Below are 57,671 nucleotides of genomic sequence, written 5' to 3' on the forward strand. Positions count from 1 at the left end.
GGCGTGCCCAGTCATCTCGAGTGTATCGCACCAATCGGACGTATTCTGATCGGCATTTGGAAATTTGCGCTTCGTCCCAGCCAGTAATGGCCACCACGGCATTCGTAAAATGCGGCAATTCTCGCCTCAACCATCGACCGAATGCGAAGTATGCCGTGTCCCACGGGCAGGATTCAGGCGGCCAGGATGCATCCATCGGACGGAAGCATTGACCGATCAAGTCAGTGAGGCGATCGATTGACGGTTGATCTTGCGGAGATTCTTGCAGCACCCGGCCGAGTTCGTGGCAGAGGTCATCGATCAAGCCCGACGCAGAACGTGGGTATGGAGCTTTAAGGTTCCGAAAAAGCTTGACGATGTCATCAGTGTTCATGTGGTCGAGCCAGACAGTGTTTCGCCTGTCGGGGATCGTTATCCGTCACCGAGGACCAACGATTGACTTTCAATTTGTAAAGCCCAGCAAGCGGTCCTTCGGTGCACCACATGGCGCTTGCGATGGGCGTGCGGGGCAAAGGAATCGCGGATGGCACGGGGGCCGCGATTCTCCAGGGTAACTGTCGAAGAAAGACCGAGCAACAATCGACAGAGCAAACCAGCAATCCGGTGACGATCAGCGGGCGCATCGACTGCGATGGTATTCCGCCGTTAGCACGACCGCGAATCGATGAGTGTTGATGAGTGGCGATGAGTGTTCCCGTCCGAGAGAACGCCAATCTTCGCTAATCGCACACGAACGACTTTGTCCGGAGAGCTCGCCCAGCATTGGTTTTCATCGCCAGCGATGAAGCAATCGAGACGGGGCGCGGAGACTCGCATGCATCGTCTGATTCGTCGGTGCTCCGGGGTCAATCGATCAACACGCGTCGCATTCACCATGTATCTCGTCAGTCGTTGGAGCGTTCGATCTGATGCTGTTGCTGCGATGCCTTCTTGTACCACTTTGAAGCTTCACCGTAATCCTCCATGTCGGCGAAGGCGCTCGCGACAACCGCATACGCTTCGGCTAACACGTTCGGATCTTTATTTGTCCCCGCTTCACGCAACAGCGATCCAAAATCGTCCATCTTCTCACGGACGCCTGGCAGCGTGCGAATCCGTCGCCCCTCGGCTGTTGAACAACCAAACACCACGCCGGCCAGTTTGTCCCAGTCCCCCAGCCGTTCCGTGCCTTTGGGCTGTAGCTGAAAAGTAATCTCCTTCGTTTCGTTTGCCTCAAATTCGGCTCTTACATACCGACGCCCAATTGTGATTGGCAGTTCGTACTCTTCGTCAGCGAGAAGACCAAGCGTTCTCCCTCCTGCGGGCAGTTCAATCGTTGCAGACCCAAACCGATCGGTGGTCGCGCGAAACGGCTTCGGAAAGGGGTGGTCGATTGACGACTCTTGATCTCGGTATTTCATTCGTCGCTCACCGCTAACAAGAGTATCGCAATAAATCCCCGTACTACCTTCCCACCAATGGACATTCGGCCAGGATTCGATCGTGAGACCGGCGACTGGGTAGTTCTCCTCGTCGACAGCGGTCACCAAGCAGGTGGCGAGCGGCGTCATTTCGACCTTGATAGGCTGAGGATCAATGGGCGAGAAAACCTGCGGTCGAAGATGCTGTTGAACCTCCTGCTCGCTCATTTCGCCATATTCAGTTGGCGGCTCTCCTGATTTCGCCATGTAGCCATCGCACAACGCAACTAACTCAATCCTCTCGCCCGTTGGCCATGCGTCGATGCAAAAAGTACCATCCGAGCCAACTGGCACCCAAGTGTTCCACTGGACGTGGTTGCCGCTCGCTCCGTTGGGCGGCAAAGTGTACAGGTCCAACCGCCCATTTCTGACTGGACGAGGTACATTGTCACTCAGGACGCCTCTCATTGGTTTGGCCTTTGTCAGCGGTACGTCCAACTCGTATTCATTGCCTGCTGAAATCTCGAACTCCACGATTTCACTGAAGTGAGTAATGCGGTCGCCATCCATTTTTGCGACCAGCACGGTTTGCTTGCCGGGCATGAACGGGGGCAACCGAAGGCTGGAGCCCTTTCGCTCCAGCATGTCGGTTGGCTGCCAAGAGCGGCCTTCCGACCAATACGCAAAAAGACTGTCCGTGTCAGTCGGGTTTCCATCGATCGTCGGGTGCAGGGTGACTGGAACACCTCTGTCGAGAATGACTTCATAAACAGTGTCATCTTCTAGGGGGACGGCGATGTGAATCGCATCCGGAAACGCATAGTCACGATGATTGACAAAGACGGAGACACTGGTCGTGCGAACACGCTCCTTGACGTCAGTAAAGTGAGGATATGCAACGTTTGTATTTCCGTCTTCGTCGGTAATCGTCGAATTTGGTTGTAGTTCGGTGCGATCGTATTCACCTTTCGGCCACCGGCCGTGACCCTGGCCGCTACGCAACGCCCACGGTGTGACTTCCGCGCCGCGAACCGGTTGCCGATCCGAATCGAGAACACGTATCGGGAATGATTTGATCACTTGAACGCCGACTTGCGGTTCGCGATCAGAAGTGAGCCGGCCTGGCTCGTCAGCGCAGCATACGCCGTGGAGGGATACCAGCAGTAGTGTTCCAGCGACGACGGGCTTCAGGATCTTGTGCATGTTGCCGATTTATGTGTTGCGGTGTTTTGGGTCTGGGGGATTGGCGGTCTCGCTGGTTGAGGCTACCTGGATCCGACGAACGCAACGGACCACATGGTCGCCGCCAGTGATTGTCAATTTCAAATCAATATGCCTCAGCGACTCACGTGCATCCGATGGTTCGTCGACTACGCCACTGTCGTCACTCAACCGACTTAGCTACAAGCGATCAACAAGTGTCGCGATTCAAGTCTTCTCGCCCCCGCCGCGCAGCGGTTTGCGGGGGAGAGAGTTAGAGAGAGGGGGAAGAAAGAAACTTCACTGATTGATCGCTCGTTGCTTGGGGAGATGTGGCGTCCAAACAGCGGACAGGCGTAGCCGAGGTTTTAGGAAAGAATACAGAAGGAACCCAGTCGAAAGTGCTGCAACGCAAATCATTCCGATCAGCGATATCCCGAACCATGAATTCCAAAATGCTTCTTGTGCCGTCATGAGAGTGGCTCCGTTTTCGTGAGTTGAAAAGATTTTGACTCTCGCCGAAAGCACCCCGTCGACCATTTGTCACGAGTGTGGAGCGATATTGTGACCGTATAGGAGTTTTGGCCCGATGTCAAATTCTGTCCAGAATCAGAGGTAATCAGATTACGCGAACGCAAATCAAACGATGCTTCGAGATATGGTTCAGCAATTGCAACAGCTTGTTGCGGCGTAATCGCGAAGTCGCCCATGGTTCTGAGGCCAGGTGCAGTGTTGCCGAGCGAATGGGTTGCCGGTGTGCGAACGTATGCGATTGCAGCGGCGGCAATCAGCCCGAATGTTAAGGCGAATATGAACGCTCGTTTCACGATGTGCCATCCGTTAGCGGAACGTTTCGGATAACGCGGTCGGGAGAGGGGATTGCCGGGCGAAGCGAGTCAGACCGCTCTATTCCGGTTCGCGTTCATCCGTTCGTTCACCCTCGCGATATTTCGAAAATGGAACGAAGCACAACGGCACCCGACGGCGAGAACAACCAGCCGAGCGCACCGCAATTGATCACGACAGTAACCCAAAACACGACTTGAAAAGACTGCTTTCTGGATTTGTGATGAAGCAGCGACTGTGCGACTGCTGCACCTGGCCAGCCACCTATCAGCCCTAAGAGATGCAAAGTGCTTTCTTGTGTTCGCCAACGGCCCTGTTTTGCTGCTGACTTGTCGAGCGAGTAGGCAACAAATGCGACAACGCTAGAGACGAAATAGAGCCCGAGAATCGGAACCGGCAGCTTCCCGAAAACTACCGCCCCTGTCAGAACCACCAAGAAGATACCGGCAAACGTGAGCGAGACGTTTCCAAGTTCAAATGAGGTATTCCACGGCAGACGCTCGTCAGCAAATACGACGCGTTCAGCCCGCACTCGTCCCTTGGCTTCCGTCCCGATTTCGTAGGTCACCATGTCATTTTCAATTGGCCTGCGCTGTCGACCTGAAAAGGACGAGATGTGGACGAAGACTCGTCTTCCGTCGTCAATCGGGGCGATGAATCCGAAGCCTCGTTCATCATTCCAGTTCGCTATTCTTCCTTGATACCGCAATGAAAGTTCTCCGAAGGCTAAGCAGCGAGCGATCAACAAGTGTCGCGATGAAAGTCATCTCGCCCCCGCCGCGCAGCGGTTCGCGGGGGGAGAGAGTTAGAGAGAGAGGGGGAAGAAAGAAACGACACTGATTGATCGCTCGTTGCAAACGTTTGCGATCAGACGGCGGCGACGGAAAATCAACCACTTCAAAACGCCCGATTTCGCCGCTCGGGTGAAGCGTTGGGTTCGAACCGTTTTATGCAGGAAGTCTAGAAGCTGTGGTTAGGTGTCGAACTGTCCGAAATCGTATAGTCCGTAGACGACGAAAGCAAGGAACGCACCAACACCAAGCCAAAATCGTACGCGATCAGAACTGCGAGCAGCAAAGATCGCGACCGTCCCGATCAGTGAGTCGAGGGGCGCTGAAAGGGGACCACTGATGGGCGCTTGATAGTCCTCCACCTTGTGAGGGGATTGGCTGGATTATCGTCGTTCGTTTTGCAGGTGTGAAACGGAGACGATGATTCGGTGGCCAATCATTTAAGCGTGACTAAATCCAATCAGATCAAGCGTTTACGACAGAAAGGACTGTCTCAGCGTCAGATCGCCGACTCTGTCGGTGTCGATCGCAAGAAGGGAACGAGCAAGTACGTGTCATGTTGCACTCACGATTCACAGTCAGCTGACTGTTCGCCACCGACCGGTGGTAAATCATCGTGGCGTCAAGCGTGATCCAATGGCTTGAGTTTTGGCGGCAACGCGAAGACTTAAAACTCGTCCTCAACCGCGTAGTGCGGACCCGCACGCTACGTGGTGTGGGGAGGGTCACCGGAAACGGTGACCCTTACCCGATTTCGTCAGTTTTGCAGCGGCGGGAAAGCGTTCATAGTGCCCACCCGTTGTCTGAAGTCTATCAATCACGCAGTAATTTATCAAATTCCTGGTGATGCAGGGCACGGTCGTTTAGCAAATAGGGAGTTCGCTTGATGCGTATGCCAATAGCGAGTCCTATCAACGTGAACGCCAGCAATACGAAAACGGCAAAAATGCAAACGATCATCACAGCGGCGGGAAAAATGGGCGAGTGATCGGTTGCGGTCGGATCAATCGCGCCCGACATGATACGCCAAACCGCGAGGAGCCCTAGAACGCATCCGATCAGAGCGCCGCGTCTTGCGTAGGACGATGGCGGAGTCTGGGATTCCGAATCGTTGATTAGGTTTTCGCTAACAGTGTCGTTTTGCATGGACGCGAACGCGAACTTTTAGTCTGACGAACGATTGAGGTGACGGGGGGCGAGGAGAGGAGCCTGACTTCAGGACCGACTGCGCCGAGCCCTCCCGTTCACCGGTTTGTTATTTGGCGATCCATTGAATCACGGTACCAACGCCGATTGCAAATATGATCACTGCCACCGCAAACACCGTCAAGCATCCAATCGGCATCACGCGGTCAAACCAACGGTTGGTGGGTTTCGTTGACGAGTGAGTATCCGATAGTTCGAACCAATCAAAGTTGATCGTTGAATCTGGTGACACCAAGTATTCGAGATCAACCCCGAATCCCTGTTCCGAATCGTCATTGAGCGTCGCTTGCAGGAGTTCGATTCCAAGCCTTCGGTAGCCGTTGCGATTCCCAGTCATCTTCGCTTCGTCCGGCCCGCCACCGTATTGGGTCAGTTGGACCCATGATCCGTCACGCGGCACAGAATCATCGAGCGCCGAGATGATCGATCGAAGGTCGGTGTCATCATCAGTATTCGCGTCGTTGTCTGGAGTGTTTTCATTCACGCGAGAGCATCTAGATCGAGATTACATGTGCGAATTGTGTGAGGCTGCCGTAGCCAAATAACGTTCGAATTCGCGGGTTGGCGGGAACTGATCATCTACTTCGAGAAGCACGGTCACCGCCACTCCCGTGAGCCGAGCGTCCAGGGGAGGCTTTGCCGGGGTCAGGCCTTGTGTTCGGTGTTCAGGTAAAGTTGCCGTTCGATATTTGCAGCATCTTGACGCCACCGCGAGGACTCCTTGTGCCGTTGTTCCGCTCGACGAACCAGATTCGATACACTGTCCACTCCCGACAGACCAAACCTCGGCCCCAACTCTCGTAGGGTGGCCGGCGACCATCGTCGGCATAGCCAGGCCGCCATGTCGCGGCCCGCTGCGGCGCTTCGGAACACAGCGTAGTCCGCCGGCTCCACTGCGTGGTAGGCAGCGGCTGACGCAATGATCTCATCGGCTCCGACACTTCCCAGTCGCCTGGATGTGCTCTGCTGGCGAACCACGTCGTCTCCGTCAGCCAGCTGGATCATCCGACGCAGAAAGTCTTCGCTTCCGAAAACCCACTCGCGTAGCTCTGTCTTGAAAGGGTTTTCAGGGACTTCCAAGCCGGCTTTGACATAGCGGCGGTAAGCGGTCGCGGCGTCCTTGCCGCCCACCGACGCATTCCAGTACGCATGCAGCTGGTCGTAGGCAATCCAGTCGACCCGCTTTGACTTCCGCGCGTAACCCGCAAAACTGCTGTTGGGCCAGGACTCGGGGGCGGCAGCCAGCGGGCGAGTGCCGTTGCAAGGATTTAAGTGGATGTACCGACTGAGTGTCCAGTAATAGCCCGCATCTTCGACCAGAAAGGCTTTGTAGCGTCCCTGATAGAGATGTCCGGTTCGGTGGTTTCGTTTGGCATACCAGTTGGCGTACCCGGAAAGCCAATGCTGCATGCCGCGAGCCAAATTGGGCTCGGGAGTTTGGATCAGGGCATGGATATGATTTGGCATCCAGCAATAGGCCAGCACGACCCACCCACTTCGCTGGACCTCGTCGTGAAGTCCCTGCGTGAAGCGATCGTAGTGGCCTTGATCGTGAAACAGCTTGCGCCGTCCATCACCACGGGTGACGACGTGGTAGTTGGCGCCAGGGAACTGGATCCGGGGCGGTCTGGGCATGGCAATCCTCCGGCACAAAAAGGAGCAGCTCTTTACGCTATCCCTCTGCAACACCGAACACAAGGCCTGACCCCGGCGAAGCCTTCCGCCAACGCCCGCGACGATTCTCTAAGCCACGGAAAGTTGAATGTGATGCGTAGGGATTCAAGGCGGAATCAAAGTTGGCGAACGGCGACGATCACCGAGGACCGCCAATGTGGTTTCCATTTGTAAAAGCGCCATGCGGTCCTTCGTGTGAATCGCATGGTTCGCCGCATTTGCAGCGCAGTCGCGTTGATCCCCAGGATCAACGCTAACCCAATATATCAATCGCATCGCCCGACCGCAAAACATTTGTGTACGAGCACGAAACGCATGCGCGATCTCCGCCGCGGGCCATTGCGAAGTCGCAAATACTCGTTCGCGATGCAGGTGAACCGACTGGGCGGAATCGGGCGTCCGATTCTCAAACCTGACGGATGCTTTGGATAAGTCCGTAGAGTGCGACTGCCGCGCCAATACCGTATGCGACAAGCGAACCGATCGGGCCAAAAGCGAAGAAACCGATGGCACAGCACACAATGCAGAACGCGGAGTAGGCATATGGACCACTAACGACACGGTTGAGCATTCACAAAGCCTCTGTCGGCGAACGGTGGCCATCAGCGGGTGGCGACGATCGATTTAACCATTGCCAAGCAGCTTGCCACCCGTCCTCCGCTGCAGTACGCCCAGTATGGGCGTGATCTTATCGGGTGCCATCCATTGTCGGATCAGTCTCGTGTGTTTGGTTCCAGTCATTTCAAGAAGGGAGTCATCATACCAGATGAATAGCTCGTAGGAAATCAACACGAGGTGAGGGCACACCTCGACATAAAGGGAAGGTCGAGCGAGGCGTTGACTACGTCCAAGAGAATGCACTTCGCGGACGAACGTTCGCATCGCTGATCGAGCAGAATGACTTCTTGTTGCACTGGGAAGCTACGGTTGCCGACGTTCGAATTCATGGAACGACACGGAAGCAAGTCCGCGACCACTTCGATGCAGCGGAGAAGAACGAACTGCTGCCACTGCCCACCGAGCGTTTCGCTAACTTTAGCGAAGCACGTCGCAAGGTGAACCGCGACGGTCATGTAGCGATCGATCATGCGTTCTACAGTGCACCACCGGAATACGTCGGCAGAAGCGTTTGGGCTCGATGGGATGTCCGTCGCTTCAAGCAGCGTGTCCGCGAGATCACCGGCAGAAGCCGGGGGATTTCAATGGACCGCCGACTGGGCGAGCTGCGACGCTACGTCCGCGGCTGGATGGGCTACTTCGGGATCGCATCGCAATTGAAACTGTTCGACAAACTCGATCAGTGGATCCGCCGCCGCATTCGGATGTGCTACTGGAAACGGCCGAAGCGTCGTCGGACGATGCTGATTCGGCTGGGAGTTCCTCGCCGCCAAGCGATTCGTCACGCACGCAGTCGCAAAGGCTACTGGCGGATGGCGAAAACCATCGCCAGCAACGTTGGACTGACCAACAAGTGGCTCCAAGAACAAGGCTTACTCAGCATGAAGACTCTGTGGGCAGAGCTTGCTCCACTTCGTCGAACCGCGTAGTGCGGACCCGCACGCTACGTGGTGTGGGGAGGGTCACCGGAAACGGTGACCCTTACCCGATTTCCCCGCGGTCTTTCATGGGATTGTATGATCTAGGAGGAAGTCCGTCAGCGGAACGGAAATCAAACCACCACCAGAGTAGCACGATCCCTCGACGCTGGGCAACTCAGCGCAATCGTAGTCGATTTCGAGCATGCGATCAGACATGCAAGTCGATAGTTTCAATGAACCAATCGCAGAGTTGGTCGTACCCGGTGTGTGTTTGATCTCGCCAATGGAAACACAAACGAACCTGTTGAACGAGCTCATTAGCGGGCAACTCGCCACCGGAGCATCGTCAACGAGTAGTCGAAGATGTGAAGGTGAAAGCAAGATGGAGTGCCCTGCTTGAGGGGGGATCAACCATTGAAATGTGATCCGACAAGATTCCAGATGAGCTAGCAGAGTTGCGGTGTTGTCAATCAGCATCGGGTCATTGCGAGCCATCGCGATTCCGTGCGAATACGTCAGTCGGGGAACGGTAGGGTTCAGCGGGGCCGCGTGAACGGCTCTCCACCTCAAAAACGTCAACTCGCGGCCTCCGTTGCAACCCATGGTTCCCCGCATCTTACCATGTAGCAGTATGGAATAGCCATCGCGTCTTGACAGGTAGCAGTGGTTTGCCAGTCTGTCGTCTTGTTTCGGATACCGCAGTCGATTCGGTGGCACGCACGTCCGTGACCGTAACAATGCGGTCGGGAAGTTTTGGTTTCATCGCTTCGAGCCGCATTCCAACGAAAAGACGTTTGTCCTTTCCAGCATCGAGAATGACGGTCTGCGTTATCAGATCGAGTTTGTCAGTCAGTTTCTTGCGTTCAGGCTCGTTCACGGAAAGAACCTTCGCCTGAATTGGGTCCAGGTCGAGATATTTCTGGTATTCCGCAGGCAATTCAGGTCGTTGAAGCGTTGGTTGATTCCGGGCAGATTGCGAAGACAAAACCATCATTGGCATTGGCGAAACACCGCGTGCCGCTAGACAAAAACGATGAACGTCTTGAGCAGGGACAAGAAAGATCGAATTGCGAAACGGTGTCACGATATAGCGAGTGTCAGTCACGTACGGATCGTCGTATTCGATCCTCCAGTCGATCGAAAGATAGCGGCCATTGGATTCAATCGTGCCGAAGTTTTGCTCGTACAGTCCTAAGCAACCGTGCCACTGGAATGCGGCTCCAACGCGTGGAGCAACCCATAGTCGGAGATTCATTCCAAGTCCGTCGCCAGCGCAATACTCGCCAGCCCATGGATGGTCCGGTAACGAAGCGATCTCAGCTTTGGCGTCGGCTATCCGTTCCGCGACTTTTGTGGCGGCCGCTTCGCCAGCATCATCGGCGTGTAGCACTTGCGTGGAGAGAAGCGTCAACAATAAAGCAACGGTTTTCAACATGAAGCACTTAAAGTCGACGAACGTTTGCGATAACCGAGTCGCGGGAATCGATTGTCCATTGCCAAGTCGCCCGGCTACCGCGACTTCGGTTCATCGCCTGGTTCGCCGCTCGCCGCTGGCATCGTGCGGCTGAACCAACTACTGTGGTGCGATGCAGCGTGTCGCAAGCCGAAGATCGAAGGTATGCCGCCATCGATAGTAAAAACAACCACGTACGGAAAGCGATCGACCAGCGCGCCGCGAAATTCGCCGCCAATGCGTCCAAACGATTCTGGCCGGTCGATCACGGTTTGGATGATCGAGCGGACACTCACGCGAAAACGATTGCCAAGCGTGTTGGCAATCGAGTCGTAATATGAGCAGGCATCTGCGAGGTCAACTGCAAAAAGCGGATGGTAGCGTTCAGTCGCCATCAACCCGCCGCCAAACCTCTTCTGCGTCAATCGCCATGTTTGGGTTCGCAAGCAGTTCGTCGCGTCTGCGGTTCATCTCTGCGAGTTCGTCTTCCGGCAATGTCAGTGGCGCCGATGCTGCTAGGTCGTCCCATAGCTGCGTGACGATAGCCAATTTTTCATCGGGCGGTAACGCGCGAAGTGATTCTTGAAGTGTCATGGACACGCTCCGTTTTCGAGGGCAGCCCAGTATACCATCGATGAAGAACATGAGAAACGGATGAAGAAACACGGGAAAATCCAACCCACGCGTTTGAGCCGAGCGTATTCAGTCAGATAACGAATTGCGATCTATCCTTCGGCCAGGCGTGAAAGACCCCAGTGTTGCATGTTGGGGTTGCCGCCTGGCTGACGGATAGATCGTGCGTTGAACTTTGTCGCCGCACTGGTGGCAGCACAGCGGACGTAGGCCGAGACGACCGGCCCGTCAGAATGAGCCTACCAGATACGACTGGGGGTAGCCGAGATCGCCCGTAAATCCTGCCAGCGGCAACTGAACCATGGCGATTGGCTCCCGCTCGATTCCCTCTGCACTTTCTACCTGGGTTTCCACGTACCAATCGTAAAAATCGGTACCGTAGCTGGCCGTCCAGAGACGACGATGCGACTCCCGTTGCCGGTCGGCGTACCACCCCGGGCAGCGATCGTCCTCTCGCCAAAAGATCTCTGCCCATGAAGGCTTCGGCGTATCTTGGACCAGGTAACGGACCACTTGGCAGGCCGAACTCGTCACCGATGGAGGCGGTTGGATGTAGGCCACCCATTTCTTCGATTCCAAGTTCTTCACGAACGCGTCCCAGTTCTCGTCGCTGCGAAGATACTCAAATTTACCGACCAGCTTCAACTTGCCAGCGGAACGCAGTCGGCGGAGTTTGCCGATCGCTTGTTCGCGATACGCTTCACGAAGCGGATCCGCATCCACCAAGTAGAAGCCATCGGAGTTTCTGGAGCCCGTCGCTGCGGTCGCCTCTGTCCACTGATGCGTGCTAAGGCCCGGCCCCGCGCCGGGAACCAGCATGTGAACATGCCAATGCGCCTCGAGTTTCTGATTCCACGTATGCAGAACCGTCATCGCCGCCGGATCATAATCCTGTTCGGCTTTGATTCGCCTCGACAGACTCTTCCAGGCCGAGTCCACCAGCAAGTCCGCCATCTCGTAGCGGTTGGCCAGTGCCAACTCGGACAGTTCGCTGGGCAGCGTGAAGACAACCTGATAGTACGTCACGCCGGGCAGGATCAACTTGGTTGCTTTGTCGTGAAAGTCGACTCGCTTGCCGCCGCTACACTGCGGGCAGTGGCGATCACCGCAGGAGTTGTACAGCGAAGTAATTTCGTCACAGTCAACGCACCTGAACTTCCGCCCTCCCAACACATGCGTGCGGCAAAGCGCCAGCTTTGCCAACACGCTTTGGACCTGACCAGACGTCGTGCTATTGACGGCCCCAGCGGCACCCAGACGCAGGATCTGTGCGACGCTTAGCTTTCCTGCGGCAGTGGACCGCTGTTCTCTGCCGCTGGCTGATACGTCGGCAATTGTTTCACTGGCAACCAATCCAGCGGACTGGGCACACTGTGCAGATGTTCGCGGCGACAGTGCAGATAGATCATCGTGGTGGTGAAACTGGCGTGGCCGAGCAGCTTGCTGATCGTCAACAAGTCCACGCCCGCCTCCAACAGTCCCGTCGCGTAGCTGTGCCGGAGTACGTGCGGGTAAACGCGTTTCTTGATTCCCGCCTTGGCGGCCGATCGCTTCATCATTTTCTGGATCGTGGTGTCGGCGTAAGTCTTCGTCGCCGAGTTGCCGGGGAACAGCAGATCCGATGGCCTGTACTTCTTCCAGTAGACCCTCAGCTCTTGCAAGAGTCTTGGCGAGAGCGGCACGAGCCGTTCCTTCTTGCCCTTTCCGCAGGCGACTCGGATCATCATCCGACTGGAGTCGATGTCGGCGATCCTCAGGTTGGCACATTCGGAGAACCTCAGCCCCGCCGAATAGAGCGTCATCAGAAAGGTTCGATGCTTGAGGTTGGGAGTGCATTGAATCAGCTTGTCGATTTCATGACGGCTCAGCACGGTCGGCAGCGTCTTGATCCGCTTGCCGAAGGGAACCATCTTGACCGGCCAGGAGACACGGATGGTGTGCGTATAGAGAAACCGTAGCGCGCAGACCGCTTGGTTGAAGGTGCTGTAGGCGACCTTCTTTTGTTGGATCAGGTAAAGCTGGAAGGTTCTAACGTCTTCGACGGTTGCTCGGCCCAGCGGCTTGGCGATGAAGGCAGCGAAGCGTCGAGCGTGATAGGTGTAGGCGTCGATCGTTGACTGGGCCAAGTTGCGAATGATCATGTCCTCGGCCATTCGCCGGGTGAGTTCGCAGGGATGTTTTTGATACGGAGTCATGGTGTATGCCTGAAAGCGAAATTGGAACGTTGCACGCCAAGAATCGGAGTGCGGAAGTGTTCCACAGTGCTTGCAGATCCCAAAAGCGCAAGCCCCATTTAGCCGTAACGTTCGCCACAACCGAACCCGTGCCCGAAGGCTTCCGGACGGACCAGAAACACCGCCCGCGACCAACAAGAGACTCAGCAGGCAACCTTCCGGAACGGTCGCCGACCGACAGCGTCCGCAGGACGCCACCGAGACCAGATGGCAGCAGGCACGACACACGTGCGCCAAGAAAACGCGACGATCACCCAGCTGAGTCAAGTTGGCATGGATGCCAACGCACCTTCACGCATGGATGCGTGCCACCACGTCAACCACCAACAACAAACACGCCGCGACTCCCCACTGCACCGGAGCCCACTCGATTAAGTTCAACGTCTGGCATAACCGGGCCGCCGCGGTTGATACTCCACTTGAAAACGCGCGACCGGCGGCTCCGCGTTCATGCCTTTGTTATGCGGCATTCTATCACCACTGGGATATGACGTAGAATAGCCCAGCGAGGAGCGCTGCCGCGAAGGCGATGGCGATAACCGCCAAGGCGGGTCTTCGTCGGACGAGCCATGTAAGCCTGCGAATAGACGACGGCGGTGAGGCCATTACAGGCCCAGCAGTTAAGGCTCGGTGGACATCATCGCGGAGCATTCGCAGGTCTGGGGCATGTGGCGACTGTGCAAGTTGCTGGTCAACTTCGTACCGCAGTTTTTGTAATTCACGTTCAGACCTTGCCGTAATCAGCCTACCCGTCAGAGATTGGACAATCGGTTTCGACTCGGTTTGGGGGTACCGTTCGCACTTGTTGTCGGTTGGAGGTTCGTGGCCAATCACCACACGACAGATCTGTGAAGCCACATTATCAATTCCCAGCGACGTCGTGACTGCAAGTTTGCCGGCCAGTAGTGGCGAGTACGCCACTACATCGTCACTGCTGATTTTGTGCCAAACAGGCAGGATGACCTTTCCTCGTCCGTCTTCGCGGGCGACAAGTGCATCAAGTTCCTTGTTCGGCCATTCCTTCGCAAAGAAGGACGGGCTGAGGACTACCACTCCAAAACGAGATTGTGCCAAGCCTTCGTCGATTTTCCGACGCAGGCTATCGCCCAACGTCAGTTCGAATTCGTCGAGCCATACGGTCGCTCCCAATTCTTGAAGCTTTTGGGCAAGAGGCCGGGCGACTTCGTCTTTGTCTTCGCTTGCATGGCTGATGAAAGTATCAAACTGCATGTTGGTCCAACTGTCGCCGCATAACGGCAGGGTTCAGCGGGGCCGCGCGAACGACTCTCCACTTCAAAAATGTCAACTCGCGGCCTCCGTTGCAACCCATGGTTCTGCCTCATGGATCGTCCAATGCAAGTCGCAGTTCGAACTCCGCAGGTTCGTCTGCGGGATACACCTGCAGGCTCTCGCGTCCCCCGCGCAGGACCCAATCGCCAGGCGTGATCGCACCGTCCTCCTTGACACTGAACGTACCTGCTCCTGACAACGGATCATCCAGAATGCCGCGAGCCACAGTATTACGATCTAGCCAACAATATTCAATCTTGCGAGCTTGTTGGTTGCGACGCAAAAGGAGAGTGATCGTCGAACCACCTTCGACCGAAGAACCGCCCCCGCGAGTAGTCTTGCCATCGACGACGGCATCGAAGGTCAAAAAATGCCCGTCAGGCTCTTCAGGAATTTCGATAGTGTACCGGCTTGCGTACAAGAGCTTCGTAAGCTCTTGATTGGACAAATGCGAATCGGAAAGGCTCTGTTGAATGAGCGGATGAACGAACACCGTGTAGATGGGCGGCCACCCCACCGCGATGAGCAGGACAGCGAATAGAGTCAGCGATCGTCGCGTCCTACGTTTCAAGTCGTCAGTCTCCTTTTGGCAGAACGTCGGTCGTCACCGGGCACGGAGAGACGACTTTCCATTTGTGGAAACCTGCAAGCCGTGCTCCGTGTGCACGACTTGGTTATTTGTTTGCCCTAACCAGTCGTCGGACTAGCGGCCGGCAAGCCGTCAGCCTACCGGGCATGGAGTCAGGCGGCAAGTTTTCGGGCGTTGCGTCAGTCCGCGTTGTCAGCAGTCGTTCGAGTTGATCACGGAGCGCCATCGAGCATTGAGATCACGAGTTGTGCGCCGAGGCCAACAGTTCCGATGCACCAAAAGACGCGTTGGTTTAGTACAAATAACGGTTGAAATCACGGGGCAACGGAGTTGGGGGTTTCTAACTACCGAAATGCGCCGCCCGTTGCTCCCGTGCATTTCATTGGCTATCCGCCGGTATGAATTGCGTTGTCATCGTTGACACGACGTGTGCCGAATGCGAGCTGGGCAGTAACGCGGCCAAGGAGCATTGCCAAACCAAACACACAAACATTGGAAAGCAAATCGGACTTTGGATAGGTAGATTGGAACGAAAGATAGATCGCCATGGCCACAAGAAAGTATGTGCCATCCGACCAATTGCTGCGAATTGTGGTTCGATTGGCGAAGCGGCTTATCGACACCTCCGCCACATACGTGGCTCCGAAGATGACGATCACGGCGAAAGTCCCAAGGATTACGAATCCTACGGTGTAGCCCTTCCACCACAGGATTGCGGCGATGAAAACCGTCGCTAGTAGATGTGAAGCGAGTTGCATTGGCATTTCAGTCGGATAACGTCGGTGGTCACCGAGTCGGAATGGTGGATGTTGTGATGGCCAAGCAAAGGCGCAGGTCCGACTTCGGTGCACCACATGGTTCGTCAGCGTTATTGTATGGGACGGCGCGGTGGGTGTGCATTGAGTATCCGACGCCAGCGAGCGCTATGAGTGACAATCCAGTAACTAGCGAGCAAGGCGATTCGGTAGAATCCGATCGCTGTAATTGCAAAAACGGTCCAGAGGGTACGCGAATATCCCTGTACGGTTGGCGAGTTTGTCAGGACCAGGACCAATATCAACAGCTGTAAAGCGAACAGGAATGCAAAAGGTGACGCCATCGTCAAGAACGCAAAGCGTCTGTCGGGGCGATCCATGTTCCCCATGTCCGCGATTTCTCTTTTTGTGAGCGGTAAGATCAGACTTCCCAATCTGCGTCGCCAGGTCAACAGTACCACTAGCGATATTGCGATGAAGCTGTAAACGCCGAATTCGGTGTCGAACCCGCCCGCAGCGTCAAACGCAATTTGCGCGATTACGACCAGTGTCGGGACGATTAACCACTTCGCGGTTTGGATGTGATGCTCCATTGAGAATCAGTTAGTCTGACGAACGTTTGGATTAACGCGGTTCCGTCACATGACATTGAACCGCAAAGTGAAAGAGCCAACGGAACTCGCGTTCAATCCGTGGTTATTCGACTTTTTGCGATCATATTGGCGGGGGTTCCATTCCATACATTCGGTAGACGTAGTCACTGAAATTGTACGGAATGAACCGTGAGGCGAGACACAGTTGTTGGATTCGTTCGACCACAAACGCGAGGCACGCCGCGTCCACCTCAGCGGTCATCGTAACATAACGGCAAGCGGGAATCGTACGCCCTTCGTGAACAATATCGACCCATGATCTTCGCAATGAGTATTTGCCTGCAACGTGAATCACGTCAGGAAGGCGATTTTTCGAGATCGTTTGTGTCGGATGATTGAATTCAGAGATGGTTTTCTGCAGGGTTTCGACTGTTACGCCGTCGATGGCGTAGATGACTTTCAGCGGCCACATATCGATCATCGGATTATCGATGACGATCTTGTCCCAAGGGTAATCAATGCGGTGTTGTGGCACCGAAGCAATGTTCGTGATCGCGTCGCGAATGCCAGCAGAGTCTAGCATCGATTTGATCGAAACGACAGCAAGTACGCCGTCGATACATGCAAACGACTTTAGCCCAACGTTGAATTGAGGACACATATCTGTTGAGACGATCACGTCGATCTGTTTTGATTCTTCTCCCGCTTGGTTGAAGACGAACCCGCCGAGTTTTGCATTGCACGCTGATGGCAGATGATTTTGCAAGAAGTCGACGTACAACTGCTCACGTGCGCCACCTTTGTCCGTAGTGTTTGGGAAAATGTCGGCAGCGTCGGATTCGCCGCGCAAGACGGCGGCAACCGAGCTGTAGTATTTTACAAGACGCGTGAAGAATGGCTTGGGCATGGCGTCCTGTCGAATAACGAATTGCGATCTATCCTTCGGCCAGGCGTGAAAGACCCCAATGCTGCATGTTGGGGTTACCGCCTGGCTGATGGATAGATCGTGCGTTGAACTTTGTCGACTCATGATCGCCGACCTGGGGGAAACCTATGCGGAATCAATCAAATTGGTTGCTCCCGCAGCACTGCCAGTTTACTCCAGGCACGACGCTGATCGCAAGTTGTCCCACCACGCGAGAACCGTGTTGGGGCCTGACCGCTCGGCTTTGGCTGCGATTTTCGATCTTTGCGCAGCAATCAACCTCCGGTTTTTCTGAACGGAAATCGCGGCCCTCTGATGGTGATGGGTGCAAGCGACGCTGGTTGCTAATCATCTGCATACCATCTTGGTCGATACTTGCTGAACATCACGTCACTCCAACTTGGCTTGAAGCTCGACTGCACCAACTCCATCGGCTCACCGCAATGGACGCACTGCGGTGTCAACTCCTCAGCCGCCTCCTCTGGCCCCGCCTCCTCATCGACGGTGGGCGTTGGGGGCGTCTCCACTGGCAGCAACGCGATGCATTCTTTCATATAGCGATCGCGATGGTGGTTGCTGTAACCACCGTAGCGGCGTGACTTCGTAAAACCCTTAGGAAGGATGTGCATCGACCAACGACGAACGAACTCCACGCCGCTCAACGTGTACGGCGCAGCACGTCCATCACCTCCGCCGGTCTGATTCCCCACTCGCGCCCAAAACTGGACCTTCCCATCCTCGTGCGAAATCAGGCGACGATCACTGATCGGACCACCCGTCATGTAACGTGCTAAGTACTTCGCAACATGCTCGGGACGGCAATGCTCATTCGGTGGGCCTTGAATGAACGAGACCCAAGTCTTGTGCTCGAAGCGACCGAGCCACTCGTCCCAGCCTGCTTGATCCTGCAACGCCTGGAACTGACCTTGCAACTTGAGCTTGCCCTTCTCTCGCAATCGACGTAGCCCTTTCAAGACAGCCTCGCGATACCGCTTGCGAAGTTCTTTGGCATCAACCAAGTAGGGTGCTGAGGAGGGCTTCCCGTTCTGCTTGCGACTATGGATCCAACCGGGACGCGAAGGATCCAGCGACGGGCCGCCGCCTGGCACCAACGCGTGCACATGTGCATGAGCGTCAAGTTTCTGATTCCAAGTATGCAGCACCATCGCCGCAGCAGCCTCGAATCCTTGCTCGTCGGCGATCAGTCCTCGCAGCGCTTCCCAAGCGGAACGAAACAGAAGGTTGTAGACTTCACGACGGTTTCCCAACGCCAGGGCCGAGAGCTCCTCAGGCAACGTAAAGACCACTTGAAAATAGGTCGCGCCAGGAACCAGCAACTCGCAAGTCGAATCCAACCAATCGGCACGTCGCGCACCACTGCACTGGGGGCAGTGACGATCGCCGCAAGAGTTGTAGACGGGCGTTTCGGATTGGCATCCTTCACAGAGATAGACATGACCACCCAACGCACGCGTGCGACACAGCGCCAGTTTTGCCAACGTGCTTTGCACTTGTGGGGCCGCCGCGGAGGCATTCGCCTTGACGTACTGCGACGTGTACCGCTTGAGCAGCGCCGCAACCGTCAAATCCTTGGACGGCTGGATCGCTTCGCTGGGCTTCTTCACCCCAGCGAGGACAGGGCTGGCAATCGCCGCAGCCAGCGGACTTGCAAGGACACTCATAACGATCCGAACCACAAACAGTCGAGGAGTCACCACGCTGGCCATGCACGGCGAGCGAAGTGAAAACTACCAAGAGTATTTGCGTGAGCGCGCAGGCTCATTCGCTTTGAAGAGTTATCCGGGCAACGACTTTAGCTATCCGGCCCCAGTCGTCGAAACAACCGTGCGCAATAGACGGTCGTGACCAACGTCACGCCGCAACGGGCTCAATGCCGAAGCAAATGGAGATCGCCAACAAAACGCTGACGCGAGGAGAGTCCGGTCATCGTGCGTCGCCAACGCCGCGGCGGCATCGAGCCAACTCGGCAACAATCAAGCGCACCGATCATGAGTCGATTAAGTTCAACGCTACGCATCAGCGGGCCGGCGCAATACGCGTTGATTTCAAAACCGACCCGACCGCCGGCTCCGTTGCATGCGATCGTTATCCGCTATTCTTGTTCTCCGGCGGCAGGAGAGCTTGTCGGTTTGTTCATCGGAACAAGGTAATACCACTGACCAAAATAGTTGATTTCTTGCCAGTTGTCCGGTACTTCGCCACGAGGCGGTGGTTCTGGGAGCGGTTTTTGACCGGGAGAAGCAGATGACCATAATACCTGGGGCGGAAACCAGTAAATCGAACGCATACGTGTAGGCCTTCAGACAGGGCTCGTGGCTGGATGCGTCCAGTCGGGATGAACATCGGAATTCTTCTGTAGGTTTCCCTGACCTTCGGATTGCGGACCGACGTTTCCATCAGATTCAAGTTCTTTTACGCGTTGCTCAAGCTTCTCGAGCCGAGTTTGCAATTCGGCAATATCAGGAGTCTCGTTGGTCGGTGTGTTGTTCGCACCTTGCCCAAGGCAGCAAGATGAAAGGAGTAGGAGACAGACAACGGTCAATGTGCATCGCATTTTCACTGGTTCCTTCGAGCTCACGATTCGTTAGGATGTGTGTCGTTCAACAAGTGATTTCAGTCGGGTAACGTCCAGAATTTCCGGCCGTCGCGTGTGCATCAACCATTGCCAAAACGCGTTGTCGAAAGCTCCGGTGCATCCGTTGGATACTTGCAAGTTTGGGACGGCGATTGGCATTAGAGGGTATCAAAAGATCGCGCCAAGTATAGCGAACGTGAGCAGCCCGAGCGAGATGAGCAGCGGTCCAGCCGGCAGAGCACGACCGAAGCCGGTCGATATCCGAATCGCCAATAGCGAAGACAGAACCGACGTCACCCACGTGACAATGGCAACCAGGCTGAGCATTGAACGCAGGGATGGATCATTGCGCACAGTGACGCCGTCAACGCCTATTCCGCTGTAGCCGGAAAGCAGTTGTGCGTAGACGCATCCAATCGTCACGAGCAACATGGTAACCGCAAGCAGCGTTAGAGCAGCTGAGTACCGAGTCATGGGTTTAATTCAGTCGGATAACGAATTGCGATCTATCCTTCGGCCAGGCGTGAAAGACCCCAGTGTTGCATGTTGGGGTTGCCGCCTGGCTGACGGATAGATCGTGCGTTGAACTTTGTCGCCGCACTGGTGGCAGCACAGCGGACGTAGGCCGAGACGACCGGCCCGTCAGAATGAGTCTACCAGATACGACTGGGGGTAGCCGAGATCGCCCGTAAATCCTGCCAGCGGCAACTGAACCATGGCGATTCGCTCCCGCTCGATTTCCTCTGCACTTTCTACCTGGGTTTCCACGTACCAATCGTAAAAATCGGTACCGTAGCTGGCCGTCCAGAGACGACGATGCGACTCCCGTTGCCGGTCGGCGTACCACTCCGGGCAGCGATCGTCCTCTCGCCGAAAGATCTCTGCCCATGAAGGCTTCGGCGTATCTTGGATCAGTTCTATCCGGTCGCTGCCGCAGTGCTCGCACACTTGGTCTGGCGACTGGGCGAACGCTTCCTTGGACGAGTCAGCTGATGGTTCTTCAAGTCGCCATCCCTCCACTGCCTCCAACTGCTCGCGGCAACGATCTTGGTAGGCGCCTCGGCGATTGTTGCTCCATCCACCTAGGTAACGAGTCTTCGTTAGTTGGTCCGGCTGAATGTGAAGGCACCAGCGGCCTACGAATTCGCTGGAGCTCATCGTCACCGGCACCTGCTCTCGCTCGCCGCCGACCCGCTTGCCGTCACGAGCCATGAACGTCACTTCGTCTGCATCCGCTGCGACGATACGGCGGTCACTGATCGGACCACCAGTCAGATAGCGTGTCAGGTAACGGACCACTTGGCAGGCCGAACTCGTCACCGATGGAGGCGGTTGGATGTAGGCCACCCATTTCTTCGATTCCAAGTTCTTCACGAACGCGTCCCAGTTCTCGTTGCTGCGAAGATACTCAAATTTACCGACCAGTTTCAACTTGCCGGCGGAACGCAGTCGGCGGAGTTTGCCGATCGCTTGCTCGCGATACGCTTCACGAAGCGGATCCGCATCCACCAAGTAGAAGCCGTCGGAGTTTCTGGAGCCCGTCGGTGCGGTCGCCTCTGTCCACTGACGCGTGCTAAGGCCCGGACCCGCGCCGGGAACCAGCATGTGAACATGCCAATGCGCCTCGAGTTTCTGATTCCAAGTATGCAGAATCGTCATCGCCGCCGGATCATAATCCTGTTCGGCTTTGATTCGCCTCGACAGACTCTTCCAGGCCGAGTCCACCAGCAAGTCCGCCATCTCGTAGCGGTTCGCAAGTGCCAACTCGGACAGTTCGCTGGGCAGCGTGAAGACGACCTGATAGTACGTCACACCAGACAGGATCAACTTGGTTGCTTTGTCGTGAAAGTCGACTCGCTTGCCGCCGCTACACGAGTTTACGACTGCGACGCGGGGGCAGTGGCGGTCACCGCAGGAGTTGTACAGCGAAGTAATTTCGGCACAGTCAGCGCACCTAAACTTGCGCCCTCCCAACACATGCGTGCGGCAAAGCGAAAGCTTTGCCAACACGCTTTGGACCTGACCAGACGTCGCGTCATTGACGGCCCCAGCGGCACCCAGACGCAGGATCTGTGCGACGCTTAGCTTTCCTGCGGCAGTGGACCGCTGTTCTCTGCCGCTGGCTGATACGTCGGCAATTGTTTCACTGGCAACCAATCCAGCGGACTGGGCACACTGTGCAGATGTTCGCGGCGACAGTGCAGATAGACCATCGTGGTGGTGAAACTGGCGTGGCCGAGCAGCTTGCTGATCGTCAACAGGTCCACGCCTGCTTCTAAGAGCCCCGTCGCGTAGCTGTGCCGGAGTACGTGCGGGTAAACGCGTTTCTTGATTCCCGCCTTGGCGGCCGACCGCTTCATCATTTTCTGGATCGTGGTGTCGGCGTAAGTCTTCGTCGCCGAGTTGCCGGGGAACAGCAGATCCGATGGCCTGTACTTCTTCCAGTAGACCCTCAGCTCTTGCAAGAGTCTTGGCGAGAGCGGCACGAGCCGTTCCTTCTTGCCCTTTCCGCAGGCGACTCGGATCATCATCCGACTGGAGTCGATGTCGGCGATCCTCAGGTTGGCACATTCGGAGAACCTCAGCCCCGCCGAATAGAGCGTCATCAGAAAGGTTCGATGCTTGAGGTTGGGTGTGCATTGAATCAGCTTGTCGATTTCATGACGGCTCAGCACGGTCGGCAGCGTCTTGATCCGCTTGCCGAATGGAACCATCTTGACCGGCCAGGAGACACGGATGGTGTGCGTATAGAGAAACCGTAGCGCGCAGACCGCTTGGTTGAAGGTGCTGTAGGCGACCTTCTTTTGTTGGATCAGGTAAAGCTGGAAGGTTCTAACGTCTTCGACGGTTGCTCGGCCCAGCGGCTTGGCGATGAAGGCAGCGAAGCGTCGAGCGTGATAGGTGTAGGCGTCGATCGTAGACTGGGCCAAGTTGCGGATGATCATGTCCTCGGCCATTCGCCGGGTGAGTTCGCAGCGATGCTTTTGGTGGGGAGTCATGGTGTATGCCTGAAAGCAGGATTGGAACGGTGCACGCCGAGAACCGGAGTGCGGAAGCGTTCCACAGTGCTTGCAGATCCCAAAAGCGCAAGCCCCATTTAACCGTAACGTTCGCGACAACCGAACCCGTGCCCGAAGACTTCTCGATCGACCAGAAACACCGCCCGCGACCAACAGGAGACTCAGCAGGCAACCTTCCGGGACGGTCGCCGACCGACAGCGTCCGCAGGGCGCCACCGAGACAAGATGGCAGCGGGCACGACCCCACGTGCGGCAATAAAACTCGACGATCACCCAGTTGAGCCAAGTTGGCATGGATGCCAACTCACCTTCACGCATGGATGCGTGCCACCACGTCAACCACCGCCAACAAACACGCCGCGACTCACCACTGCACCGGAGCCCACTCGATTAAGTTCAACGCTACGCATCAGCGGGGACGGGCGAAAGACCTACAAGAATACCAAAACGCCTGCCACCCGTCCTCCGTTGCATGCGATGGTTATTCGTCCTGTCGAGTGTCGGGGCCGATGTAATCAATCGGGGTGTCGGGTATTGCCGCGCGAGTTGCAGTCGGAAAGTGCAGCATACCAACTAGCCCAATAAGTACGAGCAGCAGACCCAGCAAAACCGCGTTTGCTGCCCATTCGCGAGCGTTAGCGGAAATTGAGACGGGGCCGAATGGATACGTAACTTGGCCCGAAACTGACGTTAGGGCAACCACGGTAAATGACTGGGACCGTGTACCGTCTTCGTTGTAAGTAACAGGGCCCTCGTCCGTGGTCTTCGGCGTGTAGTCCGCAGTCGCCGCGATATCGGTCGACATTTGCCGCGATGCCCAGGCAACGCACGCCAGCGGAATCGCAAGAGCAGCAAACAGCAGCCAAATCGGAAGGCTGTAGATAAAGGTCATTGGCTAGTGTGGGGTAAAGTGATTCCGAGTCGAATAACGTCGGTCGTCACCGGGCACGGAGAGACGACTTTCCATTTGTGGAAACCTGCAAGCCGTGCTCCGTGTGCACGACTTGGTTATTTGTTTGCCCGAACCAGTCGTCGGACTAGCGGTCGGCAAGCCGTCAGCCTATCGGGCATGAGGTCGGCCGGCAAGTTTTTGGGCGTTGCCTCAGCCCGCGCTGCCAGCAGTCGTGCGAGTCGATCACGGAGCGCCATCGAGCATTGAGATCACGAGTTGTGCGCCGAGGCCATTGGTTCCGATGCACCAAAAGACGCGTCGGTTTAGTACAAATAACGTTACCGATCACCCGGTCGCCGCGAGAGATCTTCCATTGTCAAAACGCCCGACTCGGCGACTCGGGTGCATCGGATGGTTCCCCGCTCCGTTGGCGTCGCGAACCAGCCATCATGATACCAGAGATGAGTGACACAGAGATTGCAAACCCGACAATCGTCATCATGAATCCCTGAGCACGCATGCCCGTGAGAAGTGCTATCGACGCGGGTAGCAATAGGGTACAGGCGGAGTATCGAAGTTGGCGGGAGCGTGCATCGCGGTCGATTGGGTATGTTCGAGAACGGAGTCGATATGATAGGCCACCCAATGGAACGCCAAGAAGTACGAATAGGTATCCAATCGGATTTGGATCGGCAGAAATTGGGATCGCTACAACCAGCGTGATGGCTGCCATCGCACCGAGCAATCCGCCAACCGCAAGAAACAATGCAGGACCTCGACGAGTTTGGTGCGGTTGAACCGACCGTTCAGTAGGTGCACTCGGGCTGACTGGTGGCGAGTATGGATTCGGTATCGACGGTTCGGGTTTCAATGCGATTTGGACAACGCTTCAGTCGGGGAACGTCACGCGTCACCGGGAACGCGCGGAAAGGTTTCTAACGGCGAAATTGCTCAACTCGCGTTCTCCGGTGCACGCGATTGTTATCCTCCGAACGGGTCACTGCCAGCAGCACCGAACGGATCATCGTTCTCGTCGCCGAATGGGTCACCACCGCCGGCAGTACCGAATGGATCGACGTTTGCGGTATCAGCGAACGGGTCATTGCCAGCAGCACCGAACGGATCGTCGTTCTCGTCGCCGAATGGGTCACCACCGCCGGCAGTACCGAATGGATCGACGTTTGCGGTATCAGCGAACGGGTCATTGCCAGCAGCACCGAACGGATCGTCGTTCTCGTCGCCGAATGGGTCACCACCGCCGGCAGTACCGAATGGATCGACGTTTGCGGTATCAGCGAACGGGTCATTGCCAGCAGCACCGAACGGATCGTCGTTCTCGTCGCCGAATGGGTCACCACCGCCGGCAGTACCGAATGGATCGACGTTTGCGGTATCAGCGAACGGGTCATTGCCAGCAGCACCGAACGGATCGTCGTTCTCGTCGCCGAATGGGTCACCACCGCCGGCAGTACCGAATGGATCGACGTTTGCGGTATCAGCGAACGGGTCATTGCCAGCAGCACCAAACGGATCGTCGTTCTCGTCGCCGAATGGGTCACCACCGCCGGCAGTACCGAATGGATCGACGTTTGCGGTATCAGCGAACGGGTCATTGCCAGCAGCACCGAACGGATCGTCGTTGACGCTTCTCGCGAAGGGATCATATTGAGCGAACGCAACAGCGCTAAGCCCGAATGCCGTCGCTGCCATCATCAGTAGAACGAGATTGCGTTTCATAGCGTGACCTTTGGGTTGGGGTAAGCTTCAGTCGGATAACGTTAGACATCACGGGGAACGGACGAAAGACTTTCCACTTCAAAAACCACGCAAGCCGTTCTCCCGTGCATGTCATGGTTCTGGCTTCTCTGCATCGTTCAACGTCACGCCAAGGTCGTAAGCGATGAGTCCGAGTACATCATCGTACACGAGACCAAGGCCCGCAAACGCACGTGACGAGACTCCCGTGTCAGTGGCGAGCAGGGCAAGCAAGATATGCTCAGTCGCGATGGATTCGTGACAAAGGCGATCCGCGCAACTCGCGGCAGAACCTACAACACGATGCGCGTCCGGCCGTATCGGTCTACGTCGTTTGTCAGCAAGGGAGTCACCAATCGCCATATGCTTGCGCAACTCATGGACGATCGCCGCCCGCGTAACACCAAGACGCGCGAGCAGGCGATGGGCGGGGCAACCGCGATTGCGGATCAGTCCGATCAAGATGTGTTCTGACGCGATGTAGTCATGGCGAAGACGCCGAGCCGCTTGATTCGCGTACCGCATCGTACGCACCGCAGAGGCGTTGAATCGGCTATAGACTTTTGCGTTCATGCCGGAGTGTGTTCAGTGCCAGAACGTCACCCGTCACCGGGCCGGGAAAGTTGATTGTCCATTTGTGAACCCTCGCAAGCCCGGCTCCGGTGCACGGGATGGTTCCCCGCAGTCTGTGTTGTACCCGCGAGCAAATCAGGACGGAATCGCCGAAACAGCCCCCAGCAGTCACCAAACACGCGTTCAACGAACAGCAGGCAAAATGCCATTACCGGAATTGTAACAAAAGCAAACGGCAGCCACGGCAGAATGGCCAAGAGCAGCCCGAGGAATCCAAGGTGATGCCCGGGATGTGGCCTAGCATAAGCCAGATTGCACCAAGCGACAGCGTGAATGATCCCCATTGCAACCGACATCTGAATGACGCCCCGATGGCGAACCGATCTGTCGTCGTCGAACAGAGCCGGAAATCCGCAAAAGAAAGGGGCGACGTACATCGCGGGAATCGTCCACCAGGGTGGAGCCGGGTAGCCACGACAAGTTGCAGCTGTGTAGCACCCGACTACGTGGGCCGCGCAAACGAATATGCAGCTCGCTCGATACAGCTCAGGTTGGCGGCGAATTAGTAGGTGCAAGTTAGGACGATTCAGTCGGGGAACGTCGGCCATCAGCGGGTCGCGGCGAGCGACTCAACCACTGCCAAAACACGTGACACGCGACTCCGTTGCATGGCTTTGTTATTCGCCGGCATGGATCAAGGCAGGTTTGGTTGAGTATTGTGTACGGGAGAGGGCAACGTCTTCACTATAGCTTACACGACGGCCATCAGTTGATTTAGAAACCAAAGATTGATCGTAGTGCCCGACATTGACGACATAGCGACCAAAAACCATTTTCGCGACTGCCGGAAACCGAAGTAGCCAGCAAATCGCAGATACGCGACACCTAAAAAGACAGCGAGCCAAAGGGTTGCTGGAGTGATGAACCATTCAGGCTTTGCACGGCCGAGCGAGCCTTGTGCGCAGAGGACGCCGTAGATGTAGTTCGCCGCCAGCACGGCAATGCAAACTAAAGCGAAAACGTAATCGGTCCAATTCGTGTCGCCAGTCGAAGCATTCTTTAGGTCATCGGTCGACGCAGGCGGTTCGAACGGGTTGCTAGGCATGCGCTTCAGTCGAATAACGTCGGCCATCAGCGGGTCGCGGCGAGCGACTCAACCACTGCCAAAACACGTGACACGCGACTCCGTTGCATGGCTTTGTTATTCGCCGGCATGGATCAAGGCAGGTTTGGTTGAGTATTGTGTACGGGAGAGGGCAACGTCTTCACTATAGCTTACACGACGGCCATCAGTTGATTTAGAAACCAAAGATTGATCGTAGTGCCCGACATTGACGACATAGCGACCAAAAACCATTTTCGCGACTGCCGGAAACCGAAGTAGCCAGCAAATCGCAGATACGCGACACCTAAAAAGACAGCGAGCCAAAGGATTGCTGGAGTGATGAACCATTCAGGCTTTGCACGGCCGAGCGAGCCTAGTGCGCAGAGGACGCCGTAGATGTAGTTCGCCGCCAGCACGGCAATGCAAACTAAAGCGAAAACGTAATCGGTCCAATTCGTGTCGCCAGTCGAAGCATTCTTTAGGTCATCGGTCGACGCAGGCGGTTCGAACGGGTTGCTAGGCATGCGTTTCAGTCGAATAACGTTACGCGTCACCCGGTACGCGCGAATGATTCTCAACTTCAAAACCGCCCGACTCGCGTACTCGGGTGCACGCGATTGTTACCCGCCGTTATTTGGGCGTGACGAGATCAGGCGGGCAAGCGACTGTCGGTCGCCGGAACGCATGATACCACGGAAGTACACCCGAACATCAGACCGTGGAGTGAGCAGCATACGGTCCCAGCGTTCGGAACCATCAAGAGTGGCATAGTCTTCGAGCAGAGGCAGTATTGCCGAAGAGTTGATGGGCTCCGTGTTTCCGTCTGAGAACACAATCGAGCCATCGAAAATGGTTGGTGGTGGAGCAGACCGTAACCGGCTAGCGTCGCGCGTTGATGCGAGCCAAGTAACGAAGTCCGCAATGTCATCCGGATCATCCAGCGTTACGGGAGGTTGGTCGCCGTTTGGCTTGAGCGTGATAGAAGAAATCAAGTTTGGCGATAAGCCATGTGTTAGGGTGAACTGCCGATAGACCGCGGGGCCGAAAGTGATGCAAAGAACCACGATCGCAACGCAGGCGAGAACTGAGTAACGGCGGATGCGAGAGCGAGGTTGCGTTGTTGAATCGGAATTCATCGTCGACGAAAGAGAGTGCAGTCAGTCGGGTAACGGTTGCCGTAACCGGGAACGGATAGGTGGCTTTCCATCTGTAAGACCTTGCAAGCCGTTCTCCGGTTCACGGCCTGGTTACCCGCCATTGTCGGTCCGATACCAAATGGATGCAAGTGATCCAATCGACAGTCCAACCCAAGTTGCGATGCAGACCCATGCGGGGACGCCCATCAAAATGGCGCAAATTGACAGAGACAATACAGCAACAGGAACGATCAGAAACATAGCAACGGATACGTCAGTACGCCCAATCAATCGGTTAATGGCGAGCGACGGCAAGCCGAGGAGCGCGACGACAGCAATCACCAGGAAATCCTTGGAGCGTGCAACGATCTCAGGACGGTAGATAACTTGTCCGCCGTGCGTGAGTGCAAGCCCGACGCCAAAGTTTTCGTTGGCATAGGAAACGAATTCTTGCTTGAGTTCCCAGTTGTCGAGACAACGCTGATGGCAAACAGCGTCATCGAGAATGGCGAATCGCGGATCGTCAAAACCGTGCATGGTCATCGCGAAAGCATCCACATCGGGATCGACGATTGGGGCCGAGCAAAGTGGACACGCTATGCCGGAGTAAACGAGTGCCATTACGAGCGGGCCGTGTTGCGCAAGGTTTCAGTCGGGTAACGATTAATTATCCCCGCCTCACACGGGGTCTAAACATTTTACAGACTGGGTCAGGCGAAGATAAAGGGTTTTATGCCCGGCTGACCCGTGCATAATACGCTTAGCCCGAGCGAGGGGGAAGAGAGAACCGAATCTCGATTGAACTTTTCTGATTCAAAGCACTTTTTGCTTGCCTTGCCTCTCCGCGGGGGATAGAACACACGTTCACTGATGGGAGGTGCCTTTCGCTGAGGATGTTCCAATGTCTGTTGAGCTGTTTCGTCAACGATTGAGCCGTGCCCAGCTGCATCCCAATGATTTGGCATGGATGCCGCAATGGTTCGATGAATACGCAAGACTACAGCAAGATGACGGTGAGCCTCTGAAAGTTGAGACGTCCCGGGTGCTCGCGTTCCTCCGTTCTCTCCGCGATCGGGGCGTGCCAGCCTGGCAGCGATTGCAGGCGGCCCGAGCGGTCGAGTGGTACCAAGCGCTCGTCTTACGCAATGACGAGGTGGATTTCGTTCATTTCAAACAGAAGCTTGGTGAGCTCGCTGAAGTTGAAAAGCGCGCCGGGGTGGCAGTCGAGAATGGAGGCGGTATGCCTGGCGAAGGCTTGCCAGGACTGATCGATCCGAATGAACCCGCAGCTGTACGCAAAATGCGAGCGCGAATGCGGGTGCTCCATCACCCAAAGTCCACCGAACAGGCCTACGTCGGATGGCTCGTTCGTTTCATTCGCCACTTGGACGACGAAAATGTGGACAAATATGGCGAGCCCGAAATTGGGCATTTCCTAACCGAGCTAGCAGTCGTCGGTGAAGTTACTGCGGGGACGCAAAACCAAGCTCTGGCAGCATTGCTCTTCTTTTTTGGGAAGGTCGTCGGCCGCGATCTAAAGTTTGTCGAACGCGTCCGGGCAAAATCGAGCCGATACCTGCCGGTCGTGTTAAGCCGACCCGAGATTGCGGAACTGGCGCCCCACATACGTGGCATGAACGCAACGATGTTTCGGCTGATCTACGGCAGCGGACTGCGTCATCGCGAATGCCGTTGCCTGCGCATCAAGGATGTCTGTTTCGACACCGGTCATATTGTTGTTCGCGACGGCAAAGGTCAGCATGACCGGATCACCGTCCTGCCAGGTGCAGCCGTGGATTCGCTGCGAAGTTGCATTGACCTGGCCAGGTCGCTTCATCGCGATGATTTACAGGACGGACATGGCCGAGTCTATTTGCCGTTCGCACTCAAGCGAAAGTATCCCAATGCGGATCGTGAACTCGGCTGGCAATATGTTTTTCCATCGCGACAGTTGTCCAAAGATCCGCGAACCGGCCTGCTGCGCCGTCACCACGTGCACGCTGGCACTTTTGCAGATGCGATGAAGCGTGGCTTGTCGCGGACGTCGATCGTGAAGCCGGCGACACCGCATTCTCTGCGTCACAGTTTCGCGACACACTTGCTTGAAAACGGAGCGGATATTCGGACCGTTCAAGAGTTGCTTGGGCACAAGGATGTCAAGACGACGATGATCTACACTCACGTCATGAATCGCCCCGGAATTTGTGTGATCAGCCCGCTCGATCGACTATCGGGCCCCAGCGATCCCCGTGACAAGGACGATGATCGGCCCAAAGTTCCTGAGGCGCCAACAGGCTAAGCCGTCAATTGAACCGTCCACGGTTGGCCGGCACAGGTTTCGGAAAGTCCCAGCGACTGCCGGGCATGGCGATCCGAAGTTGATCCTGATCTGCAAGCAGTTTCTCTACCCGATCCAGCATGGCGACGACGTGGGGTTCAAATCGGATTGATCAGATCTTTGTCATTTCCCAAAACTAATATTATCACACAATAGTTTCGTAAAATGCGTTGCCTCTGCAAAACCACTCGGTCAGTTCTGGTGGCACATCGGTCGTAGTCGCCGTGGACGCTCAGCGATGCAACCAATGGATGGTAAACCGACTTTTTGTAGTAGCCGTTGTAGCTGGCTCCATGCTGCTTGCCATGAACTTCGATGGGGAAACTGTCAATGTCGATGGTGACATGTTTGACGCGGCGACCTCCCGAGGCGAACACATGACGCTCGACACTTTGAGCCAGTCCGTTTCAGACAGCTTCTAAGTTGCACTGCTGTCGAGCGAGGATGCTGATCAAGCGGGATTGAGTGGGTTGGCTTGCCAGTGGCTCGTCGGCGACCTTGTCGCCGGTGCGGTTCCAGGCGGACGCGCGAAAGGCAGGGTCATGAGCGAGTCGGTCGACGTCGTCTTGAGCGGAGCACACAACGGCCATCGCAAAGGTCCGTTCGCGAATCAGCTCGTCGATGCGATAGCGAATGCGGTCGGGGCGTCTGGGATCACGGATGTCCTTAGCGATTGAATCGAACAGGCCGAGCCGATGTTCAGCTTCGCGAAGCAAGAGAACGCCGGCATTGGCGGTGATTCGATGATCGGTCGCTTGAACCTTGACGGAGCGATTGAATTGCGGCTCAAAAAGATTACCTTGGTGTTCACCCATCGCGTGATTCCTTGCTGTGTTTAAGTTGGTTGTGGTTAACCGTTAAACGTAGCGTTTCACGCGATGGCTTTTCAATTCACAAAGTTCCCGGTGAATAATGCGGGCTAATATCCCTCGACGCGTGTTTTCGGGGGGGCATTCGCGGATGTGGCGTTGCTTCGGCTTTCGAAAATGAGAGTTTGAATGTCAGTGACTCAGTTCGAACGAGAAGTTCTGGGTGTTATTCGTCTGTCCGAACCAGTCGTCGGACTAGCGGCCGGCACGCCGCCAGCATCGCGGGCCTGGAATCGGCCAGCAATTTTTCGGTCATTGCAGACTACGACCCGTCGATGTTTCCCCAACGCGAAAAACCTCCTGACTGGATCCGCGACGCAGAAGTTTTCGGTAAAGCAGGGCGTCCTGATCAATCGCCAATTCGTTCATGACTCCAGTTCCAACTGAGGCAATACAGGTTGCCGGTCCACCGATCCATCGCTGCAGGAAGGGTTAGTCGTTGGGGGGAAAGAAGTTCACGGGGCCGATGCCGCGACCGATCTTCGGGTGGGGTCTTAGCGCCCGAGTCAGGAACGCCTTGGCTGTTTCGGCGGCCTGCCAAGCGTCGACGCCCAGGGCCAGGTTGGCGGTCAGTGCCGCCGACAGAACGCATCCCGTGCCGTGCGTGTCTTGGGTATCGATCCAGGGGCCGCGCAGGTGCCGGGTTTCCGATCCGATGCGGACGACGTCTAGGCTTTCGTCGCCCAGTCGACCGCCTTTGATCCACACGTTGTCCGGACCCATGTCGGCAATCTGTTTGGCAGCCTGCTCCATCGACGCCACGTCATCGATTTTCGATTGTGTGATGACCTGTGCTTCGTGGCGATTGGGTGTCACCCAGGTGGCGGTTGGCAACAGTCGCCGGCGAATCGAATCAATCGTGTCGTCGTCGATCAAACGGTCACCATGTTTGCTGACCATGACGGGGTCGACGACTAGCGGGAATGCAAACCGCTGGGCGCGATCAGCGATCGCTTCGATCAGGCGGGCGCTGCCCAGGGCGCCAGTCTTGGCTGCCGATGGTGGGACATCGCTGAGCACCGCATCAAGCTGAGCCAGCACAAGATCGACGTCCATGATTCGGACGTCCAGCACCGACTGAGTATTCTGCACGGTCAGGAGGCTGACGACGCTGGTTCCGTACACTTGGAAGTGATGGAATGTTTTCAGGTCCGCTTGCAGTCCGGCCCCGCCTGATGGGTCAGAGCCCGCGATCGTAAGTGCGATGGTCATGGGCGGATCTTAGGTCGTGGCCCGTTTGGGAACGAAGTTGCGCAAGTAAGTATGGCTTTGCTGGAGCGCCAGTCGGCAGTCTTCGATGGTGGACTCGAACGCTCGATCTTCGACTTCCACGCAAACTGGTCCGCGATAGCCCGTGTCGGTCAGGATCGAAAAGAATTTGCCCCAGTCGACTTCGCCCATCCCCGGCAGTTTCGGGGAATGGTACAGGTTGGGGTGCGCCAGGATGCCGACTTGGTTCAGTTTCGCTCGGTCGATGCGGACGTCTTTGGCATGAACATGGAATAGCTTGTCGGCAAAATCTTGCATCGGGGCAAGATAATCCATGTGCTGGAACACCAGATGCGACGGGTCGTAGTTCAGGCCGAAGTGGTCGCTGGGGATATCGTTGAACATCCGCTGCCAGATCGCGGGGCTTTGTGCCAGATTTTTGCCACCGGGCCATTCATCGGCGGTGAACAGCATGGGGCAGTTTTCGATGCCCACTTTCACACCCTGGTCCTCGGCGTGCGCGATGATCGGTTTCCAGGTGTCTAGAAAACGGGGCCAGTTGTCATCGATGCTCTTGGTCCAGTCGCGGCCGATGAATGTCGTCATGCGGTCGACGCCTAGCATGGAGGATGCCGTGATCAGGGACCGGATATGTTCGACAGCCTGCTCGGCTTCGGCGGCGTCGGGGGAGAGTGCATTGGGGTAATAGCCTAGCGAGCTGATGCTGACACCGTACTTTGCCGACAATTCGGTGATTTGGTTAACGTCCAGTTCGGCGATGTTGATATGAGTCACACCGGCGTAGCGACGCGTCGATTTACCCAGCGGCCAACACATCACTTCGACACAGTCAAACCCGATGCTGGCGGCCGTCGCAAAGACTTCCTGTAGCGACAGGTCAGGGACGATGGCGGACACAAAGCCGAGTGGCAACATGGGGATTCTCCGGTTGTTCGTACGGTTTTAGCATCCGTTTGTATGCCAGGCCGGGGGCGGCAACAAGACGACCGCTTGGGCCCGCGCGGGTTCTTCACGCCCGAGGCCATGTCGGTTACCGTTTTCGCTGAGGGAGTACCGGATGGCCACGTTGGCCGGCGGCAAATCATTCCAGACGCAGGGGATACGGGGACCGCAATGTTGCATGCTGTGATCATGGCTGGCGGAAGTGGGACTAGGTTTTGGCCTGCGAGTCGAAGGTTGGTGCCCAAACAATTGTTGGCGCTTTCGGGCCAACGCACGATGATTCAGTCCACTGTCGATCGCTTGGGAGACCTGATCCCGCCATCGCGTCAGATGATTGTGACCAACAAAATTCTGGTCGACGCCGTTCGGGAGCAATTGCCACAATTGCCAGCGGAAAATGTCGTCGGTGAACCGTGCAAACGGGACACCGCGCCCTGTGTCGGTCTAGCGGCCGCGTTGGTTCAGCATAAAGATCCCGATGGAACGATGGCCGTGATGCCCTCGGATCACGTCATCGCGTCACCGGGAAAATTCCAGGCAGCACTTGCCGCGGCCGAACAATTGATCGAAGAGGATCCGACCCGGATCGTCACTTTCGGCATCAAACCGACCTATCCGGCTGAATCGTTTGGATACATCCAGGCAGCCGAACCGATCGGGGCAGCCCACGGCGAGACCGCAGATGGGATATCGGCATACAAAGTTAAACAGTTTCGCGAAAAGCCTGACCACGAGACGGCGGAATCGTACTTGAAGGCGGGCACGTACTTTTGGAATAGCGGTATTTTTCTGTGGCGTGCGTCGACCATTTTGGATGCGATGCAAGCCAAGGTGCCAGCGATCAGCGAGCGTATCGCTGCGATCGCAGCATCGATGGGGACCGACAGCTACGAAGAAACATTGGAACGCGAATTCACAGCGATCAAGGGGACGTCGATCGACTATGCCGTGATGGAATCGTATGACAACGTCGTCATGATCGAGGCTCCGTTCCCCTGGGATGACGTCGGCAGTTGGCAGGCACTGTCGCGATTGAACGAACCAGACGCCGACGACAATACCGTCGTCGGATCGCATGTCGGCATTGATACCAAGGGATCGATCATCATGACCCAGCCGGGGCATACCGTGGTCACCATCGACGTCGAAGATTTGATCGTCGTGCAAACGGCGGACGCAACTCTGGTCGCGCCCAAGCATGCCGAAGAACGCGTTCGCGAAGCGGTCAAGGCATTGGAAGAACGCGGATTGACCGATCTGCTGTAGACGCCCTGAAGAGACTTTCTCACTTTTGTTCTTGGAAATCGTCGAAACATGACCAGCACACCGCCACCCTATGATTCCTTTCTGCTCGTTTCCTTTGGCGGTCCCGAGGGCCCCGAGGACGTGATGCCGTTTTTGGAAAACGTGCTGCGCGGCAAAAATGTGCCGCGGCAGCGGATGCTGGAAGTGGCCGAGCACTATGGTCATTTCGGCGGTGTCAGTCCCATCAACCAGCACAATCGCGAATTGATGGCGGCGATCGAGTCCGAGTTCAAGTCGTCGGGAATCGATTTGCCGGTGTACTGGGGGAATCGGAACTGGGACCCGCTGTTCCCCGACACGCTTCGCCAGATGCGCGACGATGGCTGCAAGCGGGCACTGGCGTTTTTTACCAGCATGTTCAGTTCCTATAGCGGGTGCCGCCAGTACCGCGAAAACATCATCGCGGCACAAGAAGAAGTTGGCGAAGGTGCGCCGATGGTCGAAAAGCTTCGGATGGGTTTCAACCACCCTCGATTTATCGAAACGATGGCCCAATCAGTGCGTCAATCGCTCGATTCGATCAACGTCGAGGCTGCTGACGCGACCGTGTTGTTCACCGCCCACAGCATCCCGATCGGCATGGCTGACCACTGTGATTATCTGTTGCAGTTGCAAGAGTCCAGTCGCTTGGTCGCGGAATCCCTGGGCGTGAAGAGCTGGAAGTTGGTGTTCCAAAGCCGCAGCGGTCCCCCACAGCAGCCGTGGTTGGAACCTGACGTTTTGGATTCGATCGCTGAAATGGACGATGCGTCCAAGCTGTCATCGCTGGTGATCGTCCCGATCGGGTTCGTGAGCGATCACATGGAAGTGATGTTTGACTTGGACGAAGAAGCGGCTCAGTTGTGCCAGGAACGCGGGATCAAGATGGCTCGCGCCGCCACCGCCGGAACCTCGCCATCGTTCGTGGGGATGATCCGCGAATTGGTCGAAGAGCGACTGGGGCGTGTGGAAGGAAGGCCAGCACTGGGGGACTTGGGGCCTTGGCACGACGTGTGTCCGGCCGACTGCTGCACCTATACCCCGGCGCGAAGACCCGCGCCTGCGACCTGATACGCCCGCGTCCTGAACGCGAAAGCGTTCAACGCCTAAATTCCGTAGGTAGTGGGATTCGCCAGAATTCCCGATCATCAGCCCAACAAGGGGATTCTGGCGAATCCCACTACGGTTGGGAGGTTAGTTGGCCGCCAGCGCGCTGCGCAGTGCTTCGTGGGCGGCCGGGATCTTGTCGTAGGCATTGGCGTCTTCGTATTCCAAGATCACGTATCCTTGGTAGCCACCGTCTTTCAGGATTTTGGCGATGCGGTTCATGTCGGCCGGGTAGTGTTTTCCGTCGGGCGAACGCATCGAAATTTTCACCTGCACGTTGACCGCGTAGGGAACGCATTTTTCCAGGTCGCCGTAGGGATCGTCGGAGACGAAGTTGCCGGTGTCCAGGTTGATGCCGACCCAGGGGCTGTCGGCGCGACGCATCAGTTCCAGCATCTGGTCGCTGGTCAGGTTGCCGTGATTTTCGACTCCAAGGAACACGCCTCGTTTGGCCGCATGTTCGGCGCATCGGTTCAGTGCGTCGGAGGCTTCGACGATCCGCTCCGGTGCGCTTGCCAGTTGGGATCCGGTGCCGGCAAAGAATCGAATGTGGGGAGCCCCCAGCAGTGCCGCGCGGTCGATCCAGGCCATGGCATCGGCCACTTCTTGATCCAGTCGCGGCCCCAGTCCGACGGTGAAGTTGTTGCCGATCGCGGTGCCCGAGATAGCCAGTCCGCGGAGGTAGGCTTCGCGTTTCAGGTTCAGGAAATAGGCGTCGTCGGCCGACGGGTCAAAGAAATAGCTGGTCAGTTCGGCAGCATCAAAGTTCTGTGCGACGCAGTAATCCATGAACCCGACCATGTCGATCGCCGGTCCATCGTCGGCCGGTGGTCGCTGTTTGCCCTTCATGAACGAAAAGTAGTTTCGCAGCGAATAGGCGGCCAAGCCGATTTGGAAACGGGGCGGCCCGGTTCGCACAATCGGATCACGCGCTAGTAGCGAGGATGTTTGTGCGGCAGCCGTCATTGCGCCAGCGGCTTGGATGAATTGTCGTCGTTTCATTTCGTGATTTTCAAACGGGGGGATCGGCATCGGGTGGCTTTGGTTTGTGACGTGTGACGATACAATCGCAGCATGAGCAAAGCAAATTTTCGAGACGCATTTCGTTCCGGACGATCTCTGGTCGGTTTTCAATTGACCAGTTTCAGCCCACATTGGCCCCGACAATTGGCGGGGGCGATCGATTTCGCCTTCATCGATTGCGAACATCATTGTTTTAGCCGCGAACAAGTCGCCTGGATGTGCGTCGGATACCGGGCGGTCGGGATCGCGCCGATCGTGCGGGTTCTGAAACCCTGCGCGGCGCTAGTGCGAGCGGCGATGGACGATGGTGCCGAAGGCGTTGTCGTGCCGTATGTCGAAACGGTCCAACAGGTCCAGGAAGTCGCCGCGGCCGCAAAGCTGCGTCCGATCCAAGGGCAACGGGCCGCAGCGGCGATGCAGGGCCAACCGCTCGACGAAGCGATGATGGTGGCCAGCCGAAACCACTGTGGGGACGTCAGCTTGATTCTTCAGATCGAAAGCGAGATCGCCGTGAAACGCTGCGACGAACTGGTTTCGGTTGCCGGAGTCGATGGAGTCCTGGTGGGCCCCTACGATTTGACCGCGACCTTGGGATGTTTGGGCCAGCACGATGATTCGAGGTTCCAAGCTGCGGCCCAGCGCGTCGCCGACATTGTCCGTGCGAAGGGATTGGGCGCAGGGATCTATTTCGCCGAAAGCCCCGCCAAGGAACAGATGGCGGCCCAGTGGGGTTACAACCTGATGATTTCGGGATGCGACGTGACGCTGATCCGCGAATCCTTCGCTGTGCGAAAGTTGCCCACCCGATGAACGAAGAATTACGTACGAGAACTCGGGCTGCGCTGGATCAATTGCGAAGCGAGTTGCTGGACCAGCGGACCGCTGATGGGCACTGGGTTGGTCAGTTGTCGTCGTCCGCACTCAGTACCGCAACGGCCGTCAGCGCGATCGCTGCGTTGGTGGTTCATGGTGATGTCGCGGTGCCGGATTCCGATCGCGAAATGATTTCGCGCGGCGTCAATTATTTGCGGGCGTGCCAAAACGATGATGGTGGCTTTGGCGACACCGATCGCAGCCTATCCAACATTGCGACCAGCTACCTGGTCTTGGCGGCTTCGGCATTGGCGGACCAGGCCGTCGGGCAACGTTTGGGCGACGATTCGCTGGCGTCGCTCGATGCGTACATTCAGCGCAGCGGCGGCATCGCAGGGCTTCGTCAGCGGTACGGAACCGACAAGACGTTTGTGGTTCCGATCATGACCAACATGGCGATCGCAGGATTGATTGATTGGGACCAAGTGGCGGCGTTGCCTTTCGAAGCCGCCGTGTTTCCCCAATCGATGTATCGGTTGCTGCGGATGCCGGTGGTCAGCTACGCCATCCCGGCGCTGGTGGCGATCGGTCAAGCCAGGCACTTTCATGGCAAACGCACGTTTGCCCCCTGGCGCTGGGTGCGATCCCGGGCGATCGGTCGAACCATGGATGTGCTGCGCCGGATGCAGCCGCAAAGTGGCGGATACCTCGAAGCCACCCCGCTGACATCGTTCGTGGTGATGAGTCTGGCGGTGACCCAGCGAGGTGATCACGCGGTCTGTCGCGACGGTCTGCGTTTTCTGCGTGAATCGATGTTGGACGATGGCAGTTGGCCGATCGACACCAACTTGGCGACTTGGGTGACATCGCTGACGATCGATGCGTTGGCGTCCGATCCGGATGATGACGGTGCATGGTGCAGTCGTGAATTGGTGCAGTGGCATCTGTCGTGCCAGCACTTGGTCCGGCATCCGTTCACCGGCGCCGAACCCGGTGGTTGGGGTTGGACGGATCTAAGTGGTGCGGTGCCCGACAGCGACGATACGCCGGGCGCCATCTTGGCGCTTGAACGAATGCGAGGCTGGATCGAATCCGGTACCGGTCCCGAGCCCCCATCGGCGGCTGGTCAACAAGATCTGGTTCGTGAAATCGACCGTGCGATCGTTCGTGGCCAGCGCTGGTTGATCAAACTGCAGAACCGAAATGGCGGCTGGCCGACGTTTTGTCGGGGCTGGGGTAAGTTGCCGTTTGACCGCAGCAGCACCGATTTGACAGCCCATGCGATGCGTGCTTTGACGGTCTCGTGCGGGTCCAGCCAGGACATTGCGGGCGCGGCCGACGGCGCGATCCGCCGTGGTCGAGCGTTTTTGCAGCGTAGCCAGCGGCCCGACGGGGCTTGGTTGCCGCTTTGGTTTGGGAATCAGGATCGGCCTGACGAAGACAATCCGGTTTATGGAACGTCCAAGGTTTTGGCGGCCTCCCGCCGGGTTTCCCTATCTGATGGGGGAGTCGACATGGCGTTACAGTACTTGATTGACAGCCAAAACGACGACGGCGGTTGGGGGGGAGGCCCCTCAATCACCCGCTATTGGGCGGGAAGTGGCGATCATTTGGTCAGCAGTGTCGAAGAAACCGCCTTAGCCGTTGACGCAATCGTGTCCGCCGGCGGTGGGAATGATCGGGCGGATCAGGCTATAATCGCCGGAGTTCGCTTTTTGTTAGACAGCATTGAATCCGGTCGCCACCGTGTGCCATGGCCGATTGGATTCTATTTTGCGAAGCTGTGGTATCACGAACGACTGTATCCTCTGATTTTTACCGCAGCGGCATTGGGGAAGGCGTTGCAGTCGAAGTGATCATCCCACCATTATCCCGCCCTCCAGTGACCCACTGAGGTAGACGATTTGTCGACCGATACTAGCTCTGCTGATGCCACCGACTACGTCGCCACGACGCCTGGCGAGTCCACGCGGTCGACGCGACGTAAGACCAGCCACCTGAAGGATGTGCCTGAAACGCTGGAATTGCGTGAAAGCCTGCGTGCGCGCTGCGAAGACGTCGCCAGCCGGCTGGACCGTTCGGTCCCGATGACCAAGGACGAAATGGAACAGGTCGCCAGACGGATGATCCAGGAAGCCGATCTACCCGAAGGGTACCTGGGTTGGCTGATGGTGATGCTAAGCAGCGCGTTTTGGAAGGATGCGCTGGCGTCGGTCCCACCCCAGCGGCGGCTGTTCCTATTGCCGCACTGCCTGAAACATGCCGAGGGCTGTCCGGCCGAATACGACCAATTCGGGATGAACTGCAAAGAATGTGGCGCCTGCAGCATTGCCGATTTCCGAGGCTTGGCCGAAGAAATGGGGTACCGCGTGCTGGTGGCCGAGGGATCGCCGGTCGTGATGAAGATCATCGTCGGCGGCTATGTCGACGCCGTCGTCGGCGTGGCCTGTTTGAATGTGTTGGAAAAGGCGATCGACAAGGTTCTGTTGGCCGGTATCCCCTGCATGGCCGTGCCGCTGCTAAGCAGTGATTGCCGCAACACGAAGGTCGACGAAGCCTGGGTCGACCAGATGATTCGCACGCCTTACCAGCCGGCCGCCCAGGCGACTCGCAGCTACGTGCATCTGATGCGTGCGGCGGGTGACCTGTTTTCCACCGAATCGTTGGATAAGGTCGCGCCCCGAATTCGCAGCCAAGCCGCATTGGGCGAAGACGCGGTGACGATGGAAACCATCCAGTCGATGGATGCGATCGCGGCGACCGAGCACATCGCATACGACTTTTTGTCGCGTGGTGGAAAGCACTCGCGGCCGTTCATCACATTGGCCGCGTACGATGCGATGACGGGCGGTCAATGCACCGGCCCCGATGCTGCCCAGGCGGTTGCCGATATCCCGATGTCGGTTCGACGAGCGGCGATGAGCATTGAAACGTTTCACAAGGCCAGCCTGGTTCACGACGACATCGAAGACGATGACGCGTACCGCTATGGTCAGTTGGCGGTGCACCGCCGCTTTGGTTTGCCGACGGCCATCAATGTCGGCGACTATTTGATCGGTCTGGGGTATCGGTTGCTAAGCCGCGGCGACAGTGGCGACACGGTCGATGCGGAAGCCCGTGCCGACGTGGTCGATGCCTTGGCGGCAGCCCATTTGCGACTGTCCGAAGGTCAAGGCGCCGAACTGCTGTGGCGTGATGCCAAGGATCGTCGATTGACGCCACTGGATGCGCTAAAGGTTTACGCGTTGAAGACTTCGCCGGCCTTCGAAGCGGCGCTGATCAGCGGCATTCGTTTGGCGACCGACGTCCAGCCGTATCGGGAAGCGATTCGGACGTTCAGCCGAAACATGGGAGTCGCGTTCCAAATCTTGAACGACCTGGGCGATTGGGTCGGTGACGACAGCAACAAAATGTCGGCCGGCGGAGACGTTTTTGGCGGTCGTCCGACCTTGCTGTGGGCCTTGGCTCTGGCCGCGTTGGACGAATCCGGACAGGCCGAATTGCTTTCGTTGGCCCAGCCGGATTGTCCGCTATCGGACGACGAAAGATTCTCTGGCGTGCGTCGACTTTACGACAAGGCCAACGTGTTCGAGACGGCGTTTGCGCTGGTCGACAAACACCAGGCTCGTGCCGAACAAGTGGCCGATGAATTGGACGTCGATGAACTTCGTCGTCTGTTTTACTTTTTGGTCGACACCGTTCTGGAACGTCCTGAAATGCCTTCGCCCGCCGTGGTATCGTTGGGCGTCTCTGCACCGCTTTCCACGCCCGCACCGTGAAAACGGTCGGCGTTTGATTGCGGCCTAGGCAGCCCGTGGGTTGGCCCGATGGATGGTTGGACAGTTTGATTTTAGTAGCGGCACTTCCGAAAGTGATGTGATGGGCCAGATGACTTCGTCAGGCGATTCTCGAGTCGAGATTCGTGAATTGATCGATCAGTTTTATCATTCCCCCGCCGAACATTCGGACTTGGGTGAATTCGAAAAACAGACGACGGTCCCGGCACCTTTCGACACGCTGTTGGATCACAACGCCCACATGACGGTGACGGTCGAATCGCATCATGGGCAAAGCGTCGGGGTCGAGGTCCATCGTTGCCGTCAGCACGAAAATTGGTACAGCCGCGAAATCACGTTGGTCACATCCGAATCCAAAAAGGTGGTCCAGTACGGGATCGTCCGCTTAGACACGATGGCCCTGGCCGACGAGGTTTGGCGGCGGATCGAAAGCCAACAGACTCCGCTGGGGCGTGTGCTGATCGAACACAACGTGCTGCGAGAAGTCCAGTTGTTGGGGCTGTGGAAAGTGCACGCTGGGCCCAGCTTGGCGGCCCTGATGAAGTGCAGCGTTGGCGATGTGACCTACGGCCGAACGGCACTGATCTATTGCGATTCGAAACCAGCGATCGAGTTGTTGGAAATCGTGGCCCCCGAGTCATCGCTGGGGGCGCCACCGCCGGGGGCGTCACCGTTGGGGGCGACATCGTGATGTTTGTTTTCGGATCCATGCCGGTGTTTCGACGTGCGATGGTCGGCTGCGTTTGGCTTGCGTTGGTCGCGGCGGTACAAATTGCTGCGATCGGCCAACAACCGAAGGAAGCTGATTCGGACTTGTCGGTTCCGGCGGCAACCCTGTCATCGCTGCGGATTCAAGCCAGCGAATCGCTGCGTGCGGGAAAGCTTTCGCTAGCCACCGCGGCAGCCGACGCGATGATCACGGACTATGGCGACGACGTTCAAGCGATCGCGGCCGCGGGGGATATCTATCTGCGGTCTGGGAAAGTCCAAAAATCAGTGCGTCAATTCGATCGCTTGGTGAACCGCCAACCGTCCCAGATGCCCTACTTATGGCAGCGTGGGATCGCACTCTATTTTGCCGGCAAGTACGACGAGGCGGCCGATCAATTCGCCAAGCACCGCCGAGTGAATCCCAATGATGTGGAGAATGCCGCTTGGCACTTTCTGTGTATCGCGAAGGACCAGTCGCCGGAAAAGGCCAAGCAGATGGTATTGCCCGCACCGGGCGATGGGCGAGAACCGATGAACGAAGTGTTGGCGATGCTGTCCAGCGGCGATACCCAGTCGGTGCGTGCCCGCATCGATCAAGTCCATCGAGATTCACCTGGGTCGCGATCGGCGAAAGAAGCGACGTTCTATGGCGAGCTTTACCTGGGCCTGTATGCCGACGCCTGGGGTGATTTGGCGGAAGCCAAGGCCCGAATGGACGCCGCCTGCCGAGATACCCCGCCGCATTACATGGGCGACGTCGCACGCGTCTATGCCGAGCACCTGCGGCAGTCGACCGTATTGCCGTAGTGGGCTCCGCTGCACCTTGGTTTTCGGGTAGCGGAACTCGCCAACGGTTTGTCGATTTAGTTAGCCGTTTAGGCGAACGCTGTGAAGCATTTCGTAGCGGAAGTCGTCAAGACTTTCGGTGATCTCACATCCGAGGCCGAAAGTCTTGACGACTTCCGCTACGACGTTTGTGGGTGCCAGCGTTTAGAGGCCGCCGACCTGTTCGGGTTTGCAGGTCGCTTGCATGACGGTGAACAGCGACAGCGGATTCGGCTTGGTTCGGCTGTCGAGTCGCAGCGGCAATTCGCGGACCACATCGTCAAGCTCGACGTCGGTCCGCCAACCGAGGCGTTTGGTGATGTTGCCAGCCGAATCGACGACCCTTGCGATCAGCGGGTTATCGCTGCGGAAGTGGTTGATCATCATCACACGTCCGCCTGGTTTGCAGACGCGAACGATCTCGGACATCATTTGCTGTGGCTTGGAAACGACGCTGATGGTGTGAAACGATGTCACCAGATCAAACGAGGAATCGGGGAAGGTCAGTTTTTCGGCGTTCATCGGCATCACTTCGATGTGATTCCAATTCCGCTGGGCGATCAACTGTTCGGCTTCGGCCAACATGGCTTCAGAAAGATCTACCCCGGTCAACGAGATGTTGGTGGGATAGCTTTCGAGTGACATACCGGTACCCACGCCGACTTCTAGAACGCGAGCTCCAGCCGGGATGTTCATCGATTTGATCGCAGCCGAGATTCGACGCTTCGCCACCGCTGGCCACAATGCTTGGTAGGCGGGCACGAGGTGGTTGTAGAACGGGCTGCTGTGGGGCTGCGGGACCTTTTTGTCCTCGAGCGAAACTGGTTGCATCAATCAATTGCCTCATACGACATCGAAACATCGGAACACTGCAAACGCGGTGTTTCACGCTGGTGGTCTCTGGATCAGAGAATCGCACCGGCGTTCCGATCCGATTCAAAATAGCGTCTTTTTTCGACTCTTGGACATGGCTTTGTTGACCCGCCCTGGTGTTTTCGGGCAGCTATTACAAGCCTGATACATACTGATTCGGTGATCGGGACACCATCGGATCAGTGATTCAGCGAGTAAATGACGCGTCGAAGTGAACGTTTTTCGGACGCGGCAGGCTCGCAATCCGGCTAAATCGGTGTCGCCGGCTTCGTTTGCCGCGATCGGTAACGGACCAAAATCGTGCGGATTGGCGATCCGAACGCGTAGTAGCAAAACACGATCGGAAGTGCCAACCAGTGCAGCACCAACGCCCCGATGACCACGAATAGGGCTTGCCCAATTTGGTTCGGAGCCCGGCGACCACGCAGCAATTGCTGGAAAACGTGAGGATACTGAAAGCGAGACACCATCAGGTAGGCCAGGATCAGCGCCAGCCCAGGCAGCACGTAATGCGATGCTGTCATCGTCCATTCGGCGATGTGCTGGATCTGCTGTGGATAATTTCCCGGGACGGCATAGCCAGCCAGTTCGGGCATGGCGATCGCAAAGGCGGCCAGGGTGCCGGCAGCGGCCGGGCTGGGCAGGCCTTCGAATCCCTCGTGGGAATCCTCGTCGCCGGTTTCGACGTTGAATCGAGCCAGTCGAATCAGCACGCATAGTGCAAACAGGACCCCAATTGCCCAGGTTAGCTTTAGCGGCAATGCCTGGATATCGTTGTAACGCCACACCAGCACCGCGGGGGCGGTTCCAAAGGTGATCGCGTCACAGAGGCTGTCCAATTCGGCTCCGAAACGACTTTCTTGGCCCGTCATCCGGGCGGCCGAGCCATCTAGGGCGTCGAATAGCATCCCGCCGAAGATCAGCACACCGGCGACCAGCAGTTGTTTTTCGTTGCTCCAGGCAAGATTTTCGCTCATCGCGACCGCGATCGCCGCGAGTCCGCAGACCCCGTTGCCGAGTGTCAGCAGGGTGGGCAGCACGGCCAGGGTCAGTCTGCGGCGACGGCGACGTTTGCTCAGCCGTGTACCGTCGCTGGTCAGTTCGATGGGAAGTTCGCCGCTGTTTTCCTGCGAATCCATCGATCCATCCTCGTTCTGGCCCTCGTCCAGATCGTCGTCATCGTTTTGCGGGGAATTGGGCCGCGGATGGAGCCCACGTTTCATTTCGCTCATCAAGAAAATCAGTTGCTAAAAGGTGGCAATTCGCCATCGGCGGGGGGTGGGCCAGCAGCAGTTGTCTGGTGACGCAGTTGGCGGCGGGTGGATTTGGTCCATCGTAGCCGTACTCATGGTCGCCAAGCGTATCCGTTATAACGGAAGCCTGTCGATATGCGGAGGTTTTTACGCTCTGCCGACTTTCGCCGAACCCATAGAAAGATGACTGGATGTTTACGCCTCGTTACTTGACCCCTTTCGATTCGCGGCGGGCGCTGCACCGTTTCGCCGACGTCCTGGTCATCGGCGGCGGATTAGCTGGGCTGCGTGCGGCGAACGCAGTCGAATCCCATCAGTCGGTGCTGGTGGTGACCAAAGACAAACTGAGAGAGTCCAACAGTAATTACGCACAGGGCGGAATCGCTGGCGTCTTGGATCCCGATGATTGTTTCGAATCGCACGTTTCCGACACATTGGCCGCCGGCGGGAATCTGTGTGATCTTGAAATCGTCAACATGGTGATCCGCGAAGGGCCGCGGCGGATCGAAGAACTGGTCCGTTGGGGGACGCAATTTGACCATTCCGATGGCGAACTGATGCTGGGCCGTGAAGGCGGCCACAGTCGCGAGCGAATCGTCCACGCGCATGGCGATGCAACCGGCGCCGAGGTGATGCGCGCGGTGATCGAACGGACTCGCAAGGCTGCCAACATCGACATTTGGGAAAATGCCTTCACCGCCGATTTGTTGACCTATGACGGCCGTTGCCGCGGCGCCCTGATCTACGACCAGTTGGGCCAACCGGTCATGGTTTGGGCCAAGGAAACGATCCTGTGCACCGGCGGTGCGGGACAAGTGTTCCGCGAATCGACGAACCCTTCGGTCGCCACCGGCGACGGTACTTCGCTGGCCTACCGTGCCGGCGTCGAACTGCGCGACATGGAATTCATTCAGTTCCACCCTACAGTGCTGTACATCGCCGGGTCATCGCGATCGCTGATCACCGAAGCGGTGCGGGGCGAAGGGGCGCACTTGGTCGATACCAACGGGCACCGGTTCATGCCCGAATACGATGGCCGCGCCGAACTGGCACCGCGCGACGTCGTCAGCCAATCGATCATCCGTCAGATGGCAGCGACCAAGCATTCGAACGTCTACTTGGACCTGTCCCATTTGGATCCCAAGCATGTGTTGTCTCGGTTCCCCGGCATCGCCGAAGCCTGCAAGACATTTGGTTTGGACATCACATCGGACCGTATCCCAGTGCGTCCCGGGGCGCACTACCTGATCGGCGGTGTCAGCGTTGACCGCCAAGGACGCACCAGTTTGCCCGGGCTGTGGGCAGCCGGCGAAGTCACCAGCAGCGGGCTGCATGGTGCGAACCGTTTGGCCAGCAACAGTCTGTTGGAAGGGTTGGTCTATGGCGCCCATGCGGGCGAAGCGGCATCGCGGATGGCGGCCGAACAACGCAGCAAGTTGGAAGCTCTGCCGATTTCCCACCCCGTGCACGACGGTGCCGAATCCTTTGACGTTGCCGACGTTCGGGTGTCGCTGAAAAGTTTGATGGGACGTTTGGCCGGCGTGGAACGCACCGAACAGGGGCTTCGCGAGGCCGAGGATTCGATTCGATCCTTCGCCGCCTACGTGATGCCCCACCAATTCACGAGTGTCGAGGGATGGGAGCTGCAGAATTTGTTGCTGACCGCGTCCTTCATCGTGGACGCCGCCCAGGTCCGCAACGAGTCGCGGGGAGTGCACTTCCGCAGCGATTTCCCCGTGCCTGACGATGATCACTGGCGCTGTCACCTGACGATGCGTGTCGACGTCGACGGAGGTCATCCGCAACGAAGCGAGCAGTTTTTGCCGGCGAAACCGACCGAAGCTACCTTTACTGCCGAGAACTAGTCGCGAACGATTTCCAGCGACACGGTGCGGTTGGGGGGCACCGTGGATCCGGCGGCTGCGGATCCAACCGATCATTTCGCATTGTCAGCAGTAAAACGAATAGAAGAAAGGAGCCTTTTTCGATGCTAGAAGATGCCATTGGCGCGGTCGACACGGTCCAGGATCCGGGCGAAGTACCGCTACATATCCATTCGCGGTTGACCGGGCCGATTCGTGATTTGACGTTCCTGGAAAAGTCGTTGTTGTTCGCCGAACTGGCGATGATCGCGTACAACGACGAAGACGAAACTCGGCGGGCCTGTCAGATTCTGGGCTTTCCGGACGTCAGTTTTTACGATCGCGACGGGTCCCAGGCCTATCGGTTTCGCAACCAGTTCGATTGCGTCATCGCGTGCCGCGGGACCGAACCGAATGAATGGAATGACGTGCGAGCCGACGCCAACGCGGCGGCCGTGTTGGCCGAAACCGCCGGGAAAGTCCACCGCGGATTCAAACAGGAAGTCGATGACCTGTGGCCGATGCTGGAAACGGCACTGATCAATAACGACCAACCACTGTGGTTTTGTGGGCATTCGCTCGGTGGGGCAATGGCCACGATCTGTTCCGGACGGTGCTTTCTGTCGCATATCGACAGCAACCCCGAGCAGTTGTTTACCTATGGCAGCCCGCGAGTCGGCGATCGCCGCTACATTAACTTTGTCAGCTTGGATCACTTTCGCTTCGTCAACAACAACGACATCGTGACCCGAGTGCCGCCGATTTTGATGGGGTATCGGCACTGTGGCCGCGAAGTCTACTTGAACCGTGACGGGAAGATCCGCAAGCTAGGGATGATTGCCCGTCGCCGCGACCGCTGGAAAGGATTTTTGCGTGGTCTGACGCGATGGAAAATTGACCACTTTGCGGACCACTCGATTCACAACTACATCGATGCGATCCTGGCAGCGGTCCAGGAAGAACGTGCCGAAGTTCAGTCGGGAAGTTCCGCCAAGGACGCCACTCACTATGCCGATGACGTCAGTTCCCGCGAAGACGAATTGCGTCAGCAGTCGGCTCCGGCGTCCGAAGCGGCCACGGGCCAGGCGGGCGATTGATCCGGGGCGATCACCTGGATCGTCTGGATCGTCTGGATCGGTTGAGCCGGTTGTCGGTTGAGCCGGTTGTCGGTTGAACCGGTTGTCGTTTGAACCTCTGATTGGTTGGGCCGGGCGACTGGTTGGGCCTTTGTTTTGTACTGAATGGCATCGCGGTTTTTCCGCGACGCTCCTTTGCTTTTTGTCCGACGGTTTGGGGGGATCCCCAGACTCGGGCGACCTTAACCCCAAGAGTTTCTCAGGATGACCTCACCGAGTCCGTCGCCACCGGAACAGCCGACCGACCAGTACGCCATCGAGAACGGGTTCGTCAAAATCGACTCGGTCCATCTGAAACTGGCTCAGCCATACAGTGCCCCTGGCCAATGGATCGGACAGCACGAAGTCCTGATGCAATTGTTGGCCTGCTGGATCACGGTCGACGATGCCGATCTGCCGCTGACACCCCGCTTGGTCGGTTCGCCGGGGGTTGGGAAAACACAGCTAGCGATCGCGGCGGCCCAGGCGCACGGCCGCCCGCTGTACATCTATCAATGCACGTCTGACACGCGGCCCGAGGATCTGTTGATCACCCCGGTGTTGTCGCAGGGTGGCGAGATCGCCTACCACGCATCGCCGCTGGTATCGGCGATGGTCACCGGCGGGATTTGCCTGCTGGACGAAGGCAACCGGATGAACGAGAAATCCTGGGCATCGCTGGCGCCGCTGTTCGATGGTCGGCGGTTGGTCGAATCGATTGTCGCTGGCGTCACGATCCATGCGTCGAAGAACTTTCGATCCGCGGTGACGATGAACCAGGACGAATCGACCTTCGAAATTCCCGATTACATCCTCAGCCGCCTGCAACCGACGCTGGGGGTGGGCTTTCCGAACAAACAGGACGAGATGGCGATTCTGCAGTACCACCTGCCTTTCGCCGAACCCGAAATGTTGGCGATGACGGTCGAGTTTCTGCAGCGTTCGCACCAATTGAAGTTGGATTTTTCGCTGCGTGACGGCATCAACCTGCTGCGGTTTGCATTGAAACGGATGATCCAGGACCCGGATCATCCGATCGGCCGCGACGATGCATGGCAGGAAGCGCTCGAAAAATGTCTCGGCGAAGACGCTGTCGATCTGGAACAATTGGCCCAGCGTCGCCGCCGGACCTTGGGGGGGGACGCCGTGCCATTGGGGCTGGCTGACCTGTTCTTTGATGCCGACGATCCCATGCATCCGGACCGCGACGACGACGAAGAAGACGACGAATCCGACTTCTAGAAAACGTCCCGGCAATTGTCGTCGACCTCGTTTTTGTCCCCCGCGGCAGGTGGGGTTGTGACGGCCCTGATCCTTCGGGGGGCGGTCCGATTTGCGAGCAAATCTGCGGTTCTGAGCGCTTGCTTGACTGAAAGGGGAACTTTTCCCCCCTGCGATCGTCCAATCGCCACGCGGTAATGCGGGTTCGAAGGGACAGTCACACCCCTCATTTGGGATGTTTTGAAGGCTGGTCTTCTGCGATTAGTCGCATTGTCGCTACGATCGGTCGACTTTTCGGTGAATCCGGCCGCTGTTTGAAAGAACCCGAAAGCCAATGTTTGCGGCTTTTTTGGGCGTAACTATACTCGGCGACTGGGTTTGAAGCCCCTGCGGAGATTGATGCGCCTGGCCCGAAATCAGAACTTATCATTCAGCATCCTGAACACCGCTAAACGATTGCCTGTGGAAGCAGGCGCCCCACTCGCGTTGCCAACTGGCAGCAAAATCGTCTGGCGACAGACACTTAACCACTACCACCCATCGCGGTCGTGAACAGCCAAGCGGATTGCCTGGCCCGAAGCGACACCGCCCAAAGCGACATCCCATTGAAGGTTCGGTCTATGACCTCGCGGAAGCGACTCAACACCTCGACATCCCACAACGATGTTTCGCGTGCTGCCGGTTCGTCCCCTTCCTCTAGCGCGGACGGCTCTGTTGCCGGCGGTGCCGGTGCGAAGTCATCGCGTGCTGGAAAGCCACGGCAGTCCCGCAAGAAGCGGCGTCAACACATCATTGAAACGCTGGAAACGAGACAGCTGCTGGCCGGGCCACAGCTGATCGGGATTCAGCCCAACGAAGGTGACTTGATTGTCAACGGTTCGGTTCGGGAGACGGCACCACGCGTCTTGACGTTCCGTTTCGATGAAACGCAATCGATCGATCCTGACACATTCGATGGCATCCGTGTCACCCGCGCCGGCAGCGACGGATTGTTGGGAACCACCGATGACGTGGTCCTGAATCCTGGCTTGGTCACGTTGGGCGATGGCGCAGCGAACGAAGTGGTCGTGCGATTCGCCGACGCGCTTCCAGATGACAAATACAAGGCCGAGGTGTTTGCGTTCGATGATGCCGGGCTAGGGATCACGGCGCTGCGCAACCAATCGGACGAAGTGTTCCGTCCTAGCGTCAGTGGACAGCGAGTTGAGGTCACCAATTTCGAACTGCGTTTGGGTGCGCTGATCGAATCGGTCGTTCCGCAACCTGTGATCCGCATGGCCGACGGTTCGTTGGTTCAGAATCGTGACGAAGTCGTGGTTTACTTCAACGAAGATCCGTTGTTCGTCGAAGACACCGGCGCCAGTGGTGTGGTCCAGATCGGTGGTCAGGCAATCACGGTCACCGCGAATCTGACCGATCGCGCGTTCGACAATACCGAAATTCGATTCTTGCCAAGCAGCACGGCCAGTTCGGCTGCGGCCAGTTACGACAAAGACGCCGACACGTTGACCGTGGTCTATCCGAATGGATCGACGTACGCCTCGGTCGCAACTGCGATCAATAATCTGGACGCCTTCAACGCGGTGATTTCCAGTGGCACCGGCAACGTTGTCTTTAACTTCAATTCGCAGACCACCACCGGTGCTCCGTTCCTGGTCACGGGAACCCCGAGCGAGCGTTCGGCCGAAAACCCACGTTTCTATCAATTGTTGCTGACCCAAGATTCGGTTAGCACGGTCGATGACGTGATGTATTTCCCACGCGAAGTGGTTTACGACGCGACGACCCACACGGCCCGACTGTTCTTTGACGGTGATATCAACGAATTGCCTGGCGTACCGCTAGGTGGTGGCACGTTCCGCTTGCGAGTTGGAACGGCCGTTGACCAACGCCAGGACCTGATTTTGGTTCCTGAATTGGTTGGCGTTGCACCGTCGGTATCCACCGACTTTGGCATCAACGGTCTATCGGTCAAGTTCACCTCTCGCGCTGTTGGCGAAGGTGCTTCGGGACGTCAGGTCAGTTTTACCAATACCGGTAACGCTGGATTGTCGGTTTCGCTAAACGCGTCGGACAATGTGGTCTTCAACTTCGGTGGTGACTCGCCGACCGTGGCTGATCTGCAGGCCATCGTCGCTGCGACCCCATCTGTGAACGCTGTGATCACCGTGTCGTCTCGACTGGGCGCTGTCCCGGGTGGCGGATCCGAAGTGGTTCCGATGCGTGTCGTTGGCGCCGCGCCGCTGACCTTGAATGCCGTTGGCGATACCCTGGGCACCGCGCTGGACGTGGGCATCTTTGGTCAGGACCAATTGACCAGCAAAGTCTTCAGCGAATCGATCGACCCGCAATCGTTCCTGATCGAATTGCCCGGTGGCAACAGCGATCCCGGACGTCTTGAGTTGCCCGAAGTTGCTGGCAACGGGTTGGTCCAATACATCAACAGTCTGTTTGGTGACAACGGTGCTGACGCAACCGACGGGATCACCGAGATCTCGTACAATTTCCAAGGGATCTTCGCGACCGGTTCCGGTGGAACATCGTTCCTGAACCAGATCAACGATCGTCAAAAAGCACGAATCCGCGAAGCCCTGGACCTATGGGCCAACGTGATCGGCGTCCAGTTCCGCGAAACGGTCGATCAGGGCATCACGTTTGCCTTGGGCGATATTTCACGTTTGAACACGATTCCGAACACTCGCGTGCAGCAGTTCAATGTTCTGAACGCGAACCTGCGGATTGATCCGACCTTCAATGAATCGGCAATCGTCTTTAGCAATCAGACCGACTTCAACACGGCCTACGGCGAAGACTTCCTGCGCAAAGCGACCGCTGGCATTGGATTGCTATTGGGTCTGGAACAGGCTCCCGGTCTGACGCCACAGACTCTGCTGTCACTGACGCCTTCGTTCTTGAACGCCACGATCAATTCGCCGAACGAAAACACGCTTCGTGATCAGGAACCTGCGTTCCCCGGCAACTACGACATCCTGCATGGTCAGTACCTGCACAATCCCGATAGTGTCGATATCGACCTGTACCGGTTTGTGATCGACCTCGATGACGCCGATCGCGTGGGAACGTTGACGGCCGAAACATTCGCCGAACGACTGGCCGATTCCAGTTCGCTGGACACGGCGTTGCAGTTGTTCCAAGAATTCGGAGCATCGGCGACATCCAACTTCGGACTGGGGAATTCACTTTCCGTTCGATTTGATTCGCTGGCATCCGGCAAACTGGGCAACAACACGACGGTTGAATTTTTCCGCAGCGATCGCGCCGATGGCAATGGCGAAATTCGCATCACCCAGAAACGAGACAGCCAAGGCAACCCGATCGCCAACGGCATCGTTGTCGACATCCCGCGCCTGAGCGCTTCGATCACATCGGTGACCGTGGGCAGCATCGTTGACGCAATCAACGACGATCCGTTCAGCAGCGGTTTGGTGCGTGCGACCCTAGACATGGGTGCCGCGTCGACCAACGTCGGAACCAGCAACGCGCCGATTCAAACGGCTTTGCTTAGCGGTGGCGGCATCGTTCAGGTCAGTCGAAATGACGACTACTTTAGCGAAGACTCTCGCATCATCGCCACGTTGGGCGCAGGCACCTACTACGTCGGCGTTGCCGCAAGTGGCAACGATTCTTACGACCCGACGATCGCCGACAGTGGCTATGGTGGGCTGACCCAGGGCAAATACGACCTGCATCTGAAGTTCGAACCACAGGTCGACGAAACCGAAGTCATTCGTGACTTGGACAACCCACGCAGCGGTGTGCCCGGAACCGGCATTGATGGTGACGGCGACGGTACGCCCGGCGGCGTCAAGAATTTCTGGTTCCAAACGCGGCCAGAGAATCGTCAAGTCAACTTCACCGCGACCGGTTCGGGAATCACCGCCGGACAAACCGTCCGTATCGTGGCCGCGAACGGATCGGTCCGTACGTACCAATTTGTTGCCGATGGCGCCACCGCGTTGCCCGGCAACGTGCCAGTTCCTTACAGCACCGGTGCCATTGGGGCCGAGACTCCGTCCGGTTCGTTGGCCACGGCGCTTGCGCAGGCCGTCCGAAGTCAGGTCGGAGCAACCGGAGTCGAAGTCAGTCAGGTTAGCAGCCGATTGGAATTCACCGGCGAACGTTCGATCGAAGTTTCGTCGAACTTCCGCGGTGGCGACATCCTGGGCCGCAACATCTTTGTCGATAAGACCGCTGGCCCGAACGCCGACGGTAGCCTGGATGCACCGTTCAACAACATCGCCAATTCGGCAGTGGCCAATGCCTTCGATGCTGCTCTGTCGGGCGACATCGTTCGCATCATCGGAAACGGTGGACAGGACGGCGACATCGCAACCGAAGCCGATAATTTCAGCTACCAAGTCGGCATCTCGGCGACCGGCGGCCAAACGCTAGAAGATGGACGCAACCTCGAAGTCCCTCAAGGCGTGACAACCGTGATCGACGCAGGTGCGATCATCAAACTACGCAGCGCCCGTGTTGGCGTCGGCAGCAGCACGCTATTGGAAGACCGCAGCAACGGCGCCCTGCAAGTGCTCGGTACCCCGCGTCTGGTCCAGCTTTCCCCAACCGGCAGCATCGTCGAATCGACTTTGCTCGGTGACACCGACGCGTTGCTGTCGCAGTACAGCGACGGCAGCGTGATCTTCACCAGCATCAGCGACTCGCAAGCCGACTCGTCGACCGCCAATGCCGGCCGAACAGCGTCGCCTGGCGATTGGGGTGGGTTGGTGTTCCGACGTGACCTCGACGAGAGCGAAGGGCGTGCGGACTTGGAAGACGAGGGGATCTTCCTGCAAACGGTCAACCACGCACAGATCCGGTACGGCGGTGGCAGCAACCTGTTGATCGATTCGGTTCAACAGTTGGTCAACCCAATCCAGATCTTTGAACTGCGTCCAACGATCACGTTCAACGAAATCAGTTTCTCTGCCGATGCCGCCATCAGCGCGTCGCCGGACAGTTTCGAAGAAACCAGTTTCCAAACACCGCGTTTCCAACAAGCCGGCGCATTCACCGCGGATTATTCGCGCGTTGGACCGTCGATTTACGACAATGTGTTGGTCGAAAACAGCATCAACGGTCTGTTCATCCGAGTGGTCACCACGCCCGGATCCGCACCGCGTGCATTGACGCTGGCCGGCCGCTTTGACGACACCGACGTTGTTCACTATTTCCCTGAAAACGTCATTGTCGAAGGCACCCCCGGTGGATCGATCCAGGACGGCGTTCAGCCGGACTTGGCATCGACCGCGTTCGCGACTTTGCCTGGTGGTGCGTTGCTTGCCCGAACGTATGACTATCGTTTGACCTTCGTTGATTCGAACGGTTTCGAGTCGTTGGCCAGTGACCCGTCGGCATCGATCACTGCAGCCGCTAATTCATCGATCCAGTTGCTGAACCTGCAACCGGTACCCGGAAATTCAGACTACGTTTCGCGGCGTCTGTATCGTCTGGACCCGTCCAGCGGTGACTATCAATTGGTGGCAACGTTGGATGCCAACGCTAGCACCTACGTCGACAACGGAACGACGTCCCAAGGGACGCTTGATCTGACTCGCGTCGGAATTCGCGGACGCCTGGATGCGTCGTTGGTAATCGATCCGGGAACCGTGTTGAAGTTCCGTGGGTCGCGTCTTGAATTGGGCCAGGGCACTCAGTTGCTAGCCGAAGGCAAGAACAGCGAACCGGTGATCTTTACCAGTTACGCAGACGATCGTTTCGGTTCGGGCGGAACCTTCGACACCAATAACGACAACGGATCGGCCAGCGGCGAAGTGGTTGCCGCACGTGGTGATTGGTCCGGCATTTATGCTGCAGCCAATTCGTTTGTCAGCATGGATTACGCCACCGTCGCCTACGGCGGTGGAGTCAGTTTGCTTGAGGGCGGTCAAAGCCGTGGATTCGCGGCGCTTGAATTGCAACAAGCCGACGGACGGATCACCAACGGACGTTTCGAATTCAACGAAGACGGCCAAGATGGTGCAGGGCCGGTCGGACGCTTTGGACGTTTGGGGATCACCCCATCGACCATCTTTGTTCGTGCTTCGCAACCCACGATCGTCGGCAACACGTTTGTCGATAACCGCGGATCGATCATCGACATCGATAGCGATTCGATGACCGCCGAGCGTTTGGTGGACTTGGGGCGTCAAACGGGGGTCATTGAACGTCTGGAAGCTCTTGACGACAACTACGGCCCGCTGATTCGTTTGAACCGATACCAGAACGTGGCGGCCACACAGGTCGCATCGCGTCAGATTTCTGGTCTGGAAATCCGCGGCGGTCTGCTGTCGACCGAATCGGTATGGGACGATACCGACATTGTCCACTTGCTGTTCGATACGATCGAAGTCGGCAACGTGCACAGTTCCGGTGGTCTGCGATTGCTTAGCCGCAGCGACGAAAGCTTGGTCGTCAAATTGGACGGTGCCGGAACTCCGTTCAGTGAGTCGGCCGGAACCGGATTGTCCGCCACCGGTTCCCTGTCCAGCATCGAAGATCGCATCGGCGGTTCGCTTCAGATCGTTGGGTTGCCAGGTGCACCGGTCGTGCTGACCAGTTTCTATGACGACACCGTCGGCGCCGGTCTGACCCCGGACGGACGCCAGTTCACGGACAACAACGGTGACAGTTTCGGGTCACGCCCCGAAGGCAACAACTGGCGTAGCATCTTGCTGGACGAATACAGCAACGATCGCAACGTCGATTACATCCTGGAACAAACCGTCACATCGGAAGTTTCACCAGGACTTAACGGTACAGTCGGAAACGCCCAGGTGCTCGGTGCGATCGCGCCGAACATCCTTTCGGGCGACGAACAACTGCGTCTTGGTTTCGAAGTCGAAGGCTTCTTGAACGCCGACAACGACGTGGACACGTACAGTTTCACCGCCGAAGCAGGGACCCGGATCTGGGTCGACCTGGATCGCACCAGCTATACGCTGGATTCGGTGATCGAAGTGCTCGATGCCAACGGCAACGTCTTGGCACGCAGCGACAACAGTTTCGACGAAGTCGCCGGAACACCGCTTCAAGCCGTCTCGCCATTGATCGAATCGACGGTCGGATCGCTGCAAGGCGGCGCCGACGCGTTCACCGATTTCGGTAGCGGTGGTTTGTACCAAGACTTTGGTTCCACCAACCCTCGCGATGCGGGGCTATCGCTTTCGTTGCCTGGGAACCGTGGTACACGAAGCGTCTACTTCTTCCGTGTACGCAGTGCATCGGTCGATCCGGGGGATGTCACCGGCGGTATCACCAACGGTGGTTATCGGTTCCAGGTTCGTCTGCAAGAGGATCAAGAATTCCCCGGTAGTGTCGTGCGTTTTGCCGACATCCGGTATGCCAATAACGGTATCCATGTGCGTGGATTGCCAGGCAGTTCGCCGCTGTTGGGGGATGCCCAAGAAGACGAAGCGGTCGGCGGTGCGGTGGTTAGCAATGATTCGATCTTGCCCGTGACTTTCACGGACTTTTTCTTTAACGACCAAGCGATCAATGGGATTCGGCCGCAACACATCGGCAACCTGTTGGTCAGCCAAGACAAATCGATCAGTGTGGGTGGGGCGCTTGCAACCAGCAACGACATCGATTTCTACCAGATCGATGTGGACGGCGACCTGTCCAGCGGTTTGCAAACCAGCACGATCTTTGACATCGACTACGCCGACGGATTCAGTCGTCCGAATACGACGTTGGTGGTCTACTACGACGCCGATGGGGAAGACGGGGACGGGCTGCCGCAGTTGGTCTTCATTGGCGAAGACAGCAATGTATTGGACGACCAATCGCAACCGGTCACCAGCAGCCAGATTGATTTGCTGACCCGCGGTTCGGTTTCTAGCGGTGACCCATTGATCGGTCCCGTTTCGCTTAGCGAAGGAACCTACTATGTGGGCGTCGTCGGCGAAGGGGTAACCCCCGACGCGTTGGCATCGATCACGACTCGCCGCGAACCGATCGAATCGATTCTGCGAATCTTCGAAGACCATGTCGAAGAGGTCGGTGGATCGACCGCGTTGCCGCCCAAAAACGACACGGCGATGTTCGATACGGCAGCATTGACCCCAGGTTGGGCCCTGACCACGAATCGGGCCTCGAACCCTGGTCACCAGCGGACGCAAACCTTCAACGGCTCGCGTGGAACAAACCTGTATCCTACCAGCAATCAGTTCGAAAACGGT

44 protein-coding genes and 1 pseudogene (2 of these 45 only partly in view) are annotated in these 57,671 nt (G+C 57.1%); 13 read left to right on the forward strand and 32 right to left on the reverse strand.

Annotated features, from left to right (window positions below):
• The 6 genes from K227x_RS10510 to K227x_RS10540 all read right to left on the reverse strand — a co-directional run.
• On the reverse strand, positions 1-373 hold the 5' portion of the coding sequence (locus tag K227x_RS10510) for a hypothetical protein (RefSeq protein ID WP_145169453.1). It extends 65 nt beyond the left edge of the window; the window shows 373 of its 438 coding nt (coding positions 1-373); it begins with the start codon at positions 371-373; its stop codon lies off the left edge, out of view.
• Between the two features lie 511 nt (positions 374-884).
• Positions 885-2,603, reverse strand: a complete 1,719-nt coding sequence (locus tag K227x_RS10515; RefSeq protein WP_145169454.1) for a hypothetical protein — start codon at positions 2,601-2,603, stop codon at positions 885-887.
• Positions 2,604-3,534: 931 nt separating this feature from the next.
• Positions 3,535-4,191, reverse strand: coding sequence for a DUF1294 domain-containing protein (locus K227x_RS10520; RefSeq protein ID WP_246146728.1), 657 nt, complete (start codon positions 4,189-4,191; stop codon positions 3,535-3,537).
• Positions 4,192-5,050: 859 nt separating this feature from the next.
• A complete protein-coding gene (locus tag K227x_RS10530; RefSeq protein ID WP_145169456.1) occupies positions 5,051-5,383 on the reverse strand; it encodes a hypothetical protein in 333 nt (110 codons plus the stop codon).
• Positions 5,384-5,492: 109 nt separating this feature from the next.
• Entirely contained in the window at positions 5,493-5,927 is a 435-nt protein-coding gene (locus K227x_RS10535) for a hypothetical protein (protein WP_145169457.1), read from the reverse strand.
• Positions 5,928-6,088: 161 nt separating this feature from the next.
• Entirely contained in the window at positions 6,089-7,078 is a 990-nt protein-coding gene (locus K227x_RS10540; RefSeq protein ID WP_145169458.1) for a transposase, read from the reverse strand.
• A gap of 944 nt (positions 7,079-8,022) precedes the next feature.
• Here K227x_RS10540 and K227x_RS10545 point away from each other — a divergent pair.
• Complete coding sequence (locus tag K227x_RS10545; protein WP_218933913.1) at positions 8,023-8,664, forward strand: group II intron maturase-specific domain-containing protein; 642 nt, start codon at positions 8,023-8,025, stop codon at positions 8,662-8,664.
• A 607-nt stretch (positions 8,665-9,271) separates the two neighbouring features.
• Here the strand turns inward: K227x_RS10545 and K227x_RS10555 are convergent.
• The 20 genes from K227x_RS10555 to K227x_RS10635 form a co-directional block, all read right to left on the reverse strand.
• Positions 9,272-10,090, reverse strand: coding sequence for a hypothetical protein (locus K227x_RS10555; protein ID WP_145169461.1), 819 nt, complete (start codon positions 10,088-10,090; stop codon positions 9,272-9,274).
• A gap of 74 nt (positions 10,091-10,164) precedes the next feature.
• Positions 10,165-10,503: a hypothetical protein gene (locus tag K227x_RS10560; protein ID WP_145169462.1), complete on the reverse strand. Its 339-nt coding sequence runs from the start codon at positions 10,501-10,503 to the stop codon at positions 10,165-10,167.
• Complete coding sequence (locus K227x_RS10565; protein WP_145169463.1) at positions 10,493-10,702, reverse strand: addiction module protein; 210 nt, start codon at positions 10,700-10,702, stop codon at positions 10,493-10,495. Before K227x_RS10565 ends, K227x_RS10560 begins: the two co-directional genes overlap by 11 nt.
• Positions 10,703-10,969: 267 nt before the next feature.
• The gene (locus tag K227x_RS10570) at positions 10,970-12,094 is read right to left on the reverse strand and encodes an IS91 family transposase (RefSeq protein WP_246146729.1); all 1,125 of its coding nucleotides are present in this window, start codon (positions 12,092-12,094) and stop codon (positions 10,970-10,972) included.
• Positions 12,019-12,936 carry a tyrosine-type recombinase/integrase gene (locus K227x_RS10575; protein WP_145169464.1) on the reverse strand — a complete coding sequence of 306 codons (918 nt, stop codon included), beginning with the start codon at positions 12,934-12,936 and terminating at the stop codon, positions 12,019-12,021. The genes K227x_RS10570 and K227x_RS10575 overlap by 76 nt, the downstream gene beginning before the upstream one ends.
• Before the next feature lie 513 nt (positions 12,937-13,449).
• Entirely contained in the window at positions 13,450-14,205 is a 756-nt protein-coding gene (locus K227x_RS10580) for a toll/interleukin-1 receptor domain-containing protein (protein WP_145169465.1), read from the reverse strand.
• Positions 14,206-14,314: 109 nt separating this feature from the next.
• The gene (locus K227x_RS10585; RefSeq protein WP_246146730.1) at positions 14,315-14,836 is read right to left on the reverse strand and encodes a hypothetical protein; all 522 of its coding nucleotides are present in this window, start codon (positions 14,834-14,836) and stop codon (positions 14,315-14,317) included.
• A gap of 404 nt (positions 14,837-15,240) precedes the next feature.
• Entirely contained in the window at positions 15,241-15,618 is a 378-nt protein-coding gene (locus tag K227x_RS10590; protein WP_145169466.1) for a hypothetical protein, read from the reverse strand.
• 705 nt (positions 15,619-16,323) lie between these two features.
• Positions 16,324-17,109, reverse strand: a complete 786-nt coding sequence (locus K227x_RS10595; RefSeq protein ID WP_145169467.1) for a DUF6602 domain-containing protein — start codon at positions 17,107-17,109, stop codon at positions 16,324-16,326.
• Positions 17,110-17,471: 362 nt separating this feature from the next.
• Positions 17,472-18,809 (reverse strand): IS91 family transposase, encoded by a 1,338-nt coding sequence (locus K227x_RS10600; protein ID WP_218933914.1) that lies wholly within the window; start codon positions 18,807-18,809, stop codon positions 17,472-17,474.
• A 1,082-nt stretch (positions 18,810-19,891) separates the two neighbouring features.
• Positions 19,892-20,197, reverse strand: a complete 306-nt coding sequence (locus tag K227x_RS30430; protein ID WP_218933915.1) for a hypothetical protein — start codon at positions 20,195-20,197, stop codon at positions 19,892-19,894.
• Between the two features lie 168 nt (positions 20,198-20,365).
• Positions 20,366-21,880: an IS91 family transposase gene (locus K227x_RS10605; protein ID WP_246146731.1), complete on the reverse strand. Its 1,515-nt coding sequence runs from the start codon at positions 21,878-21,880 to the stop codon at positions 20,366-20,368.
• On the reverse strand, positions 21,805-22,722 hold the full coding sequence (locus K227x_RS10610; RefSeq protein ID WP_145169469.1) for a tyrosine-type recombinase/integrase: 918 nt from the start codon (positions 22,720-22,722) through the stop codon (positions 21,805-21,807). Before K227x_RS10610 ends, K227x_RS10605 begins: the two co-directional genes overlap by 76 nt.
• 502 nt (positions 22,723-23,224) lie before the next feature.
• Complete coding sequence (locus tag K227x_RS30435; RefSeq protein WP_218933916.1) at positions 23,225-23,635, reverse strand: hypothetical protein; 411 nt, start codon at positions 23,633-23,635, stop codon at positions 23,225-23,227.
• Between the two features lie 981 nt (positions 23,636-24,616).
• A complete protein-coding gene (locus K227x_RS10615; RefSeq protein ID WP_145169470.1) occupies positions 24,617-25,372 on the reverse strand; it encodes a hypothetical protein in 756 nt (251 codons plus the stop codon).
• A gap of 111 nt (positions 25,373-25,483) precedes the next feature.
• The gene (locus K227x_RS10620; protein WP_145169471.1) at positions 25,484-25,963 is read right to left on the reverse strand and encodes a Clp protease N-terminal domain-containing protein; all 480 of its coding nucleotides are present in this window, start codon (positions 25,961-25,963) and stop codon (positions 25,484-25,486) included.
• A gap of 751 nt (positions 25,964-26,714) precedes the next feature.
• Complete coding sequence (locus tag K227x_RS10625) at positions 26,715-27,068, reverse strand: hypothetical protein (protein WP_145169472.1); 354 nt, start codon at positions 27,066-27,068, stop codon at positions 26,715-26,717.
• A 170-nt stretch (positions 27,069-27,238) separates the two neighbouring features.
• A complete protein-coding gene (locus K227x_RS10630) occupies positions 27,239-27,592 on the reverse strand; it encodes a hypothetical protein (RefSeq protein ID WP_145169473.1) in 354 nt (117 codons plus the stop codon).
• Between the two features lie 96 nt (positions 27,593-27,688).
• On the reverse strand, positions 27,689-28,204 hold the full coding sequence (locus tag K227x_RS30440; protein ID WP_218933917.1) for a hypothetical protein: 516 nt from the start codon (positions 28,202-28,204) through the stop codon (positions 27,689-27,691).
• 111 nt (positions 28,205-28,315) lie between these two features.
• The gene (locus K227x_RS10635) at positions 28,316-28,825 is read right to left on the reverse strand and encodes a DUF677 domain-containing protein (RefSeq protein WP_218933918.1); all 510 of its coding nucleotides are present in this window, start codon (positions 28,823-28,825) and stop codon (positions 28,316-28,318) included.
• Positions 28,826-29,105: 280 nt separating this feature from the next.
• Here K227x_RS10635 and K227x_RS10640 point away from each other — a divergent pair, with 280 nt between their 5' ends.
• Entirely contained in the window at positions 29,106-30,503 is a 1,398-nt protein-coding gene (locus K227x_RS10640; RefSeq protein ID WP_218933919.1) for an integron integrase, read from the forward strand.
• Positions 30,504-30,640: 137 nt separating this feature from the next.
• Here K227x_RS10640 and K227x_RS31580 read toward each other — a convergent pair.
• From K227x_RS31580 to K227x_RS10660, 3 genes and pseudogenes are all read right to left on the reverse strand, one after another.
• Positions 30,641-31,357, reverse strand: a pseudogene (locus tag K227x_RS31580) (transposase).
• A gap of 486 nt (positions 31,358-31,843) precedes the next feature.
• On the reverse strand, positions 31,844-32,623 hold the full coding sequence (thiD, locus tag K227x_RS10655) for a bifunctional hydroxymethylpyrimidine kinase/phosphomethylpyrimidine kinase (protein WP_145169477.1): 780 nt from the start codon (positions 32,621-32,623) through the stop codon (positions 31,844-31,846).
• A 9-nt stretch (positions 32,624-32,632) separates the two neighbouring features.
• Complete coding sequence (locus K227x_RS10660) at positions 32,633-33,556, reverse strand: sugar phosphate isomerase/epimerase family protein (RefSeq protein WP_145169478.1); 924 nt, start codon at positions 33,554-33,556, stop codon at positions 32,633-32,635.
• Between the two features lie 198 nt (positions 33,557-33,754).
• On the opposite strand from K227x_RS10660, the gene K227x_RS10665 reads away from it, so the two are divergent.
• Complete coding sequence (locus K227x_RS10665) at positions 33,755-34,849, forward strand: mannose-1-phosphate guanylyltransferase (RefSeq protein ID WP_145177675.1); 1,095 nt, start codon at positions 33,755-33,757, stop codon at positions 34,847-34,849.
• Between the two features lie 48 nt (positions 34,850-34,897).
• On the forward strand, positions 34,898-35,938 hold the full coding sequence (locus tag K227x_RS10670; RefSeq protein ID WP_145169479.1) for a ferrochelatase: 1,041 nt from the start codon (positions 34,898-34,900) through the stop codon (positions 35,936-35,938).
• Positions 35,939-36,061: 123 nt separating this feature from the next.
• On the opposite strand, the gene K227x_RS10675 is transcribed toward K227x_RS10670, so the two are convergent.
• The gene (locus K227x_RS10675) at positions 36,062-36,976 is read right to left on the reverse strand and encodes a sugar phosphate isomerase/epimerase family protein (RefSeq protein ID WP_218933921.1); all 915 of its coding nucleotides are present in this window, start codon (positions 36,974-36,976) and stop codon (positions 36,062-36,064) included.
• 72 nt (positions 36,977-37,048) lie between these two features.
• Between K227x_RS10675 and K227x_RS10680 the strand changes: the two genes are divergently transcribed.
• The 5 genes from K227x_RS10680 (at position 37,049) to K227x_RS10700 (ending at position 43,125) form a co-directional block, all read left to right on the forward strand.
• Positions 37,049-37,807 carry an HpcH/HpaI aldolase family protein gene (locus K227x_RS10680; protein ID WP_145169480.1) on the forward strand — a complete coding sequence of 253 codons (759 nt, stop codon included), beginning with the start codon at positions 37,049-37,051 and terminating at the stop codon, positions 37,805-37,807.
• Complete coding sequence (locus K227x_RS10685) at positions 37,804-39,666, forward strand: prenyltransferase/squalene oxidase repeat-containing protein (protein WP_145169481.1); 1,863 nt, start codon at positions 37,804-37,806, stop codon at positions 39,664-39,666. Before K227x_RS10680 ends, K227x_RS10685 begins: the two co-directional genes overlap by 4 nt.
• Before the next feature lie 150 nt (positions 39,667-39,816).
• Complete coding sequence (locus K227x_RS10690; protein ID WP_145177681.1) at positions 39,817-41,589, forward strand: polyprenyl synthetase family protein; 1,773 nt, start codon at positions 39,817-39,819, stop codon at positions 41,587-41,589.
• 109 nt (positions 41,590-41,698) lie between these two features.
• Positions 41,699-42,298 (forward strand): hypothetical protein, encoded by a 600-nt coding sequence (locus tag K227x_RS10695; RefSeq protein ID WP_246146732.1) that lies wholly within the window; start codon positions 41,699-41,701, stop codon positions 42,296-42,298.
• Positions 42,295-43,125, forward strand: coding sequence for a tetratricopeptide repeat protein (locus tag K227x_RS10700; protein ID WP_218933922.1), 831 nt, complete (start codon positions 42,295-42,297; stop codon positions 43,123-43,125). The genes K227x_RS10695 and K227x_RS10700 overlap by 4 nt, the downstream gene beginning before the upstream one ends.
• Positions 43,126-43,308: 183 nt before the next feature.
• On the opposite strand, the gene K227x_RS10705 is transcribed toward K227x_RS10700, so the two are convergent.
• Positions 43,309-43,974, reverse strand: coding sequence for a class I SAM-dependent methyltransferase (locus K227x_RS10705; RefSeq protein WP_145169483.1), 666 nt, complete (start codon positions 43,972-43,974; stop codon positions 43,309-43,311).
• 290 nt (positions 43,975-44,264) lie between these two features.
• Positions 44,265-45,257, reverse strand: a complete 993-nt coding sequence (gene pssA / locus K227x_RS10710; RefSeq protein ID WP_391540445.1) for a CDP-diacylglycerol--serine O-phosphatidyltransferase — start codon at positions 45,255-45,257, stop codon at positions 44,265-44,267.
• A 203-nt stretch (positions 45,258-45,460) separates the two neighbouring features.
• On the opposite strand from pssA, the gene nadB reads away from it, so the two are divergent.
• The 4 genes from nadB to K227x_RS10730 all read left to right on the forward strand — a co-directional run.
• Complete coding sequence (gene nadB, locus K227x_RS10715; protein ID WP_145169485.1) at positions 45,461-47,134, forward strand: L-aspartate oxidase; 1,674 nt, start codon at positions 45,461-45,463, stop codon at positions 47,132-47,134.
• Positions 47,135-47,256: 122 nt separating this feature from the next.
• Entirely contained in the window at positions 47,257-48,228 is a 972-nt protein-coding gene (locus K227x_RS10720; RefSeq protein WP_145169486.1) for a lipase family protein, read from the forward strand.
• A 243-nt stretch (positions 48,229-48,471) separates the two neighbouring features.
• The gene (locus K227x_RS10725) at positions 48,472-49,488 is read left to right on the forward strand and encodes an AAA family ATPase (protein WP_145169487.1); all 1,017 of its coding nucleotides are present in this window, start codon (positions 48,472-48,474) and stop codon (positions 49,486-49,488) included.
• Positions 49,489-50,087: 599 nt separating this feature from the next.
• On the forward strand, positions 50,088-57,671 hold the 5' portion of the coding sequence (locus tag K227x_RS10730; RefSeq protein WP_145169488.1) for a tandem-95 repeat protein. It continues 10,371 nt past the right edge of the window; 7,584 of the gene's 17,955 nt are visible here — the first part of the coding sequence; its start codon is at positions 50,088-50,090; its stop codon lies off the right edge, out of view.

The organism is Rubripirellula lacrimiformis (genome assembly GCF_007741535.1).
In the GTDB taxonomy this organism is placed as follows: domain Bacteria; phylum Planctomycetota; class Planctomycetia; order Pirellulales; family Pirellulaceae; genus Rubripirellula; species Rubripirellula lacrimiformis.

Excerpts from the sequence above, each read along its gene's own strand:
- K227x_RS10695 (WP_246146732.1), top strand. The coding sequence starts at position 41,699 with ATGACTTCGTCAGGCGATTCTCGAGTCGAGATTCGTGAATTGATCGAT.
- K227x_RS30435 (WP_218933916.1), bottom strand. The coding sequence starts at position 23,635 with ATGACCTTTATCTACAGCCTTCCGATTTGGCTGCTGTTTGCTGCTCTT.
- K227x_RS10615 (WP_145169470.1), bottom strand. The coding sequence starts at position 25,372 with ATGAAACGCAATCTCGTTCTACTGATGATGGCAGCGACGGCATTCGGG.
- K227x_RS10630 (WP_145169473.1), bottom strand. The coding sequence starts at position 27,592 with ATGCCTAGCAACCCGTTCGAACCGCCTGCGTCGACCGATGACCTAAAG.
- K227x_RS10725 (WP_145169487.1), top strand. The coding sequence starts at position 48,472 with ATGACCTCACCGAGTCCGTCGCCACCGGAACAGCCGACCGACCAGTAC.
- K227x_RS10555 (WP_145169461.1), bottom strand. The coding sequence starts at position 10,090 with ATGTTGAAAACCGTTGCTTTATTGTTGACGCTTCTCTCCACGCAAGTG.
- K227x_RS10665 (WP_145177675.1), top strand. The coding sequence starts at position 33,755 with ATGTTGCATGCTGTGATCATGGCTGGCGGAAGTGGGACTAGGTTTTGG.
- K227x_RS10620 (WP_145169471.1), bottom strand. The coding sequence starts at position 25,963 with ATGAACGCAAAAGTCTATAGCCGATTCAACGCCTCTGCGGTGCGTACG.
- K227x_RS10530 (WP_145169456.1), bottom strand. The coding sequence starts at position 5,383 with ATGCAAAACGACACTGTTAGCGAAAACCTAATCAACGATTCGGAATCC.
- K227x_RS10590 (WP_145169466.1), bottom strand. The coding sequence starts at position 15,618 with ATGCCAATGCAACTCGCTTCACATCTACTAGCGACGGTTTTCATCGCC.
- K227x_RS10675 (WP_218933921.1), bottom strand. The coding sequence starts at position 36,976 with ATGAAACGACGACAATTCATCCAAGCCGCTGGCGCAATGACGGCTGCC.
- K227x_RS10640 (WP_218933919.1), top strand. The coding sequence starts at position 29,106 with ATGTCTGTTGAGCTGTTTCGTCAACGATTGAGCCGTGCCCAGCTGCAT.
- K227x_RS10625 (WP_145169472.1), bottom strand. The coding sequence starts at position 27,068 with ATGCCTAGCAACCCGTTCGAACCGCCTGCGTCGACCGATGACCTAAAG.
- K227x_RS10595 (WP_145169467.1), bottom strand. The coding sequence starts at position 17,109 with ATGCCCAAGCCATTCTTCACGCGTCTTGTAAAATACTACAGCTCGGTT.
- thiD (WP_145169477.1), bottom strand. The coding sequence starts at position 32,623 with ATGACCATCGCACTTACGATCGCGGGCTCTGACCCATCAGGCGGGGCC.
- K227x_RS10635 (WP_218933918.1), bottom strand. The coding sequence starts at position 28,825 with ATGGCACTCGTTTACTCCGGCATAGCGTGTCCACTTTGCTCGGCCCCA.
- K227x_RS10600 (WP_218933914.1), bottom strand. The coding sequence starts at position 18,809 with ATGAGTGTCCTTGCAAGTCCGCTGGCTGCGGCGATTGCCAGCCCTGTC.
- K227x_RS10515 (WP_145169454.1), bottom strand. The coding sequence starts at position 2,603 with ATGCACAAGATCCTGAAGCCCGTCGTCGCTGGAACACTACTGCTGGTA.
- K227x_RS10610 (WP_145169469.1), bottom strand. The coding sequence starts at position 22,722 with ATGACTCCCCACCAAAAGCATCGCTGCGAACTCACCCGGCGAATGGCC.
- K227x_RS10720 (WP_145169486.1), top strand. The coding sequence starts at position 47,257 with ATGCTAGAAGATGCCATTGGCGCGGTCGACACGGTCCAGGATCCGGGC.
- K227x_RS10575 (WP_145169464.1), bottom strand. The coding sequence starts at position 12,936 with ATGACTCCGTATCAAAAACATCCCTGCGAACTCACCCGGCGAATGGCC.
- K227x_RS10660 (WP_145169478.1), bottom strand. The coding sequence starts at position 33,556 with ATGTTGCCACTCGGCTTTGTGTCCGCCATCGTCCCTGACCTGTCGCTA.
- K227x_RS10705 (WP_145169483.1), bottom strand. The coding sequence starts at position 43,974 with ATGCAACCAGTTTCGCTCGAGGACAAAAAGGTCCCGCAGCCCCACAGC.
- K227x_RS10580 (WP_145169465.1), bottom strand. The coding sequence starts at position 14,205 with ATGCAGTTTGATACTTTCATCAGCCATGCAAGCGAAGACAAAGACGAA.
- K227x_RS30430 (WP_218933915.1), bottom strand. The coding sequence starts at position 20,197 with ATGACTCGGTACTCAGCTGCTCTAACGCTGCTTGCGGTTACCATGTTG.
- nadB (WP_145169485.1), top strand. The coding sequence starts at position 45,461 with ATGTTTACGCCTCGTTACTTGACCCCTTTCGATTCGCGGCGGGCGCTG.
- K227x_RS10565 (WP_145169463.1), bottom strand. The coding sequence starts at position 10,702 with ATGACACTTCAAGAATCACTTCGCGCGTTACCGCCCGATGAAAAATTG.
- K227x_RS10680 (WP_145169480.1), top strand. The coding sequence starts at position 37,049 with ATGAGCAAAGCAAATTTTCGAGACGCATTTCGTTCCGGACGATCTCTG.
- K227x_RS10670 (WP_145169479.1), top strand. The coding sequence starts at position 34,898 with ATGACCAGCACACCGCCACCCTATGATTCCTTTCTGCTCGTTTCCTTT.
- K227x_RS30440 (WP_218933917.1), bottom strand. The coding sequence starts at position 28,204 with ATGAATTCCGATTCAACAACGCAACCTCGCTCTCGCATCCGCCGTTAC.
- K227x_RS10560 (WP_145169462.1), bottom strand. The coding sequence starts at position 10,503 with ATGGCGACTGAACGCTACCATCCGCTTTTTGCAGTTGACCTCGCAGAT.
- K227x_RS10685 (WP_145169481.1), top strand. The coding sequence starts at position 37,804 with ATGAACGAAGAATTACGTACGAGAACTCGGGCTGCGCTGGATCAATTG.
- K227x_RS10540 (WP_145169458.1), bottom strand. The coding sequence starts at position 7,078 with ATGCCCAGACCGCCCCGGATCCAGTTCCCTGGCGCCAACTACCACGTC.